A 47,255-nucleotide genomic window follows, 5' to 3' on the forward strand; every position below is an offset into this window, starting at 1 on the left:
TCGCACCGATCGCGATGGAGCAGGGCCTGCGCTTCGCCATCCGCGAAGGCGGCCGCACCGTCGGCGCCGGCGTCGTGTCGAAGATTACTGAATAATTCGCACAAGCGAATGAACCAACGAAAAGGGCTTCCCTCGGGACGCCCTTTTTTCGTTTTGCCTAAGCTGATTGTAATGCTACTTCTCTCATATTGAGGCATCACAATTAGAAAGAGGTCACAGCATGCACTTATTGGCGCGTTCAGTTGGTCTAGTTGCTGCACTTGTTTATTTATCCACATCAGCGTCCGCACAGCAGATCGCGGACAGGATTTATCTCGGAGGGCCTGTGTTAACGATGAACGATAAGGCTCCGTCCGCTGAAGCGGTCGCAGTCAAAGACGGACGCGTTCTTGCTGTGGGGTCGTTGTCTGATTTGTCGATGCATCGCGGTGAAGAAACCGAAACGTTTGACCTGGAAGGCCGCGCGATGCTTCCGGGTTTTGTAGATAGCCACGGTCATGTGGTCATGGGGGGGTTGCAGGCATTGTCCGCCAACCTTCTTGCGCCGCCTGATGGGAAAGTCGTTGATATCGCCAGTCTGCAAGCCACGTTGACTGACTGGGCCGACGAAAATGCGCAAGCCGTTGAACAGGTCAAAATGATCATCGGCTTTGGTTACGACAATGCTCAATTAAAGGAACTGCGCCACCCTACGCGACAAGAACTGGACATTGTGTCTGAGGACTTGCCGGTCGTTATCGTTCATCAGTCCGGGCATTTGGGAGTAGCAAACTCGAAAGCTCTAGAGTTGGCAGGCATCACAGCCGCTTCAAAAGCCCCTCCGGGCGGAGTGATTCAACGCGATGACGCCGGTGAGCCAAACGGTGTTCTGGAAGAGTATGCGTTCTTTTCGGTCCTTGTGCCCATGTTGGGAAATCTGGGTGAAGAAGGCCTGGCGGCATTTGCCAAAGCTGGAACCGAACTTTGGGCACAGTTTGGATACACGACCGGACAAGAAGGCCGAACCTCAGGAGAAATTGTTGACGTTCTCAAGAAAGTTGCCGCCGAAGATGGGCTCCCAATTGACGTGGTAGCCTTCCCGGATGTTCTTGAGGCTAGGGAATATATAGGTGCAAACACCTCCAAGAACTACGACGACCGGGTTCGGGTCGGGGGCTGCAAGCTAACGATTGACGGCTCGCCTCAGGGTTTCACGGCTTTGAGGGATCGGCCCTATTATGATCCAGTCGGAAGCTACTCCGCCGGTTATTCAGGGTATGCTGCTATTACGATGGAGCAGCTACAGGACGCCGTTAATTGGTGTTACGAAAATGGGTTCCAAATCCTTGTGCACTCTAACGGGGAAGGGGCTTCTGACATGCTGATAGCAGCTCTCGAAGAGGCACAGATGAAGTATGGCGACCCGGGGAATCGTCCGGTTCTGATCCACGGTCAGTTTCTAAGAGAGGATCAGGTTGCGAGTTTTAAACGCCTCGGCGTATTCCCATCGCTTTTCCCGATGCACACGTTTTACTGGGGGGATTGGCATCGTGATCACACCGTTGGGCCGGTCAATGCAGACAATATCTCACCCACAGGATGGCTGCTCGAGCGGGACATGATGTTTGGCACACACCACGATGCCCCGGTGGCCTTTCCAGATAGCATGCGTGTTCTTGCTGCGACGGTTACTCGACGCACACGCTCTGGAGATATTTTGGGGCCGCATCAGAGGGTCGATGTTATGACTGCCTTGAAAGCCATGACATTCTGGCCCGCTTGGCAGCATTTCGAGGAAGATGAAAAGGGGTCCATTGAGGTTGGCAAAGTTGCGGATTTCGTGATCCTGTCAGACGACCCCACATCCGTTGACCCAGAAACACTGGCGGAACTAGAAGTGCTTGTAACCGTGAAGGGCGACGAGATTGTTTATGAAGCCGAAGTGGGTGTCCGAGAGGGCAAATTGGATTACTCGCCGTTCTCAAATGATCCTGTGATTGCCCATCTGTATCTGCATGCGGTTTACCAAGGGATGAAGGTAGAAGACGCATGGCTAACCAATGGCGTGTCTGGCGGCGAATAAAACGGTGTTCTTTGTGACGTTTGCCCCTTGTCAAACCCCGCCAACCCCACTAATACGCGCAGGTTCTCAACAAGAACATCAAGGCGGGATGATTCCCGCCTTTTGGGTTCGATGAGGGTTGGCGATGCGCGTCTGTCCTCCTCTCAACCTCAACGCCTGATAAAAGGCTGTTACTATGCAAAGCCAAAATATCCGTATTCGGCTGAAGGCATTTGACTATCGCGTTCTGGATGCCAGCACGCAAGAGATCGTCAACACTGCCAAGCGGACCGGCGCGAACGTGCGCGGCCCGATCCCGCTGCCGAACAAGATCGAGAAGTTCACGGTTCTCCGTGGCCCTCACGTTGACAAGAAATCCCGCGACCAGTTCGAGATCCGCACGCACAAGCGTCTGCTCGACATCGTTGATCCGACCCCCCAGACTGTGGACGCGCTGATGAAGCTCGACCTGGCTGCTGGTGTGGATGTCGAGATCAAGCTGCAGTCGTAAGATCGGAGGGTATAGATTATGCGCTCTGGTATTATCGCAAAAAAAGTTGGCATGACCCGCCTGTTCATGGAAGACGGCAAGCAGATCCCTGTGACCGTTCTTCACCTGGACAACCTGCAGGTTGTTGCACAGCGGACCGCTGAAAAAGACGGCTACACCGCCGTTCAGCTGGGCGCTGGTGCTGCCAAGGCAAAACGCACCTCGAAGGCCATGCGCGGCCACTACGCCGCTGCCAAGGTCGAGCCCAAGCGCAAGCTGGCCGAGTTCCGCGTCTCCGAAGATGGCCTTATCGAAGTGGGAGCCGAAATCTCGGCCGAGCACTTCCTGGCTGGTCAGAAGGTTGACGTTTCGGGCACCTCGATCGGTAAAGGCTTTGCCGGTGCGATGAAGCGCCACAACTTCGGTGGTCTGCGCGCCTCGCACGGTGTGTCGATCAGCCACCGTTCGCACGGCTCGACCGGTCAGTGTCAGGATCCGGGCAAGGTGTTCAAAGGCAAGAAGATGGCCGGTCACATGGGTGCTGCCCGTGTTACCACCCAGAACCTCGAGGTTGTCAAAACCGACGCCGACCGTGGTCTGGTCTTCATCAAAGGCGCCGTTCCCGGACCGAAATCGGGCTGGGTCACCGTCAAGGACGCCGTGAAGAAGAAAGCACCGGAAGGCCTGCCTTTCCCGGCTGCTGTGAAATCGGCTGCAACCGAAGCACCTGCGGAAGAAGTATCCGCGGAAGGTGGTGAAGCATGAAACTTGATGTAATCAAACTGGACGGCGGCAAGGCCGGCGACATCGAGCTGGATGCAGACCTGTTCGGCCTCGAGCCGCGCGCGGACATCCTGCACCGTGTGGTCCGTTGGCAGCGCAACAATGCGCAGGCCGGCACCCACAAGGTCAAGACCCGCTCGGAAACCAGCTACTCGACCAAGAAGATCTATCGCCAGAAGGGCACCGGTGGCGCACGCCATGGTGACCGTAACGCACCGATCTTCCGCAAGGGTGGTGTTTACAAGGGCCCGACCCCTCGTTCGCACGGCCACGACCTGCCGAAGAAGTTCCGTAAGCTTGGCCTGCGCCATGCTCTGTCGGCAAAAGCCAAAGCAGGTGAACTGGTTGTGATCGAGAACGCCGAAGCAGAAGGCAAGACCGCCGCACTGGCCAAACAGGTTGCAAACCTGGGCTGGAAACGCGCTCTGGTCATCGACGGCGCGACCGTGAACGAAGGGTTCCTGAAGGCGTCGCGCAACATCGAAGGTCTGGATATCCTGCCGTCGATGGGTGCAAACGTTTATGACATCCTCAAGCGTGACACCCTGGTGCTCACCAAAGCGGCTGTCGAAGCACTGGAGGCTCGTCTGAAATGAGCGCGAAGGCAGAACACTACGACGTGATCCGCAAGCCGATCATCACCGAAAAGTCGACCATGGCGTCCGAAAATGGCGCGGTTGTCTTTGAAGTGGCGATCGAAAGCAACAAGCCGCAGATCAAAGAGGCCGTTGAGGCGCTGTTTGGTGTGAAGGTCAAGGCGGTGAACACCACCGTGACCAAAGGCAAGGTCAAGCGGTTCCGCGGCCAGCTGGGCCGTCGGAAGGACGTCAAGAAAGCATATGTGACCCTGGAAGAGGGTAACACAATCGACGTAAGCACCGGTCTCTGATCCGACGCTTACAGCGACACTTTACGGCCCCGGTGGATCACTCCGCCGGGGCCGATTTCGTTTCAGGCGTCGAAGCTGGGGATGCGCGTCAGGGCAGGGCGGTCACACGCCCTCCAGCGGTCGCCTCAGGGCGGTTCTGACGTTTCGGGCTCATTGGCCGCCTCAAAAGCCATCGCACCCTCTGGCGGCCTCTGAGCGGCCTGCAAGCGGGGCAGAGCCTGCAACGGATATAGAAAAGGCGCCGTTAAGGCGCCTTAGGGTCGTTTTAATTGTGTGCGTGGTTATGAGCAATATACGTGCCGGTGCGCGATATCTGCGATGTCGCAGCGGCGGATGCCGATATCGTCCAGCTCACGGTTGCTCAGACGCTGCAACTCGGTATAGGTGCGCTGATACTCAGCAGCACGAGCGCGGGCTGTTTTGATCCGTGTGATCATGTCAGCGATCCGGGTGCCGAAGTTGAAGCCGGTATGGGTCAGTGTCGCAGTTGTCATCTCTGTATTCCTTTCTCGTATCAGGGCGTATTCCCTGACGTTTCCTTTTGAGTTCCTTCATTGGACAAGGCAGAGATAGGAGCGTTTGCTATCGCTAACAACGCAGATTTTGGTCTAGCCGGTATGCATGCGGCGAATAACTTTCGCTGGTTGGATTGCTCGTAGCCTGGTTCCTGTTCCTATTGGCATGGATTTTGCAGTTGACCTGCAGATTGACGCGATGGCCATCTGCGGTTTGCAGCAACTTTCAGTTTGTTCCCAAAACCGGACACACCTGCTGAAATGCAAAATAAAGTCCCGTCGGATCACGAAACACACGCGGTGCATGCTGCGCGCTTTGCCGTGATCGAACACGCACTTCGGACGCTCCAAGCGTCAAAGCATCACGTACCGCATCCTCGATAGCGGTGACCTTAATTCCAGGTAGCCAGGCACATCTTTCACGTATCTTTATATCTGGTGAAGCAACCAAAAGAATATGTGAAAGCCACGGACCTGGCCCGACCGCGCCTGGGCCATCCGTCTTCGAAGATGTTCGGTCAAACAACGATTGGTAGAATTCGACTGGAAACTCCGGGCTTTCGCTCAGATAAACCTCTGTTGTGAACTGTTGTGTAGGTATCGGGTAATCGTGTTGTGAAACGGAAATGCCAAACCTGGCTCCCAAGGGGTCCAACAATAGGCAGTTTCGCCCAACGCCGGGCACATCAAAGGGGCGTCGAATGATGTGCGCGCCCAGCTTCTCGGCACGCTTTGAATACTTGTCAACATCGGGAACTTCGAAATAGGGAAGCCAGCCGGCATCAAAACCCGCTGGAGTTTTGGTCAATCCACTTCCGGCCTCCCCATTCAGAAGAGCAAGAGTGAATTCCCCTTTTCCCCGACCCCAGACATAGTCTTCGGTGCTTTCCTTAATGAAATCCCACAACGCAACACGGCCATAGAAAGCCTCGGAAGCGTTCAGATCAGGCGTAAAGAGGTCATGCCATACGATCCGTCCTGTCTTATCCGCACTCACTTCAAGAACCTCCTGCGTGGAACACGCTGGGTAGTTCATCACAACCCATTTGGTCATTGATACAGATCAATCAGAACACGCCGCTCCTGAGATCCGGGTTGGAAGAAGGAATCCCCAAGAAGCTAAAGTGCCAACAAAAAACGCCCCCGAATTGACCGGAGGCGTTTTTGTTCTTTCCGATGAATGCGGGCTTAGCCGCGTTCTTCGATGATCTCTACCAGATGCGGGATCTTGCGGATCATGCCGCGCACCGAAGGAGTATCCTCCAGCTCACGGGTTCTGTGCATCTTGTTCAGGCCCAGGCCGATCAGGGTTGCGCGCTGTTCGGCGGGGCGACGGATCGGCGAACCGACCTGTTTGACGACGATGGTTTTTGCCATGACGTGCTCTCCTTATGCTTCTGCTTCAGCAGCAGCCGGTGCTTCGTCCCGCTTGGGCAGGATGTCAGCAACCTTTTTGCCACGACGTGCGGCAACCGAACGCGGGCTCTGCTCTTTCTGCAGGCCGTCGATGGTGGCGCGGATCATGTTGTACGGGTTCTGCGAGCCCAGCGACTTGGACACAACGTCCTTCACGCCCAGCATTTCGAACACGGCACGCATCGGACCACCGGCGATGATACCGGTACCTTCAGGCGCGGCGCGCATAACCACTTTACCGGCGCCGTGACGGCCCTCGATGTCGTGGTGCAGGGTCCGACCTTCGCGCAGCTGCACGCGGATCATCTGACGCTTGGCTTGCTCAGTCGCCTTGCGGATGGCCTCAGGTACTTCTTTCGCTTTACCCTTGCCAAAGCCGACGCGGCCTTTCTGATCGCCGACAACCACCAGAGCGGCGAAGCCAAAGCGCTTACCACCTTTTACGGTTTTCGACACGCGGTTGATTGCGACCAGGCGATCTGCAAATTCCGGTGTTTCTTCACGGTCGCGGCCACGGCCCCGACGGTTTTCACGTTCTGCCATTTGGCATCCCTTTTCCTCTAGAGGCGCTTGCGGCGCCAATTACTCAATCGAAGTGAACCCGTGAATGACATTCTGGGGCTCCCCGATCATCGAGGCGGGCGGACCCGCCTTCAAAGTGCCGGTGCCGGGCTGAAGCCCGGCCTACGGCGTCGTATCCGGTAGGCCGGGCTTCAGCCCGGCACACCATCAGATCTTCAGGCCACCTTCACGCGCAGCGTCGGCGACAGCCTTCACTTTGCCGTGGAACAGGAAGCCGCCACGATCGAAATAGGCCTCTTCGACGCCTGCCTTCTTGGCACGCTCGGCGATGGCCGCGCCGACTTTCGTCGCCGCTTCGACGTTGTTCTTGCCAACAACACCCAGATCTTTTTCCAGGGTCGAGGCCGAGGCCAGGGTCACGCCACGTACGTCGTCGATCAGCTGAACAGAGATGTTCTTGTTCGAACGGTGTACGGACAGGCGCGGACGACCCGCGTTGACCTTGCGAAGTTTGTTCCGAACGCGCAGGCGGCGCTTCAGAAACAGGGTTCTTTTGCTGTTTGCCATTGTCTGCGTCCTTACTTCTTCTTGCCTTCCTTGCGGAAGATGAACTCGCCCTTATAGCGGATGCCCTTGCCTTTGTACGGCTCGGGGCGGCGCCACTCGCGGATTTTGGCCGCGGTTTCGCCCACCAGCTGCTGGTCGATACCTTCCACAACGATTTCGGTCTGCTTCGGTGCGGTGATGGTAACACCTTCCGGAGCCGTGAAATCAACATCGTGGCTATAGCCCAGGTTCAGCTTCAGGGTGTTGCCCTGCATCTGCGCCCTGTAACCAACACCCTGGATCTCCAGCTCTTTTTTGAAGCCTTCAGTCACACCGGTTACCAGGTTGGCAACCATGGTGCGGCTCATGCCCCACTGCTGGCGGGCACGCTTGGACATACCGCGAGGGTCGATCTTGACCACGTTGTCTTCAACCGACAGCGTCACGTCGTCGGTGGCGGTGAAGCTGCGGGTGCCTTTCGGACCTTTGACTTCGATGGTCTGACCCGACACAGAGGCGGTTACGCCGCTGGGCAGCTCGACCGGTTTTTTACCAATACGAGACATTGCAGACCTCCTTAGAAGACGGTGCAGAGCACTTCGCCGCCAACATTGTTGGAGCGAGCGTTTGCGTCCGACATCACACCTTTCGGAGTGCTGACAATCGACACGCCCAGACCCTGACGGACCTGCGGGATGTCATTGACGCCCATGTATACGCGGCGACCGGGTTTCGAAACCCGCTTCAGTTCGCGAATGACAGGAGTGCCTTCGTAGTATTTCAGGCTGATTTCGATGGCCGGATGACCGTTTTCGCCGGTCGTCTTTTCATAGCCACGGATGTAGCCTTCGTCCGCCAGCACGTCCAGAACCCAAACACGCAGCTTTGACGCCGGAGTGGATACGGTGGATTTGCCGCGCATTTGCGCGTTGCGGATACGGGTGAGCATATCGCCGATAGGATCATTCATATCTATGTCTCCCTTACCAGCTCGATTTCACCATGCCGGGGATCTGACCAGCAGAACCCAGCTCGCGCAGCATGATACGGCTGACCTTCAGCTTACGGTAGTAAGCGTGGGGACGACCGGTCAGCTGACAACGGTTGTGCAGACGGGTAGCCGAGCTGTTGCGCGGCAGTTTCGCCAGTTTCAGACGCGCTTTGAAACGCTCTTCCATCGGCTTGCTCTCGTCATTCGCGATTTCTTTCAGCTCGGCACGCTTTGCGGCATATTTGGCCACCAGGCGTTCGCGCTTCTTTTCGCGTTCGATCATTGCTTTTTTAGCCATGTCTCAATCCTCCCGGCGCTTACGCGTTGAACGGCATGTTGAATGCTTTCAACAATGCCTTTGCTTCAGCGTCGGTTTTCGCTGTGGTGGCAATTACGATATCCAGGCCCCAGACCTCGTCGACCTTGTCGAAGTCGATTTCCGGGAACACGATGTGCTCTTTCATGCCCATGGCAAAGTTGCCACGACCGTCGAAAGAAGGCTTAACACCGCGGAAGTCACGAATACGCGGCATTGCGATCGTGATCAGACGATCCAGGAATTCGTACATCCGGTCACCGCGCAGGGTCACTTTCGCACCCAGCGGCATGTCTTCCCGGACGCGGAAACCCGCGATCGACTTCTTCGCCTTAGTTGAAACGGCCTGTTGACCGGCAATTGCAGTCAGATCCTCGACAGCAGCTTTCGCTTTCTTCGAGTCTTTGACGGCCTCGGCACCACAGCCGATGTTCAGAACGATTTTTTCCAGCTTGGGCAGCTGCATGTCGTTCTTGTAGCCGAACTCTTCTTTCAGAGCGGCACGGATGGTCTCGGCGTACTGCGCTTTCAGACGCGGGGTGTAGGTTGCGTTATCAAGCATCGATCACGTCCCCTGTGGTCTTGGCGAAGCGAACTTTCTTGTCGCCTTCCACGCGGAAGCCAACGCGGGTTGCTTTGCCGTTCTTGTCCAGCAGTGCCAGGTTCGAAAGATCGACCGGCAGAGCTTTGGGCAGGCGGCCGCCTTGCGAGGTTTGCGACTGGCGGGTGTGGCGGATGGCGATGTTGATGCCATCGACCACAGCTTTGCCGGCTTTGGGGTCAACCGAGGTGATAGTTCCCTCTTTGCCCTTGTCCTTGCCGGACAGCACGACGACCTTGTCGCCTTTGCGGAGTTTAGCAGCCATGATTACAGCACCTCCGGAGCCAGCGAGATGATTTTCATGAAGTTCTTCGCGCGCAGTTCACGAACAACGGGGCCAAAGATACGGGTACCTACGGGCTCGTTGTTGTTGTTCAGGATGACGGCGGCGTTGCGATCGAAACGGATCGCGGTGCCGTCTTCGCGACGGACTTCCTTGGCGGTGCGTACGACGACGGCCTTACGGACGTCACCTTTCTTTACGCGGCCGCGCGGGATGGCTTCCTTCACCGAGACGACAATGATGTCGCCAACGGAGGCGTATTTACGCTTGGAACCACCCAGGACCTTGATGCACTGAACTCGGCGTGCGCCAGAGTTGTCAGCGACATCCAGATTGGTCTGCATCTGGATCATGTGGTTTCTCCCGACCTGTGGGGGCTGGTCTGATTAAATCCCCCAGGGTTTCGACAAATGAAAAATCCCGGAAGCTTACGCTTCCAGAACTTCCCAACGTTTCGTCTTCGATTTCGGCGCGCATTCGATGATGCGTACAGAGTCGCCGACCTTGAAGGCGTTCTTTTCGTCATGAGCCCGGTATTTCTTGGACTTACGAACGGTTTTGTGCAGCAGCGGGTGCTTGAAACGGCGCTCGACCAGCACGGTGATGGTCTGTTCGTTGGCGTCGCTGGTCACGGTGCCTTGCAGGATACGCTTGGGCATCTGATTACTCCTCGGATGCCGCAGCAGCGGCCTTTTCGTTCAGGATGGTTTTGACGCGGGCAGCGTTGCGGCGGGCCGCTTTGATGCCAGCAGTGTTTTCCAGCTGACCGGTTGCCTGTTGAAAGCGCAGGTTAAAGCTTTCTTTCTTCAGGTTGACCAGTTCCTCGCGGAGCTGATCAGGGGTCTTGTCACGCAGTTCTTGGGCGTTCATCGCCTTTTCCTTTGCTCAAAACACCAGAAGGCCCCGTACTCGGGTCACCTTTGACCTGGTGGATGAATGATAGACATACGAATCGCCCGACAACGCCGGGAGACCGCAAGATGCCGCTCTATAGGGGGTTAGGGGTGGGGTGGCAAGGGAAAGTTTGCCATGCGGGAACAGGGAATTTCCCGAAATCAAAAACCCGCTTGTGTCACCGTGTCAGACCCTGGCTATTTGCCACTCTGGTCAATACGGACAGCATCTCGGAAACCTCTTCCGGCGAAAGACGGCCATGACCGTCCAGGAACGCTCCGATGTCACGCCCGGTATATCGCCCCGTCAGCTTCCCTTCGTCAAGGATCAGATTGTTTCGCGCAAGCTCCACGGCGGTCACATGGCAAATACGGCATTTCTCGATGAAGACACCGCCCGAGTCCCGGATAATCCGGAAATGAGCAAGCAGAACCTCGGCCTTGTCCGTAGTCACCCCGCCATGACCGGAGCGCAGGTAATTTTCGACCGCCCGTCCGGACCGGGCTCCGACCAGCACGCCATCTGATACACCAAGCTCATCCCAAACGAAATCACCGGAATGGGGGGCGTGGCATCCGGCACAGCTGTCTTCGTATATGCGGTGCGGGTTCGCAACTTGCCCCACAGCACTTGTCGTGCAGGCAATTGTCGCAACCAGAACGAATGAGAATAGGGCTTGCATCGTAAATGCCTGACCAAATCCTGAACAATACACCTCAACATGACGGGCGGGTGCATAGTTTGGATTCTATCGTGTGTCTGAACCCAATGGAATGATTGAGATCAGATGGCTCAATTTCGCTTTTACGAAAAACGCGGCCCCGTTTGCACGAGACCGCGTCTGCAACTGTCTAAGCCTGGGCGACTTACGCCAGAGCGATGTTCACAGCCGACTCGCGGCCGTCACGGCCGGGCTCGATGTCGAATGTTACTTTCTGGTTGTCGGCCAGACCGGTCAGACCCGAGCGTTCGACAGCAGAGATGTGTACAAACACGTCTTTGCCACCGGTCTCCGGTGCGATGAAGCCAAAACCTTTAGTTGTGTTGAACCATTTTACGGTGCCATTGGCCATATCCGTATTCTCCAAATAATTGCTGTCCGCGGAATTGCGACAGCGCGGCGTGGTCGGTCTGGATCGAGAGACTGAACGCCGAATATCGGGAGACAGTGGTCGAAAAAGAAAAACGTAAGCGTGCCTCACATGGTCCATGTCGGCACATATTGCAAGTGTTATCGAAAACTCTTTGTGAATCGTGATTGGTAGGGGGCCGCCCGTTCGTCTCGCAAACGCTACACTGAACAACTACCGTGCAATGAGCTGATGCTCACTCCCACTTATAGTTGAAACTCACTGATATCCGCTCTTCCTCGGCCATGTTCATCGGCACTTCGTGGCGCAGCCAGCTTTCCCACAGCAGGACATCGCCCACCTGCGGCTTCACATAGATGAAGGACTGCAAATCGCGCCGCCCGCCTTTCAGCCGCGTCGGCGCGGCCATCATGCGGCCTGAGCGGGGGTCTTCAAGCTTCAGCGCGCTCGCGCCTTCGGGCATCGCCACATAGGTGGTGCCGGAAATCACACTGTGCGGGTGCAGGTGGCTGGAATGCATGCCACCCTCGGGCAGGATGTTGATCCACAGGTCTTCCAGCTTCAGCTCACCCTCGCCCAGATCAAACTCCAGATCCTTGGCAAAAGCCGCCACATGGCTGTCCAGCGCCTTGACCAGATCGGCGAATATCGGAAACCGCCAGGGCAGGTCGGTCAGCGAAGCATAGCTGGTGTAACCGGGATAGCCGTTTTCTTCGCACCAGTCCTGACCGGCCTCGTCATCCTCGGCGATGACAAGGCACGAGCTTTCCAACTCCTCCGCATCGATCGGGGGACCAAACTCGGACAAAGAGGCACGATAGAGGCGGGTGACGAAGAGTGATTCAATCTGTGGCATGGCGCTGTCTTAAACCAGCCGCGCGGTGAAGGCGATGGCTGTTTTGCGAGGCTCTGCCTCGCGCTCCGGGATATTTGCAGCCAGATGAAGAACGGATCCCCTGCTTCATCTGGCCCAAAATATCCCGGGGGAGGCGCGCGGCACGCGCGGCGGGGGCAGAGCCCCCTAAAGAAAAACCCCCGCCGATGTTTCGACGGGGGTCAATCTAGTCACGAGCGGGGGTGCCCCGGATCGCTTACCAGTCTTCGCGAACCACGACGCGGGTCTTGATCGGCAGCTTCATCGCAGCCAGGCGCAGGGCCTCGCGGGCGATGTCGTCATTGACGCCGTCGATCTCGAACATCACGCGACCGGGCTTGACCTTGCAAACCCAGCGGTCGACCGAACCCTTACCTTTACCCATACGAACTTCGATCGGCTTTGCCGTGACCGGAGTGTCGGGGAAGATGCGGATCCAGACACGGCCCTGACGCTTCATGTGACGCGTCATGGCACGACGTGCAGCCTCGATCTGGCGTGCGGTTACACGCTCAGGCTCAATCGCTTTCAAGCCGTAGGTGCCAAAGTTCAGATCAGAGCCGCCCTTGGCTTCGCCCTTGATCCGGCCTTTGTGCAACTTGCGGAATTTTGTACGCTTTGGTTGAAGCATATCTTTCCCTCCTTAGCGACGACCGCCACCAGCACCACGAGGTGCAGGGCCGTCCTGGAGTTCCTGTGCTTTACGGTCACGTGCCTGCGGATCGTGCTCCATGATCTCCCCTTTGAAGATCCAGACCTTGATCCCGATGATCCCGTAGGGGGTCATCGCTTCGGCATGTGCGTAATCGATGTCGGCGCGCAGCGTGTGCAGCGGCACACGGCCTTCGCGGTACCATTCGGTCCGTGCGATTTCGGCACCACCCAGACGGCCAGCGACGTTCACCCGGATACCCAGGGCGCCCATGCGCATAGCGTTCTGTACGGCACGCTTCATCGCGCGGCGGAACGAAACACGGCGTTCCAGCTGCTGAGCGATCGACTCGGCAACCAGTTGACCGTCAAGTTCGGGCTTGCGCACTTCGACGATGTTCAGGTGCAGTTCGCTGTCGGTCATCGCAGCCAGCTTCTTGCGCAGGACTTCGATGTCCGCACCTTTCTTGCCGATGATGACACCCGGACGTGCGGTGTGGATCGTAACGCGGCACTTCTTGTGCGGACGTTCGATGATCACACGGGCAACACCGGCCTGCTTGCACTCTTTCTGGATGAACTCACGGATCTTGAGGTCTTCCAGCAGAAGATCACCGTAGTCCTTGGTATCTGCGTACCAGCGGCTGTCCCAGGTGCGGTTGACCTGAAGGCGCATGCCGATCGGATTGACTTTATGTCCCATTAGGCTTGCTCCTCAACTTGACGCACCTTGATGGTGATCTCCGAGAACGGCTTCATGATCTTGCCGAAACGGCCACGGGCACGCGGGCGACCGCGCTTCATGACCAGGTTCTTGCCAACCCAGGCTTCGGCGACGATCAGCTCGTCAACGTCCAGGTTGTGGTTGTTTTCGGCATTCGCGATTGCGGACTGCAGGCACTTCTTGACGTCCTGCGCGACACGCTTGTTCGAGAAAGTCAGGTCGGTCAGGGCCTTCTCGACTTTCTTGCCGCGGATCATAGCTGCTACCAGGTTCAGTTTCTGCGGGCTGGTGCGAAGCATGCGCGTTTTCGCCATTGCTTCGTTTTCAGCCACGCGGCGGGGGTTCTTTTCCTTGCCCATGACTTACTTCCGCTTCGCTTTTTTGTCTGCGGCGTGGCCATAATAGGTCCGGGTCGGCGAATATTCACCGAACTTCTGACCGATCATGTCTTCCGAGACGTTTACCGGGATATGCTTCTGGCCGTTGTACACACCAAAGGTCAGACCCACGAACTGGGGCAGGATGGTGGAACGACGCGACCAGATCTTGATGACTTCGTTGCGGCCCGACTCGCGCGCTGCTTCGGCTTTTTTCAGCACGTAAGCATCGACGAAAGGACCCTTCCAAACAGAGCGAGACATGGATTAACGTCCCTTCTTCTTGGCGTGCCGCGAGCGGATGATCAGCTTCTGGGACGCTTTGTTCTTGTTGCGGGTACGCTTACCCTTGGTGTCCTTACCCCACGGCGTAACCGGCGTACGGCCACCCGAGGTACGACCCTCACCACCACCATGCGGGTGATCGATCGGGTTCATAGCAACACCACGAACCGACGGACGCACGCCCTTGTGGCGCATACGACCGGCTTTACCGATGTTCTGGTTGCTGTTGTCGGGGTTGGACACGGCACCGATGGTGGCCATGCATTCCTGACGGACCATGCGCAGCTCGCCCGAGCTCAGACGGATCTGAGCGTAACCGCCATCGCGGCCCACGAATTGCGCGTAAGTACCGGCCGCACGTGCGATCTGACCGCCTTTGCCAGGCTTCATCTCGATGTTGTGGACGATGGTACCGATGGGCATGCCCGAGAACGGCATTGCGTTGCCCGGCTTGATATCGGCCTTTGCCGACGCGATGACCTTGTCACCAACAGCCAGACGCTGCGGAGCCAGGATATACGCCTGCTCGCCGTCTTCGTATTTTACCAGTGCGATGAACGCGGTCCGGTTCGGGTCATATTCGATCCGCTCGACGGTTGCCGCGACATCAAATTTGTTCCGTTTGAAGTCAACGATCCGGTAGAGACGCTTTGCGCCACCGCCGCGGCGGCGTGAAGTGATCCGTCCGGTGTTGTTCCGGCCGCCCGATTTGGTCAAACCCTCTGTGAGAGACTTGACCGGACGTCCTTTCCAAAGCTCCGAACGGTCGATCAGCACCAGCCCGCGCTGGCCCGGCGTCGTCGGCTTGTACGACTTGAGTGCCATGCTTTCTGTCTTCCGTTTAGCAAGTGCAGGGGAGGTCCCCCGCTATGTGATAGGCCCCCGTAGGTGCCAAAGGTATAGGGCCCCGAAGGTCCCCGGTTGCAAAATATCTAAGGCCCCGGAACGAATCCGAGGCCGCAAGATTGGGAGCGTTTAGCAGTGTTGGCGGTGGGTGTCTATAGGATAAAGCACATTCTCTTAGCACATATCAGAAAGCCTGCACACGCACGTTTCGGCGTTTAAGAGCGCGAAAGACGATCCGCTCCTGCACGATTACTTTTTGTCGCGCGCGGCCTTCTCGTCCTTGGTCAGCTTGTTATTCCAAACATTGTTGCTTAAACCCAGCTCAACGCGTGCAGGTTTGGTTTTTCCGACGCTGACTTTGCCTCCCTTATCTAGGAACTCTTTAATAAGGGCGTCATCTGTCGTTTCTTTGGGGATATATTTCATGAGAATGACACTATCCGCATCAAACTCTAGGGGCAATGACCGCAATGCGGGACAATGCAGCCGTTCAGTCGGTCGCGTCCAGCAGATCAAGAACCTGATATTCAGATATGCGGGTTCTTGCGCTAGCCCGCAGTAACCGCAGTCAAATTCATGGTGATGAGGGCATTTTCCTTTGGGAGACCAACCACAGATATTGCCGTTCTCGCCGGCCGCAGGTGTGCCATCTTGCTTTCCTAGGCAGCGTTCATCGCCTCGAAATCCTTCATGTCCTTGAGAAAGACGTTGATGTGAAGGATGTGGGCGAGATTGGATCCAACAGATTCAAGCATGATCTCGAATGAGTTCAGTATCTGCAGGGTTTGCGATATGACATCCGGCCCCGCGAGACGCCCGGTTGCTGGATCAACGCCAGCCGTTGCGCCAATTGCGATGAATTCTCCTGATTTGGCGATATGGCTGTACGGCCCGATTGGGTTCATCGTGTTGGGAGGTGTGGAGTACTCCACTTTTGGCGGCACAGGCTTTCTCCTCAATCGTTGATGACGTTTCTTTATACACCCAACGAGCATAATGAGAAACATGAGCAGAGTAACTGTGCCCGCCTCACATCACCGAAAGATCAGCCGTCCGAAGGCAGTTTTGGGCTCCCAGCAGAAACTCATCTAAGTAAAAGAACTCCTGCTTTTTCGAAGTTTTCTTTCCGGCGTTCAGAGCCGTTGAACGAACCCCTCACCCATAAAGCGCGCGGGCTTCGGCGAAGGACAGCAGTCGGCGGCTATGCTCATCCCACAGGTGCAGGCGCGCGTTGGCGAGGCTCTCGCGGATGGTCATCCGGTTGCTGTTGGCCAGCTCATCATGGTCGCGCAGCACTTCGGTCAGGCGATAGAACGGAATGCGGCTGTACAGGTGATGCACGTGGTGGATGCCGATATTGGCGGTGAACCACTGCAACACGGACGGCAATATATAATGAGAGCTTCCGTGCAGCGCCGCTTCGTGCAACTGCCAGTCTTCATCGGCGTCCCAATGTGTGTCCTCGAACTGGTGTTGCACATAGAACAGCCATACCCCGGCGGTGGCGGCAATCAGGGTCGAGGGCAGGAAGATCAGCACCATCGGCATCAGCCCGCCAAAATAGTAGATGGCCACAAGCGCAACCAGAATTGCAAGATTGGTGGCCATCGCGCTGACCCAGAACCGGACGCTGTCGGTCAGACCCAGTGGAAGGCGGTTCTGAAACAGGAACAGATATCCGGGGCCAAAGACGAACAGGGTGATCGGGTTTCGATACACACGATACCAGAACCGGTTCATCGGGGTTTTCGCCTGATATTCGGCCACGGTCAGGGTGTGGATATCACCCATCCCGCGTTTGCCCAGATTGCCGGAACTGTTGTGATGTGTGGAATGCGTGCGGCGCCAGACATCATAAGGTGTCAGCGTCAGAACTCCGATCGAGCGTCCAACCCAGTCACTGACCGTCCGGTTCTTGAAGAACGCGCCGTGCCCGCAATCGTGCTGGATGGCAAACAGGCGCAACAGAAAGGCCGCGTTGAGAACGGAAATCGCAAAAGCCAGCCAATAGCTGACCGACAGCGACATCCAGGACAAAGCCCAGAGCGCGAAGAAGGGGATGACACTGACGCCCAGCTCAAACGCGCTGCGCAGCTGGTCGGGTTCGCGATATTTGGCAAGCGTTGTTACCCAGTCACGTGCAGCGGTAGTCTCCGGTTGTTTCCGGGTCGAGAGAGTGGTTTCAGTCATGCGCCTGCCAAGTTCTTGTTTGTGGCAATCCGGATAGACTACCGCCCGGTCATGGCAAGCGATAATTGCCAAAATCGCCATATTTCGTGCTCGATTTTCGGTCAGACCCCGGTGAAGGTGTCCTTTTGGGTTCACCCGCGGGGCCGGTCCCGGGGCTTTTGCCGGTCATGACAAGCGGCTGGCGATCTACAGTCTTGCCAAGGGGGATCATCGGGCCTATACGCCTGCGGTGGCTTTTTGGCCGCGAGAATCAAAACCAAGAAATGCCGTGTTTGGCCCATCACGCTTCGGGGGTCATATCCGGCTTAGGAGAAGCGAAATGAAACTGAACGAATTGCGCGACAATCCTGGCGCTGCCCCAAAACGCACCCGCGTTGGCCGTGGTCCGGGTTCCGGCAAAGGTAAAATGGGTGGCCGTGGTATCAAAGGCCAGAAATCCCGCTCGGGTGTGGCCATCAATGGCTATGAAGGCGGTCAGATGCCCTTGTACCAGCGTCTGCCCAAGCGTGGCTTCAACAAGCCAAACCGCAAGGAATTCGCCGTCATCAACCTGGGCCTGATCCAGAAATTCGTCGAAGCCGGCAAGCTGGACGCCAAGGCCGCGATCACCGAAGACGCTCTGGTTGCGTCCGGTCTGGTCCGCCGCAAGCTGGACGGTATCCGCGTTCTGGCCAAAGGCGAGATCAGCGCCAAGGTGAATCTGGAAGTGACCGGTGCGTCGAAAGCTGCTGTCGAGGCAGTTGAAAAAGCGGGCGGTTCACTGAAAGTCACAAAAGCCGCTGCGGCAGAGTAAGCGCTTGTGAGCGGGCAAAGACCCGCTTACATAGACTTCAGAGTTTTCCAAGACGCCGTCCGAGCCGGAAAACGGTTCCGGGCGGCGTTTGCATAAGAGAGACCGACTTTATGGTATCAGCAGCAGAACAAATGGCAGCCAACACAAGCTGGGCTGCCCTTGGCAAGGCCACCGATCTGCGCAACCGCATCCTGTTCACGCTGGGTTTGCTGATCGTCTATCGTCTGGGCACCTTCATTCCGGTGCCGGGGATCGACGGAGCAGCATTGCGCGAGTTCATGGAGCAGGCGGGGCAGGGCATCGGCGGTATGGTTTCGATGTTTACAGGCGGGGCGCTTGGCCGAATGGGCATCTTTGCCCTTGGCATCATGCCCTATATCTCGGCCTCGATCATCGTGCAGCTGCTGACGTCGATGGTTCCCGCGCTCGAACAGCTCAAGAAAGAGGGCGAGCAGGGCCGCAAGAAGATCAACCAATACACCCGTTTCGGCACCGTGGCGCTGGCCACCGTCCAGGCCTATGGTCTGGCCGTTTCGCTGGAATCTGGCGATCTGGCGACCGATCCGGGGCTGTATTTCCGCATGTCGACCATGATCACACTGGTTGGCGGCACCATGTTCCTGATGTGGCTGGGTGAGCAGATCACCGCACGCGGCATCGGCAACGGTATCTCTCTGATCATTTTCGTCGGCATCATCGCCGAGGTCCCCGCCGCCCTGGCGCAGTTCTTCGCGTCGGGCCGTTCGGGCGCAATCAGCCCCGCCGTGATCGTTGGCGTGATCGTGATGGTGATTGCCGTCATCATGTTCGTGGTCTTCATGGAACGGGCGCTGCGAAAGATTCATATTCAGTACCCGCGCCGTCAGGCCGGGATGAAAATCTACGAAGGCGGCTCCAGCCACTTGCCGGTCAAGGTCAACCCCGCGGGCGTGATCCCGGCGATCTTTGCCAGCTCGCTGCTGCTGCTGCCGGTGACGATCTCGACCTTCTCGTCGGGCGCGGCAAATGGGCCGATCATGTCGTGGCTGCTGGCCAATTTCGGCCCCGGACAGCCGCTGTATCTGCTGTTCTTCGCGTCGATGATCGTGTTCTTTGCATATTTCTACACGTTCAACGTGTCGTTCAAACCGGATGATGTGGCGGACAACCTGAAAAAGCAGAACGGGTTCGTGCCCGGTATCCGTCCGGGCAAGAAAACCGCCGAGTATCTGGAATACGTGGTCAACCGCGTGCTGGTTCTGGGGTCGGCCTATCTGGCACTGGTCTGCCTGCTGCCCGAGATTCTGCGCAACCAGTTTGCCATCCCGTTCTATTTCGGCGGCACCTCGGTTCTGATTATCGTCTCCGTGACCATGGATACGATCCAGCAGGTTCAGAGCCATCTTCTGGCGCATCAATACGAAGGGCTTATCGAAAAGTCTCAACTGCGCGGCAAAAGCAAGAAACGCGGCAGGAAGGGACCCTCTCGTCGATGAATATCATTCTGTTGGGCCCCCCGGGGGCTGGGAAAGGAACGCAGGCCCGTCACCTGGTGGAAACACGCGGCATGGTGCAGCTCAGCACGGGCGACATGCTGCGCGAAGCCAAGACCTCGGGCACCGAGATGGGCCGGAAGGTTGCGGCGATCATGGACGCGGGCAAGCTGGTCACCGATGAAATCGTGATCGGCCTGATCGAAGAGAAACTGACCACCGAAACAGGGGCCGGTTTCATCTTTGACGGCTTTCCCCGCACGCTGGCGCAGGCCGATGCTCTGGCCGCTTTGCTGGCCAAGCTGGGCCAGTCGCTGCACACCGTGATCGAGATGCGCGTTGATGACGACGCGCTGGTGGGCCGGATCACCGCACGCTCAACCTGTGGTGGCTGTGGCGAGGTCTATAACGACAACACCAAGCCGATCCCGGCAGATGGCAAATGCACCAATTGCGGCAAGGAAAATGACTTCCAGCGCCGCGCCGATGACAACGAAGACAGCCTGCGCACACGGTTGATGGAGTACTATAAAAAGACCTCGCCGCTGATCGGTTATTACTACGCCAAGGGCGATCTGCGTCCGGTGAATGGGCTGGCGGATATCAAGGAAGTCACCGCGTCGATCGAGGCGATACTGGGTTAGTCCGCCGGGACTTCGTATGATTTATCGAAACGCAGCTGTGCCTCCTGAATTGGAGCCAAAGATTGATCTTTATAGAGATCTTTTGGAAGAGGGGCGCAGCCTTTTCATAAAGTCTACGAAGCGATGGTTCTTGCTTGGATTACCCATCGTTGCATTGTGGCTGTTCTTGGCAGAGTACATTTTGCAGCATATCAGCGTGTCTCTGTTTTACCTCCTTACTGTATTTGGTCTACCTGCTTTGATCACGTGGGACATCCGTCGTAAGCGTGATGCTTTGCAAAACCAGATTTTAGCTATTCAGTATGAGTTTCAACGAATGGGATTGAGCATCGCTCACGATCCAGGGTCAAACATCAGCGTTGATAAGTGGTCTTAACTGCTCCAAAGTTCGCGATATCTAGGCTTTTGAGTTCTCTGTAATTACCATCGAGATTGATGGTCCTCGTTTCGGACTTGACGCCAGCGCCAAAAGCCCATATCGACCCCCATCCCTAAAGGGAATCAAGACCGCATGCGGGATTCGTCCCAATTGCCCCGACCACCTCGAATAATACTGGACCCTCTGGCGTCACTGCCACGGTAAAGTGTTGTGAAAAAAGGTTCCGGAGTTACGGAACCGCAACAAAAAGGAAAGTGACACGTGGCACGTATTGCCGGCGTAAACATCCCGACTGCAAAGCGGGTTCCAATCGCCCTTACATATATCACCGGTATCGGCAACACCTCGGCCAACGCGATCTGCGAAGCCGTGGGCATTGAAGCGCACCGCCGCGTCAATGAACTGTCGGATGCCGAAGTTCTGGCCATCCGCGAACATATCGACGCCAACTACACCGTCGAAGGTGACCTGCGTCGCGAAGTTCAGATGAACGTCAAGCGTCTGATGGACCTGGGCTGCTATCGCGGTCTGCGTCACCGCCGCAACCTGCCGGTTCGCGGTCAGCGTACCCACACCAACGCTCGTACCCGCAAAGGCCCCGCAAAGGCCATTGCCGGTAAGAAGAAATAAGGGAGGGTCTGACCGATGGCACGCGATAAGACTCGCATCAAGCGCAAAGAGCGCAAGAACATCGCATCGGGCGTTGCCCATGTGAACTCGACCTTCAACAACACCAAGATCCTGATCTCGGACGTACAGGGCAACGCCATCTCGTGGTCGTCTGCCGGTACCATGGGCTTCAAGGGATCGCGGAAATCTACCCCGTATGCCGCGCAGATGGCTGCGGAAGACGCAGGCAAGAAAGCGCAGGAACATGGCGTCAAGACGCTGGAAGTCGAAGTTCAGGGCCCCGGTTCGGGTCGTGAATCGGCTCTGCGCGCACTGGCTGCCGTGGGCTTCAACATCACGTCGATCCGTGACGTGACCCCGATTGCTCACAACGGCTGCCGTCCGCCGAAGCGTCGTCGCGTCTAAGCGATCTGAAATTAAGCTGGGGCTGTGTTTTTACACGGCCCCAGCACGTCATTTTGAACCTCGGGCGTCTGCACCTTGTTGGTCATGGGGCGCGGGCAGGAATGGAGGGATTACATGATCCACAAGAATTGGGCAGAATTGATCAAGCCGACCCAGCTGGAAGCCAAGCCGGGCAACGACCCTGCGCGTCAGGCGACTCTGGTTGCCGAACCGCTGGAGCGTGGTTTTGGTCTGACCCTGGGCAACGCCCTGCGTCGCGTTCTGATGAGCTCGCTGCAAGGCGCGGCCATCACCAGCGTCCAGATCGACAACGTCCTGCACGAGTTCTCCTCGGTTGCGGGCGTGCGCGAAGACGTCACCGACATCATCCTGAACCTCAAGCAGGTTGCCCTGCGCATGGAAGTCGAAGGCCCCAAGCGCCTGTCGATCAATGCCAAAGGTCCGGCAATAGTTACCGCAGGTGACATCAGCGAAAGCGCAGGTATCGAGGTTCTGAACCGCGATCACGTCATCTGTCACCTGGACGACGGCGCCGACCTGTTCATGGAGCTGACCGTCAACACCGGTAAGGGTTACGTTTCGGCCGAAAAGAACAAGCCGGAAGATGCGCCCATCGGCCTGATCCCGATCGACGCGATCTATTCGCCGGTCAAGAAAGTCGCCTATGACGTGCAGCCGACCCGCGAAGGTCAGGTTCTGGACTATGACAAGCTGACCCTGAAGATCGATACCGACGGTTCGATCACTCCCGATGACGCACTGGCCTACGCCGCGCGCATCCTGCAGGATCAGTTGTCGATCTTCGTCAACTTCGACGAGCCGGAATCGGCAAACCGTCAGGACGAAGACGATGGTCTGGAGTTCAACCCGCTGCTGCTGAAGAAAGTGGACGAGCTGGAACTGTCGGTCCGTTCGGCAAACTGCCTTAAGAACGACAACATCGTCTATATCGGCGACCTGATCCAGAAGACCGAAGCCGAGATGCTGCGCACCCCGAACTTCGGCCGCAAGTCGCTGAACGAGATCAAGGAAGTGCTGTCCGGCATGGGTCTGCACCTCGGCATGGATGTCGAGGATTGGCCGCCCGACAACATCGAAGATCTGGCAAAGAAATTCGAAGACGCGTTCTAAGCATCTTCGGCTGCGGCGGCGGGTCCAACCTGCCGTCGCAGGTTTTGTACATTTCGGACCAATGGGGTCTGAAAGCCGGTACAAAACGTACAATCCGGGCAATCCCGCCCCAAGGTGAGCCTCTGACACGCATCGGAGGCCGGACAAAGCAAAACGCGAAAGAAGGAATTGAAAAATGCGTCACGCACGTGGTTACCGCCGCCTGAACCGTACTCATGAGCACCGCAAGGCTCTGTTTGCAAACATGGCTGGCTCGCTCATCGAACATGAGCAGATCAAGACAACTCTGCCCAAGGCAAAAGAACTGCGCCCGATCATCGAAAAGCTGATCACCCTGGGCAAGCGCGGCGACCTGCACGCCCGCCGTCAGGCCGCAGCACAGCTGAAAGAAGACAAAGACGTCGCCAAGCTGTTCGAAGTTCTGGGCCCCCGCTATGCTGAGCGTCAGGGCGGTTATGTCCGCATCCTGAAAGCCGGATTCCGCTATGGTGACATGGCTCCGATGGCGATCATCGAATTCGTCGATCGCGACATCGATGCCAAAGGCGCCGCGGACAAAGCCCGCGCTGCCGCCGAAGAGGCCGCAGCCGAAGAATAAGCACGACGGTCATCGACCTGATGCGCCTGCCCGAGCAATCGGGCGGGCTTTTTTGTGCCTCAGCCAACCAATTGCCTTCATTCGATTTGCGCCATAAGTTCAGGCTGTTATGGCAAGTGAACCCACAGCAGGATACTCGGGCAAACCGCTCTGGGCGAAACTGGGATTCAAACCCGGATACATGGTCCGTACGCTCAACGCCCTTGCCCATTATGCAAACCTGACAGCGGGTGCCGACGGTGTTCTGTTCGACCCCGTAGCCGATCTCGCGGATGCGGTTCACATGTTCCTGAACCACCCGAACCAGATCGCCGAAATGGCCGCTGAGCAAATCGCCCACATACGGCCCGGAGGAATGCTGTGGGTGTCCTGGGCCAAGAAATCTTCGCCACTGCACGCAGGTGTGACCGAGGATATGCTGCGCAGTGAAATCCTGCCGCTGGGCTGGGTCGACGTGCAGGTTTGCGCGGGTGACGCCGATTGGTCCGGGCTCAAGTTCCTGCGCCGCCGAAGCTGAGCGCGCGGCTTGCATTTATCGCCTTTGCCCCGCATATCCCAAGGATGATCTAATCCGGAGCCCCCATGATCCGCGCATCCATTATTTCTCTTATGCTTGTCATGGCCCTGCCAGCATTTGCCGAAACCCGCGTCCCGCAATCACAGTCCGAAATCTCTCTGGGCTTTGCTCCGGTGGTCAAAAAGGCCTCGCCTGCGGTGGTGAATATCTACGCCAAGATCGTGCGGCAGGGGCGGGCCAGCCCGTTTTATTCGGACCCGTTCTTTCGGGATTTCTTCGGCGGCAGCCTGGGAACACCGCAGCCGCGGGTTCAGAATTCGCTGGGCTCCGGGGTCATCCTGTCTGAAGATGGTTACGTTGTGTCCAACTACCATGTTGTAGGCTCGGCGACCGAGATCAGGGTCGTGACAACCGATCGGCGCGAGTTTTCTGCCACGGTCGTACTGGGGCACGAAGAAAGCGATATTGCGATCCTGCGTCTGGAAGAGGCGCAAGATCTGCCCTACCTGACCCTGCGCGATTCCGATCAGGTCGAGGTTGGCGAACTGGCCCTTGCCATCGGCAACCCGTTCGGGGTGGGGCAGACGGTGTCCTCTGGCATCATCTCGGGCTTGGCGCGTACAGGTACGGCGACGGGCAATGCGCGCGGGTATTTCATTCAGACAGATGCAGCGATCAATCCGGGGAATTCCGGCGGTGCGCTGATTGATATGAACGGGGACCTGATCGGGATCAACACGTCTATTCTGACACGCTCGGGCGGGTCGAATGGCATCGGTTTTGCCATCCCCGCAAATCTTGTGGCCGAGTTCCTGAAACAGGCACAGCAGGGCAATGACAGTTTTGTCAGCCCTTGGGCAGGCATGACCGGTCAGCATATGAGCGCGGATATTGCTGAATCCCTTGGTCTTGCCATCCCACTGGGTGTTGTCATCTCGGACCTGCATGACCTTAGCCCGCTGCGCGAGGCGGGGCTTAAGGTGGGGGATGTCGTGACCCATGTGGACGGGGACGAAGTGAACTCACCTGCCGAGATGAAGTTTCGCATGTCTGTCGCAGGGGTTGGGGGAACATCGGTTCTGACACGGCTGCGTGGCACCCAGAGCGAAGAGGTTGAGGTGGCACTGATCAAAGCGCCCGAAGTCCCGGCGGCTGAAGAGACGACATTGGATGAAGACACTGTCCTGCCGGGGCTGGTGGTGTCCCGCGTCAACCCTGCGGTGATCTCTGATATGGGCTTGCCACTGTCCCAGACAGGTGTCGTTGTTGTTGATCCCGGTCCCTATGGTGGACGCGCGGGTTTGCGATCGGGGGATATTCTTGAAAGCATCAATTCCAATGACATCGAACGTCCTGGGGATGTAGAGAATGCGCTGACAGATCCGGGTCGTCGTGTGCAGATGGGTCTTCTGCGCGGTGGCCGGTCAGTCTCATTGCGGTTCCGGCTGTAACCCGTGAGCGATCTGTTCGATACCGGGCCAACGGAACCCACCGCTGCGCCACACCGTCCCCTGGCGGACCGGTTGCGCCCGCAGACTCTTGCCGAGGTCATCGGTCAGGAACAGGTTCTTGGCCCGAATGCGCCGCTGGGGGTCATGCTGGCGTCGGGCAGTCTGTCCAGCTTGATCTTCTGGGGGCCGCCCGGTGTCGGAAAGACGACGATCGCACGGTTGCTGGCGCAGGAAACCGATCTGCATTTCGTTCAGATCAGTGCGATTTTCACCGGTGTGCCGGATTTGAAGAAGGTTTTCGAAGCGGCCAAGATCAGGCGTCAGAATGGGCAGGGGACCTTGCTGTTCGTGGACGAGATTCACCGCTTCAACAAGGCACAGCAGGACGGTTTTCTGCCGCATATGGAGGACGGCACGATCCTTCTTGTCGGGGCAACGACCGAGAACCCGTCCTTTGAGCTGAACGCCGCTGTTCTCAGCCGGTCGCAGGTTCTGGTGCTGGAACGGCTTGGCCTTTCCGATCTTGAACGCCTGACCCAGCGTGCCGAAAAAGAGCTGGGCCGCGCGTTGCCGTTGACACCCGCAGCCCGCGATGCGTTGCAGGAAATGGCCGATGGGGACGGACGGGCGTTGTTGAACCTGATCGAACAGGTTTCGGCTTGGAAGGTTGATGCGCCGTTGGACACGGACGCGCTGTCGACGCGTCTGATGCGGCGGGCGGCGAAATATGACAAGTCGGGCGATGAACATTACAACCTGATTTCAGCCCTGCACAAATCGGTACGCGGGTCCGACCCGGACGCGGCGCTGTACTGGTTCGCGCGAATGCTGACAGGGGGCGAAGACCCGCGCTATCTGGCGCGTCGGATCACACGGATGGCGGTCGAGGATATCGGTCTGGCCGACCCGCAGGCGCAGGCCATATGCCTGCAATCCTGGGAAACGTATGAGCGGCTCGGTTCCCCCGAAGGTGAGCTGGCGCTGGCGCAGGCGCTGGTCTATCTGGCCCTGGCCCCGAAATCCAACGGCGCCTATGTCGGCTATAAGGCAGCGATGCGGCTGGCCAAGCAATCGGGAAGCGAGCCACCGCCCAAACATATCCTGAATGCCCCCACATCACTGATGAAGGATCAGGGATATGGTGCCGGCTACGCGTATGACCATGACGCCGAAGACGGGTTTTCCGGTCAGAACTATTTCCCCGAAACGATGAAACGCCCGGTTCTGTATCAACCGGTCGAACGCGGGTTCGAGCGTGAGCTGAAAAAGCGCCTCGATTACTTCGCCAAGCTTCGGACTCAGCGCAACAGCTAGGCTGGCTGGGAATGCACTGATCGTGCCGAGAAGTGGCGGGCGGCGCTGAGCCCCCTCGAACGCCAAAGGTTCCTGTCTGATACCTTGACTCTTGCCGCGTTGCGCGCGAGAGACCCCCATGATTTCTGGGATACGGACAAAGACGCAATCCGGGCGGATCACCCGCGCGGCGCAAGGGGCAATGGCATGAGTGGCGTACAGATGATTACAGTCGCTGAAGGGGACGGCGATCAGCGTGTGGACCGCTGGTTTCGCCGCCTGTTCCCGCATGTCAGCCAGGGCCGCATCGAAAAGATGTGCCGCAAGGGGGAACTGCGCGTGGATGGCAGCCGGGCCAAGGCCTCGACCCGATTGGAGGTCGGGCAGGTGGTTCGTGTGCCGCCGTTGCCGGGGCCAGATCACAAACCGGTTGAGGTCAAGCATCGTATCTCGGATGCGGATGCCAAGATGATCCAGTCCTGCGTGATCTACCGTGATGATCACATTCTGGCCCTGAACAAGCCGCAGGGCCTGCCGGTTCAGGGCGGCAGCGGGCAGACCCGGCATGTCGACAGCCTGTCCGAGGCGTTGCGGTTTGGGTATGACGAAAACCCGCGTCTGGTTCATCGCCTGGACAAAGACACGTCAGGTGTTCTGCTGCTGGCCCGCACGCGCGGAGCCGCAAAGGGGCTGACAGCCGCTTTCCGTCACCGCGATACACGCAAGATTTACTGGGCGCTGGTTGCAGGTGTTCCCACGCCATATCTGGGTGAAATCAAGACGGGTCTTGTGAAAGCAGCTGGTCATGGCGCGCACGGCGAGGGTGAAAAGATGATCCCCGTCCATATGAACGAGATCGACAGCACCCCCGGTGCGAAACGGGCACATACACATTATGCGACCCTCTACCGTGTGGCCGGGCGCGCCGCTTGGGTCGCGATGGAGCCAATCACGGGCCGCACCCACCAACTGCGCGCGCATATGGCAGCGATCGGGCATCCGATCATCGGCGACGGCAAATACGGTGGCTCGGGGCAGGAAAACCTGGGTGATGGCTGGGGCGCGCAACTGGGTGGGATCATCAGCAAAAAGCTGCATCTGCACGCGCGGCGACTGTCATTCCTGCATCCGATAACGCGCAAACCTGTGATCGTGACAGCGCCCTTGCCGGAACATATGAAACACAGCTGGGACACCTTCGGCTGGACCGAGGATCTGGCCGCCGACGACCCGTTTGAGGCGCTGCAATGAGCGCACCCCTGCGGTTGGTTCTGTTTGATGTAGATGGCACTCTGGTCGACAGTCAGGGCAGTATCGTTCACGCCATGACCACCAGCTTTCAGGCCGCTTCGGTACCTGTACCGACGCGAGAGGTGATCCTGTCCATCGTCGGGCTGTCCCTGCCACATGCCATCGCACGGTTGGTGCCGGACCAATCTTCCTTGGTCCAGAACGATCTCGTTGAAGGGTATAAGGAAGCCTATCACGCGCATCGCTTGGATTTGGGCGCGGCCAGCTCTCCGCTCTATCCCGGTGCAAGAGAGGCGATTGAAGCCTTGCACGCCGTGCCCGAAGTGCTTCTTGGGGTGGCAACCGGCAAATCCCAGCGCGGTCTTGATGCGTTGATCGAAGTGCATGGGCTTGAGCCCTACTTCGTCACCCGGCAGGTTGCCGACCACCATCCGTCGAAACCGCACCCATCCATGGTGCAGTCCGCGTTGGCCGAGACGGGTGTCGAACCCGACTGCGCGGTGATGGTCGGCGATACAAGCTATGACATGGACATGGCTGCCGCTGCCGGAGTGCGCGGCATCGGCGTGGCATGGGGGTACCATGATCGGTCTGCTTTGACCTCGGCCACCTGCGTGATTGAGACCTTTGACCAGTTGCCCAATGCGCTGGCCGGGATATGGAACTGAAACATGAGCGACTGGAAACCGAAACGCTTCTGGAAAGAAAGCCGGATCACCGAGGTCGACGGCGGGTTTACGGTTGAACTAGATGGCCGCCGCGTCAAGACCCCTGCCAAAGCGGCGTTGATCCTGCCGACCCGCGCCATGGCCGAAGCGGTTGCGGCAGAATGGGATGCCCAGCAGAAAGAGGTAGATCCGTCGACAATGCCATGCACCCGTTCGGCGAATGCGGCAATCGACAAGGTTCGGTCCCAGCACGGGGAAGTTGCCGATATGCTTGCGGATTATGGCGATTCCGACCTGCTATGTTATCGGGCGACACACCCGTCAGAGTTGCAGGAACGTCAAAGCGCCGAATGGGACCCGGCGCTGGACTGGGCCGAGGCCGCGCTGTCTGCTCGCTTGCAGCCAGTTATCGGTGTGCTGCACAAGCCGCAATCTGATGCTGCCCTGTCGGCGCTGCGTGCTCGCGTCCACGCGCTGGATGCGTTTCAACTGGCGGCGTTCCACGATCTGGTCAGCTTGTCGGGGTCATTGATTCTCGGGTTTGCGGCGGCCATGGATTGGCGCGAACCAGCCGAAATTTGGCACATTTCGCGGCTGGACGAAACCTGGCAGGTCGAACAATGGGGTCACGATGACGAGGCCCATGTGGTCGCCGAAACGAAGAAAGCCGCGTTTCTGCATGCTAAACGCTTCTTTGATATGTCGGTTTGATCCTTATTTTCCGATTTTTGGCCAAATGTTCAAATTGGTTGGGGTCTGATCCATCGTTTTCGATGATCCGACCCTTGACGTTTGTTTATGAATACGCCCAAACTCAGTGCCACTAAAGGGGAGACACCTTTGGAGTAACCTATCCGGCATCCACTTGCCGGGCAGAGCCGCCTCTGATGGGGCGGGAAATCAGGAAGAGGTAAAAATGAAAAAATCCGTAATCTTGGGCGCGGCAACGATTGCCGGTCTTGCTGCTGGCGCAGCCGTGGCAGGGACCGTTGACGACGTTAAAGCGCGCGGCAAGCTGAACTGTGGCGTGACCACCGGTCTGGTTGGCTTTGCTGCTCCCGATGCCAATGGCGAATGGCAGGGCTTTGACGTATCGCTGTGCCGCGCCGTTGCTGCTGCTGTTCTGGGCGACGCAAGCGCGGTAGAATTCGTTCCGACCACTGGTAAGACACGTTTTACCGCTCTGGCTTCGGGCGAGATCGACATGCTGGCGCGTAACACCACCTGGACCTTCAGCCGCGACGTCGACCTGAAGTTCGAATTCACTGGCGTGAACTACTATGACGGTCAGGGCTTTATGGTTCCCAAGGCACTGGGCGTAAGCTCGGCCAAGGAACTGGACGGCGCAACCGTTTGCATCCAGACCGGCACCACAACCGAGCTGAACTTGGCGGACTTCTTCCGTTCGAACAACATCAGCTACGAACCGGTTCCGATCGAAACCAACGCCGAAGCACAGCAGCAGTATCTGGCTGGCGCATGTGACGTTTACACCACCGACGCTTCGGGTCTGGCGGCAACCCGCGCCACATTCGAAAACCCCGGTGATCACATCCTGCTGCCCGAAATCATCTCGAAAGAGCCGCTGGGCCCGCTGGTCCGTCACGGCGACCACGAGTGGGGCGACGTTGTGCGCTGGACTCTGAACGCGCTGATCTCGGCTGAAGAGCTGGGCGTAACCTCGGCCAATATCGATGAACTGGCCGCTGGCACCGAAAACCCTGAAATCAACCGCCTGCTGGGTACCGAAGGCACCTTGGGCGAGATGCTGGGTCTGAACGCTGACTGGGCAGCCAAGGCGATCAAAGCCGGCGGCAACTATGGCGAAGTGTTTGCCAAGAACATCGGTGAAGAAACTCCGATCGGTCTGGCACGTGGCCTGAACGCACAGTGGACCGAAGGTGGCCTGCTGTACTCGCCGCCGTTCCGCTAATATCGACGGAAAAGGGCGCAGGGCAACCTGCGCCCTTTTTCACTAAAACTTACGCGAACGGACGCAGAGCGAGGACAACCTCGCCACAAAAACAAAGTCCGCAAGCCACGGGGATTCCAAAATATGTCGACTATGACTGACCCGCCGAAAGCTGATTTTCGGCTGTCGATGCTCATAAACGATACCCGCTATCGCTCGATGACATTTCAGGTGATTGCGGCAATCGTTATTGCGCTTAGCATCTGGTATCTGGGCAACAACCTGATCCAGAACCTCAGGGCCGCTGGCCTTAACATTTCCTATTCATTCCTTGGCGATCCGTCTGGGTACGATATCAACCAACGCCTCATTGAATATGACAGCCAGGCCTCTCATGGGCGGGCGGCGATTGTGGGTATTCTTAATACGCTGCTGGTCGCCTTTCTGGCTTGCATAACCGCGACCATCTTTGGTGTTCTCGCGGGGGTTCTGCGTTTGTCCAACAACTGGCTAATCTCAAAGCTGATGGCGTTTTATGTCGAGATCTTCCGGAATATTCCGGTTCTGATCTGGATCCTTATCATCTTCTTCATCATCACCGCTACGATGCCCGCACCAAGGGCCTATTTGGGTGAGGATGCCGATCGTGAAATGGTGCTCGGACTCTTTGCCTTCACCAACCGGGGAATTTACGTACCGCTTCCCTACTTTACAGGTGGTTTTGGCGGCGTTGCGAACTGGTTGCTTGTAATTGCAGTATTGGTCGCGTCCTATTTCTCTACGCGGTTAGTGAAAAAAAACGCCCAGATCAAGCAAGAGGAAACAGGCGTCAGACCGAACACCTTGCTGTTGAACGCTGCGATTTGGTTCTTGCCGGTTATCGTTGTTCTGTTTTTGTTGGGACTGTCATGGGACCTGCCTGATCCTTTGGCCAACCGTTTTAATCTGCGCGGGGGTCTTCAAATCGGTGCACCACTAATCGCATTGTGGTTCGCCCTGTCGATTTACACCGGTGCCTTCATTGCCGAAAACGTACGTGCGGGTATTCAAGCGATCAACAAAGGTCAGACCGAGGCTGCCGCGGCGCTGGGTCTTCGCCCTGGACGGATCATGAACCTCGTGGTCCTGCCGCAGGCGTTGCGGGTGATTATCCCGCCACTGATCTCGCAGTACCTGAACATCACCAAAAACTCGTCTCTGGCGATTGCCGTGGGCTATGCGGATATCACCGCAACGCTGGGTGGTATCACGCTTAACCAGACAGGTCGTGCAATCGAATGTGTTTTGCTGCTGATGCTGTTCTACCTGACAGCCTCGCTGCTGATTTCGACGGTGATGAACATCTACAACGCATCCGTCAAGTTGAAGGAGCGCTGAGCCATGAGTGATCAAACGACGAATTCGATCGCCTTCGTGGCCGAAGGCACAATCCCCCCCTCACCGCCCCCGGCAAACGAGGTCGGTGTGGCCAAGTGGATGCGCGAGAACTTGTTCTCGGGTGTGGCCAACACGATCCTGACGGTGATCTCGCTGATCCTGATCTACCTCATTTTGAATAACACGCTACCGTGGATTCTGAATGGAGTTTGGAATGCGAACTCGCTGGCGGAATGCCGCGAAATTCTGGCAGGAAAGACTGGTGCCTGTTTCGCCGTCCTGACCGAACGTTGGCCGCAACTGATCTACGGCTTCAAGTACCCGGCCGAAGAATACTGGCGCCCGAATCTGGCCTTTGTGCTGATGCTGGTGGCATTTGCGCCGGTGCTGTTCTTCGACCTGCCGCGCAAGATGCTTATCTTCACAGCGCTCTACCCGTTCATTGCGTTCTGGCTGATCTGGGGTGGTACCATTCTAGTTCCGTTTGCGGCTCTGCTGGGTTGCGTGGCCGGTGGTGCCGTGTTCCAGAAATTCGGCAAGAACAGCTTTGCGGCAGGTTTCTTTGGCGCCATCATCGTCGCGCTTGTCGTCTGGAAGATCGGTGGGGCGCTGATCCCTGAAGGGGCGTCAGAGAACGCAATGCTCTCCGCCGTTCCCAGCCGTGATCTGGGTGGCTTCATGCTGAACATGATGCTGGGAGTCACCTGTGTGTCGCTGTCAGTTCCGCTTGGCATCGCCCTTGCGCTGGGCCGTCAGTCCGACATGCCGCTGATCAAGTGGGTTAGCGTCATCTTCATCGAATTCATCCGTGGCGTGCCTCTGATCACGCTGCTGTTCGTGGCTTCGGTGATGCTGTCGTACTTCTTCCCACCTGAAAGCACAGTTGATCTGTTCCTGCGCGTTGTGATCATGATCACAATGTTCTCGGCCGCCTATATCGCCGAGGTGATCCGCGGCGGTTTGGCAGCGCTTCCACGTGGACAGTATGAGGCAGCAGACAGCCTTGGTCTGGATTACCCTCAGGCGATGCGTCTGATCATCCTGCCGCAGGCTCTGAAGATCTCGATCCCTGGTATCGTGAATGTGGCCGTTGGCCTGTTCAAGGACACCACACTGGTTTCGGTCATTTCGATGTTCGATCTGGTGGGTATGATCAGGGGACCCATCCTGGCGTCGACCGAGTGGAACGGCGTCTATTGGGAGCTTCTGGGCTTTGCCGCGCTTCTGTTCTTCGTCGTCTGCTACGGCATCTCTCAATATTCTCAGTGGCTCGAGCGTCGCCTTGCCACGGATCATCGTTAAGGAGTTCAACACATGTCTGAACTTGCAATTGACCGCGAAATCGACCGTTCCAAAATGCAGGTGAGCGACGAGGTTGCCATCGAAATCACCAACATGAACAAGTGGTACGGGTCCTTTCACGTGCTGCGCGACATCAATCTGACCGTCAACCAAGGCGAGCGGATTGTTATCGCGGGCCCGTCTGGATCGGGGAAATCCACCCTAATCCGCTGCCTGAACGCGCTGGAGGAACACCAGCAGGGCACGATCATCGTGGATGGGACCGAGTTGTCGAATGACCTCAAGAACATCGACAAGATCCGGTCCGAGGTTGGCATGGTGTTCCAGCACTTCAACCTGTTCCCGCACCTGACCATTCTGGAGAACTGCACGCTGGCGCCGATCTGGGTGCGCAAGACGCCCAAGAAAGAGGCCGAAGAGCGCGCGATGCATTTCCTGGAGAAGGTGAAAATCCCCGAGCAGGCCGACAAGTATCCTGGTCAGCTTTCGGGTGGTCAGCAGCAGCGTGTGGCGATCGCCCGCTCACTGTGCATGATGCCGCGGATCATGTTGTTCGACGAACCGACGTCGGCGTTGGACCCGGAGATGATCAAAGAGGTGCTCGACACCATGATCGAACTGGCCGAGGAAGGCATGACCATGCTGTGCGTGACGCACGAGATGGGCTTTGCCCGTCAGGTTGCCAACCGCGTGATCTTCATGGATGCGGGCCAGATCGTGGAACAGAACGAACCGGAAGAGTTCTTCAACAACCCGCAAAGTGAGCGGACCAAACTGTTCCTCAGCCAGATTCTGGGACACTGAACGTTTCAAGATGGTGGAAAGGCGGGGTTTTGTCCCGCCTTTTTCTATTCCAGCAACTCACGCGCGGTGGTGAAACCCAGCACAGTGCCCGTATGCCAGCGCACGTCCGACCAGCTGTCGGCGTCAAATGTCATCACAGTTGTTGCACAAGTCGGATAGTCTAAAAAGCGCATGTGATCCGGCGACTGTCGCACAAGTTGGCTGGCGAACTCGGCGATGCCGGGGTTATGGCCCAGCATCAATATTACGGGTTCCGTAGCGCCTGCCAATTCACGCAACATGTCTTCTGCGTCGGCGTGGTAGAGCGCTTTGTGAAAGCGGACCTTATCGGCCTTTAACCCCATTCCATCCCATGTCTCGCGGGTGCGGTTAGACGTCGAGCTGAGCACTTCATCCGGCATCCAGCCGTTTTCGCGCAGCCATGCACCAATGGCCGGGGCCGACCTGCGCCCGCGCTTGTTCAGGGGGCGTTCATGATCGGCAAGTCCTGGGTTATCCCAGCTGGATTTTGCGTGTCGCGTCAGGATCAGGGTGCGGGTCATGACGGATGAAAAGCCTTCATATGATGGGCTGATTGTTCGGGGTTGCGCCCTGCGCCCACGCTGAGCGGGCAGGCGAGACGGGCCAGACAGCCGCCTGTCATGCAGGTCTGACCCTCAGCAGTTTCAAGATGGTCGTGGCAGGCAACAAGGTCATAGAAGTTTTGCGCGTTCAGTGCGCCGACAGGGCAAGCTGTCGTGCACGGGGCGGCGCAGGTGTCACAGGGGGAAACGCCGGGCGCCTCAGGGATGGTAAGCTCATGGGCGAAATGCAGTGCGCCGCGATATGAGATCATCATGCCGACCGTGTCATGTACCAAGGCCCCCACCGGGCTGCTGAAGGTGCGTCCCGATTTCAGGGCCCAGTCGATGAAAGGCGCATAGGGTGGATCACCAAAGGGGAAATAGGCCTGTGCACCGAACGTATGTGCCATCTGGCCGACGACTCTGGTTGACCAGCGGTCTACTGGATCAGGCCCCCGCCATTCGGGCGAGGCTTTCAGAGCAGGCCAAAAATCAGAACCCGCGCCCAGCAAGATCAGCGTGCCTGTGTCGAGTTGCCGGGCTGCCACGCGATGGGGATGCAGCGCGCCCATGACAATCAACCCCGCCTGACGCGCCGCGTGTTCAACGCGGCCATAAGTTCCCGCATCCGGGCCAGAGGAAGGTCGCGCGAGATCTGTCATCTTCCCTCGGCTGTTGCAGTGATCAGTCTGGCCGTATCAGAGACCCGGCGCCATGTTCTGTGAACAGTTCAAGCAGAACCGCATTTGGCGCACGCCCGTCAAGTATCACGACGGCCCGAACGCCGCTGCGCAGGGCGTCCAGGGCAGTTTCGGTCTTGGGGATCATGCCGCCTGCGATGGTGCCTTCGCGGGTCATCTCGCGGATCTGGCCGGCTTTCAGCTCGGTCACCACTTCACCAGCCGCGTTCTTGACGCCCGAGACATCAGTCAGCAGCAGAAGGCGGTCAGCTTTCAATGCCGAGGCAATCGCCCCGGCTGCCGTATCGCCGTTCACGTTGAACGTTTCACCCTCACGGCCCGCACCCAGCGGGGCGATTACCGGGATCACATCATGTGAGAACAGATCATACAGGATTTTCGGGTTCATCTCGGCAGGGGTGCCGACATAACCCAGCGACGCATCCGTCTGGTCGCAGATCATCAGGTTTGCATCCTTGCCCGACAAACCCACGGCCGAACCGCCCTGACCATTGATCGCCTGAACGATGCGCTTGTTCACCAGGCCAGACAGAACCATCTCGACAACTTCGACGGTTGCCGTGTCAGTCACGCGCTTGCCGTTCACAAAGTCGGACTGGATATTCAGCTTGTCCAGCATCGCGTTGATCATCGGACCACCGCCATGCACAACGACGGGGTTCACGCCGACCTGACGCATCAAGACGACATCGCGCGCAAAGCTCTCCATCGCCTCGTCACTGCCCATGGCGTGCCCGCCCAGCTTGATGACGACGATGGCTCCATCATAGCGCTGCAGATAGGGCAATGCGCTGTTCAGGGTTGCTGCGGTGGCGATCCAGTCCCGGTTCATGTCACGTGTCTTCATTGCTAAGGTCCCTCTGACCGTCCGTGTTAGGGCCTTTGCACCGCGCTGCCAAGGGCGAAGCTATTCCAGATGTGCAATGATCGAGCGCAGGGTCGGAATCCCGTCGCCTTTTTCGGACGAAGTCAGGACGATTTCCGGGAATGCTGCGGGATGTTTGGACAAGGCCGCGCGGGTTTGCTCCAGAACCTTTTCGCGCTCGTTGGCCTTGACCTTGTCAGCCTTGGTGAGAACGCATTGAAAGGTCACGGCACTGGTATCCAGCAATTTCATGATTTCAGCGTCGACCGGTTTTACCCCGTGTCGTGCGTCGATCAGGACAAAGGCACGGCGCAGTGTCTGACGACCGCTCAGGTATTGCTTGAGAAGCTTCTGCCATTTTTCCACCACGTTAACCGGTGCATTCGCATACCCATAGCCCGGCAGGTCCACCAGATAGAGGTCGGGGCCTTGCGTGAAGAAGTTGATTTCTTGCGTGCGGCCAGGTGTGTTCGAGGCTCGCGCCAGACCCTTGGTTCCGGTTAGCGCGTTGATCAGGCTGGATTTGCCGACATTCGAGCGTCCGGCAAAGCAAACCTCTAACCGGTCAGGGGCGGGCAGGCCCGTCATGGCGACCACGCCTTTGATAAATTCAGACGGGCCGGCAAACAGTTTGCGACCGCGTTCTTTGGCGAAGTCATCCGGCTCTTCAGCCAGCGGAAACGGAAGCGTGGTCATAGCAACTCCAGCGTATCATTCAGACGGATTTCACCACCCTGAACAACTTCTGCATAAACACCGAAATCCTGATGATCCCAGCTGTTCAGCGCGCCCAAAGTATCCGCGTCGCGTTCGCCGGTTTCCGGATTTGCGGTCGTGGCCAGACAGCGGGTGATACGCTCGCGAACCCGGAGTACGGTTTCGCCAATGCGAAGGTCACGGCCCAGCCAGTCAAATTCATCCCACTCAGGCAGGCCTTCGAACCAGATGTTTCCGCGCCACCGCGCCGCAGACAAAGACTGGCCCAGCTTTTGTTCAACAGCGCGATGAGAGGCCATGTTGCACAGGCTGATTGACGGGAAATCGGTATCGGTCATGCCGCGCCCGGGCACCCGGACAATTCGGGCAGACGCAGCGCGGTCTATAGGCATAAGCGGCTTTACCCAATCCAGGAAAACCGATTGCTCCGTGTCGGGGTGAAAGCTCAGATCCGGGCGGTCCGGGTGGTGCAAAGTGACCTGGTCGCCGTCCAGTTTCGCCCAAATTGCCATCAGCTTGGGAGCTTTTGAACCGCGGCTGAAATTCACACACGGGGCCCATTCTGTTCCGTCGGTCTTGGTCGCTTCATGGGCAACCGCCCAAACGCGATCCCCGGGCATGGTCTGCCCGGGGTTGAGGGTAATCAGGCTCAGGGCTTCACGCCCATGGCTTTTGATCGGGTGACGCCAAAGGCCTGAAACAGTTCCGCTCATTTCTTGTCCGTGTTCGGCAATCGCTTAAATCCGGATTTGATGTTTCCGAATACGTCCGGCGAATAGCCCTGACTGCGCATGATCAGATACTGTTGGGTAAAGGTGATCGTGTTGTTCGCAATCCAGTACACGACCAGACCGCTGGCAAAGCCGCCCAGCATGAACATGAAGACCCAGGGCATCCACGCGAAGATCATCGCTTGTGTGGCATCGGTTGGTGCCGGGTTAAGTTTCTGTTGCAGCCACATCGAGATCCCCAGCAGCAGCGGCAGAATACCGATAAAGATCAGCGCCATCAGGGTATCCGGTTGCGGGCCGGCCCAGGGCAGCAAGCCAAAGAGGTTCATGATTGAGGTCGGGTCAGGTGCGCTCAGGTCCTGGAAGGGGCCAAACCACGGTGCTTGACGCAGTTCGATTGTGACGAAAATCACCTTGTACAGCGAGAAGAAGATCGGGATCTGCAACAGGATTGGCAAACAACCGGCAGCGGGGTTCACCTTTTCCTTCTTGTACAGCTCCATCATGCCCTGCTGCATCTTCTGGCGGTCGTCGCCCGCGGCTTCTTTCAGGGCTTCCATCTGCGGTTGCAGTTCCTTCATCTTCGCCATCGAGACGTAGGACTTGAAGGCCAGCGGGAACAGGATTGCCTTGATGATCAGCGTCAGGCCAATAATGGACCAACCCATGTTGCCGATCAGCGCATGAATGTTGTGCAGCAGCCAGAAAATCGGCTTGGTCAGGAAGAAGAACCAGCCCCAGTCGATACTGTCGATGAATTTCTGCACACCGTCAGCCTGGTATTCGCGGATGGTCTCCCATTCCTTTGCGCCAGCAAACAGCTGCGTTGTCACCTGCTCGGTTGTTCCCGGTGCCACGGTCAGCGTCGGAAGTACCGTTTCTGTCTGGTAAATCTTGCGACGCGAGTCGTATTTGGCAGCCGCCTTGAAAGCAGAACCGGGTTCCGGGATCAGCGTGGTCATCCAGAAATGATCGGTGAACCCGATCCAGCCGTTTTCCTTGACCTGGAATACCTCGGCCTGCGCGCGTTCGTCCGGATCGATATCGAAATCACGAACGTCGCCATAATCCACTTCGGTCAGAGTGCCGTCGGCCATACCGATCACACCTTCATGCAGAATGAAGAAGTTTTTCAGGTCCGGCAGGTCGCCGTCTTCGCCAATGCCGTGGCGCGCAAGAATGCCATAAGGTGCCAGTCCAACTTCGGTTCCGGTGGCGTTTTCGACAGATTGCGTGACCGTGAACATATAGTTCTCGTCAACCGCAATGGTGCGGCGGAATGTCAGTCCATTGCCGTTTTCCCAGGCCAGTGTCACAGGTGTGTCAACACCCAGGGTTTCACCCTGCTCAAGCATCCAGATGGTATTTGGTCCGGGTACGTCTGTACCGGTCAGGCCCGCGCCGGGGGCCCAACCATAGAGGGCGTAATAGGCGGATTGCGACCCGACCGGCGACAACAGCTCGACAATCGGAGAATCCTCGGCCAGTGAGACCTTGTAGTCTTTCAAAGACAGCTCGTCGATCCGACCGCCAGCAAGGGACAGGCTACCGGTCAGGCGAGGCGTGTCGATATTGATGCGGGGCGCTTCGGCCTCGGGTTCAGCTTCGGCAGCTGCCGCGGTTGCCTCTCCGACAGTGCTGGTATCGGCTGTGCTGGGCGTCTGAACCTCCCTGCCTTCGACGCTGGTTATTTCAGCCTGATCCGGCGTTATCGTTTGTTCCGGAGGGGGGAACAGCACGAACCAGACCAGGATCACGAGAAAGCTGAGCGCGGTTGCGAGGATAAGGTTCTTGTTCTGATCGTCCATCGGGGACAGCCACCTTGAGCAGTGAAAGACACCCGCAGGGTTCAACAGAGTGCAGACCCAAAGGTCAAGCGGAATCGCCCGTCATTTCGTCACGGAGGGGTCTTCTTTGTCACGATTTCCGGTTCCCTACCGCGTTTGCCGCCCGATTTTTGGAACTCCTTCGATCTTGTTGCGGTAAGACGAGATCCAATCCTTGGTTTTCTCAAATGGCATGGGTTTGCCGATGCCAAACCCCTGAACATGATCGCAACCCAGTTGGGCCATCAGAGCGTGTTCACCCGGTGTTTCGACACCTTCGGCCAAAGTTTCCAGATGCAAACGTTCCGCCATCATCAGAATGGCGCTGGCAAGCTGTTGCTGGCTTGGGTCCAGATCCGCTTTGGCAACAAATGACCTGTCGATCTTGATACGGGATACGTTGAACCGTTTGATAGAACCGATCGAGGCATGTCCTGTCCCGAAATCGTCCAGATCAATACAGCACCCCATTGCGGCAAGCCCGGTGACGTTGCGGGTGATGACATCGTCGGGCCGTCTGGAGAACACGGTTTCCAACACCTCGACCGCCAGCCTGTCAGGGGTCAGATCGAATTGATCCAATTCCCATTTCAGACGGTCGATCAGGCCCGGATTGCGCAGTTCGTCAGATGAGAAATTGATCCCGATGCGCGGCACCGACAGCATGGACCGATCCCATTCGCGCATTGCAGAGAAGGAATGATGCCGCATGGCCTGCCCCAGTCGGTCCATCAGTTCGGCCTGTTCGGCAAAGGGCAGGAACACATTGGGAGCAAGAACCCCTTTTTTCGGATGTTCCCAGCGGGCCAGAGCCTCAAACCCACTGATACGCCCAGTATCGGTTGAGATCTGGGGTTGAAACCACGGGCGGATTTCACCGCTGTCCAGCGCCGCCTCGAACTCTTTGCGCAAGTTGATCCTGACCTGCGCCCGTCTGCGCGTCTGAGAGGAAAAAGCGCGAATCGTGGAAGGCCCGTTTTGTTGCGCCTCCAAAAGGGCGTTATTTGCGGCTTCCTGCCATTCGATTGCCGAGCCGTCAGTGATATTGCTGCTCAGGCAAAAGCCAATGGAACAGGACATATACACGCCGGTGCCATTCAACATGATGGGGTCTTCAACGGCGTTTTGCATACGGCCCGACATCTGAATACATGCTTCCAGATCCAGTTGCCGTGCCGGGTGCAGAACAACCATCATCCTGTTTCCACCCATCCGGGTTGCGCAATCATTGGAGCGGATCATGGACAAAATGCGCGAGCAGAATTGCTGTGCAACGTGGTTTGCCGCCGCCTGTCCGTGCAGATCAAGCAATTGCGTGAAATCATCCAGAACCACCGCGAAACAGGCCGAGTTTTCCCCCTTCAGGCGGGCGTCGGCAAATGCCTTCTCCAAAACTGTTTCAAACTGGTCCTTTGACAGCAGACCGCCGGGGCGCCAAAGCCCCTTACGCGACGGATTGGCTGCGAATGCATTGATGCCTGCGACGATCAGAGGCAAAATCAGGGCCAGTGCAACCAGGGCCTGTTCACCCCCAATCCAGAACGCACTCAGACAAAGCGCAGGAACAAAGGCCAGCGCGGCTGGGCCGCCCAGAACGGTTTTCAACGAATGGACAAAACGGTCGGTAAGGGGATGGTTCCGCATCAGCTTTCTGGCCTTGGGCATGATCTGCACAAGGCAAAGCCTATGAAACCAGTCTAAGTCAGTCGTTAACGCAGAAGCGGAATCTCTTCTAAGTTCCCAGATTTTTCGTCGGAATTTCGTGAAAGGTTAATGAAATCAAACAGCTTTCCATCCAGAAGGTGCGATGGCCGCGCGTTTGTTAACGCTCGGAACATAACCTGTCGCCGACCCGGGCTGTTCTTTTCCCATTGATCCAGAATCTGTTTGACCTGCTGGCGCTGCAACCCATCCTGACTGCCGCACAGGTCACAGGGAATGATCGGGTATTGCATCGCCTTGGCAAATTTCTCGCAATCGGCTTCGGCGACATGGGCGAGCGGGCGGAATACAAAAAGATCGCCTTCTTCGTTCACCAGTTTCGGCGGCATCGTGGCCAGGCGTCCGCCGTGGAACAGGTTCATGAAAAACGTCTCAAGGATATCGTCGCGGTGATGCCCCAGGACGACCGCCGAGCACCCTTCCTCGCGCGCGATGCGATAGAGGTTGCCACGGCGCAAACGGGAACACAGGGCGCAATAGGTCCGGCCCTGCGGAACCTTGTCCATCACAACGGAATATGTGTCCTGATATTCGATCCGATGCGGCACGTCCATTCGACCCAGAAACTCGGGCAGGACCGTCGCCGGAAAGCCCGGCTGGCCCTGATCCAGATTGCAGGCCAGCAGATCGACAGGCAACAGGCCCCGCCACTTGAGCTCGTAGAGAACGGCCAGCAATGTATAGCTGTCCTTGCCACCCGAAAGGCACACCAGCCAGCGGGGTGGCTTACCATCCTTTTTGTGGGCGGACGGATCCACCATCCCGTATTGCTCGATCGCTTCACGGGTCTGGCGCACAATGCGTTTACGCAGCTTCTTGAACTCGGTTGTCGAGGGCGCGCCGGCAAACAGCGGGTGGATATCGTCTGCATCATCAAACATGCGCCGTGGTTACAGCGGACAGAAGGCCCGGGCAAGGCGTAGAAGCAGGATCAACCGCATTTGGATAGTAGTTACACCCGTGTTACCCTGCGCGTATTTTTCAGGAGGTATATTATGGACTATTTCTTTTCCGTCCGCGCCCGCAGCGGCGAACACTATTCAAACAAGATGGGCACCGCGCGATATCTGGCTATTCCGGGGAATGTCGGGCAACCGGCACGGCAGCATGAAATACCGCAATCTCAATGGATAAGCCGGATTCAGGCCGAAGCCGGGGCGACGGCTACCGAGAACGGGCATATTGTTGTCTTCGTGCACGGGTTCAATACCGAGCAATACCAGATGCTGGAACGTCACCGCAAAATTCGCACCGGTCTTGAGATGCATGGCTTTAACGGTGTGGTCATCAGCTATGACTGGCCAAGCGATGGATCGGTTCTGGGCTATAACGTTGACCGGGCTGACGCGCGGCGTGCGGCAGAGAAATTGTTCAGTCACGGGATCACGCGGCTGTCCCGGATGCAGACTGCGGATTGCCGGTACAACGTCCATGTTCTGGCACATTCCATGGGCACGTTCTTGGTGCGAGAAGCCATGGATTATGCCGATGACGACCACGAAACCGCGCAACACAGCTGGATGACCAGCCAGATCGCGTTTGTCGCGGCGGATGTATCCGCGAAATCGTTCCGCGACGGCAGTTCCAAGACGTCCTCTCTGATGCGACGTTGTACTAGGCTGACATGTTATTACAGCCCGTTTGACGAGGTTTTGTCGATCTCAGAGGTCAAGCGTGTCGGAGTATCGCGCCGACTGGGCCGTGTCGGAATGCCAAACGACCGGCCTGAAAAAGCGGTTAATCTGTATTGCGGGTCCTATTTCAAAAATACCCGCGATGAATACGGGGATGGGCCATCTGCGACACACAACTGGTATTTTGACTCGCCCCGGTTTTTCGAAGACCTGCACCATACATTGATGGGAAAACTGGACCGAGAGGTCATTCCGACCCGCAGCTTCACCGACCGCGGCAATCTGGCGTTGATTTAAGGGTCTGTATTGTCGGGCACCGGATCGTAACCGTCACTGCCCCAGGGATGGCACCGGCATATCCGGTGCGCAGCCAGCCATGATCCCCGGATCGCGCCATGTTTTTCCAATGCTTCCAGCGCATAGGCCGAGCATGTGGGCTGATAGCGGCAATTGAAACCAACCCAGGGGCTGAAAATCAGCCGGTACGCGCGAACGGGCAGGGCGACGATATGGGACAGGAAGGTCATTTGTGGCCCGCATGCACTTTGCGAAGCGCATACCGCAAGTCGCTCAGCAGGACATCATAAGGAAGATCGGCGGTTACATCAGCCCGCCCGATCAGCACATAGTCCCATCCCTCAAGACCGGACACAGGCAAGACCGCCCGTGCGACTTCTCTCAGGCGGCGCTTGGCACGATTGCGGGCCACGGCATTTCCGACTTTCTTTGAGCAGGTAAAGCCAACGCGCAGCCCGACCGCTTCATCCGGAGCGCGTCGGCGGGCCTGCACCATCATCGAAGACGTTCCCTGTCTGCGCGCGCGCGCGGCTTTCAGGAAATCGGCTCTTTTTTTTAGGATCGTCAGAGATGTGGGTAGACAAACAGAAGCCGCCGGGGGCGTATTCCCGGGGTGGTTCTTACCATCCTCAGGGGCCTCCGGCGGCATCATGTTCATACCCTGATCAGTGGGCGGTTTTACGCGCTCAGCGATTTGCGGCCGCGGGCGCGGCGCGCATTCAGGATCTTGCGGCCGGCTTTTGTGGCCATGCGCGCGCGGAAACCGTGGCGGCGTTTGCGAACCAGGTTCGAAGGCTGATAGGTGCGTTTCATCGCTCCGTCTCCAATCTATAGCGGTCGGGTGCGGCGCGGATTCGCCTGGCCCTAGTGTTCGAAGCCCGTCCTCTACTGCCAAGCGAAGTGTAAGTCAAACCCCAACGGTCCGGTTTTCGCGGCTTTTGCAACAATTCTGTAAACCGATTGCTGAAAAGATTTCAAATCGGTCGATTATCGTCTGAAACTGTCACGTTCGCGGCCGCATAGATCAAGGCCCCGTGAACCCCCTGTTGCCAAAAGCGCATGCAGCGCATGTTGGGCGTAAGATGAAACAAGAAGAACCGGAAGACCAGATGTCCGAAACAAGCCACGTTCCACGAAACGGGTTGGCGCGCCAAATCCCTTTGCTGGTGATTCTCGGTGTCGCCGCGGTGGGGTTTTTCACGCTGGGTGATTACCTGACTTTCGAAACCCTGCGCGACAACCGCGAAGCGTTGCTGGCGTGGCGGGACGCAAACTACTGGGCCATGGTGGCCGGGTTCGTTGCCGTCTATATCGTGATCGTCGCGTTTTCGCTGCCCGGGGCTGCTGTCACCTCGATGACCGGTGGGTTCCTGTTTGGACTGTTTGCCGGAACGGTGTTCAATGTATTTTCGGCCACAATAGGCGCATCGGCCATCTTTTTGGCCGCCCGCTGGGGGTTGGGCAATACTTTGACGACCCGGTTGGATGCCTCAAAGGGGACGATTGGGAAGCTGAAAGACAGGTTGCGCGAGAACGAAATCTCGGTGCTGTTCCTGCTGCGGCTTGTCCCGGTTGTGCCGTTCTTTGTGGCCAATCTGGTGCCTGCGCTGGTGGGCGTCAAATTTCGCAATTTTCTGATCACGACGGCGCTGGGCATTATCCCGGGGGGTATCGTTTACACCTGGATCGGCGTTGGGCTGGGCGGTGTGTTCGACCGTGGCGAAACACCGGACGTTTCTTTGTTGTGGGAACCCTTCGTCATTGGCCCCATTGTCGGCTTGTGTGTGCTGGCTGCTTTGCCGATTGTCATCAAGTCCCTGCGTGGCGGAAAGGACGCCTGACCCATGCAACACCTCAAGACAGATATCTTGGTCATTGGGGCCGGGTCCGGAGGGTTATCGGTTGCGGCCGGTGCCAGCCAGATGGGTGCGAAGGTGATCCTTCTGGAAGGGCACAAGATGGGCGGCGACTGCCTGAACTTCGGCTGCGTCCCGTCGAAAGCGCTGATCGCAAGCGGCAAAGCGGCCTTTGGTCAGGCGCATTCCGCCGCGTTTGGCGTGGCCGATGTAAACCCTCAGATCGACTATGCGGCGGCGAAGGATCATGTGCGGGATGTGATTGCCCAGATCGAACCAATGGACAGCCAGCAACGCTTCGAAGGTTTGGGTGTCAAGGTGATCCGCGAGTTTGGCAGCTTTATCTCCCCGACCAAGGTGCAGGCCGGAGATCATGTCATCACCGCGCGCCGGATCGTGATTGCAACCGGGTCGTCGCCAATGGTTCCGCCGATCCCGGGACTGGACACAGTGCCTTATCAAACAAACGAAACCATCTTCGACCTGCGCGAGCGTCCGGAACACCTGCTGATCATTGGCGGTGGTCCGGTGGGTATGGAAATGGCGCAGGCTCATGTCCGGTTGGGCAGCAAGGTAACAGTTGTTGAAGGGCAAAAGGCATTGGGCAAAGGCGACCCCGAGGCCGCGTCCGTGGTGCTGGAGGCTTTGCGCGGCGAAGGTGTCATGGTCCATGAAAATGCCGTGGTGGCCCAGATTCGCGGAAGGGAAGGCGTTGTGGAAATCGTGACCGAGAATGGCGATATTCACCGGGGCTCTCACCTTTTGATCGCCGTAGGGCGCAAAGCCAATATCGAGCGTCTGAACCTGGCCGCGGCAGGAGTTGACCGCACCCGAACCGGAATCAAGACGGACGACAGCTTGCGGACGTCAAACCGCCGGGTCTATGCGATTGGCGATGTCGTGGGGGGGCTGCAATTCACCCATGTAGCCGGGTATCATGCTGGTATCATCATTCGATCCGCCTTGTTCGGCCTGCCCGCTAGGGCGAAAACGGCGCATATCCCATGGGCAACGTTCACCGACCCTGAACTGGCGCAGGTTGGTCTGACCGAAACTCAGGCCCGCGACCGGCATGGCGACAGGGTGCAGGTTGCGCGCTTTGACTATCATCATAATGACCGCGCTTTGGCCGAGCGCAAAATCAAAGGGTTCATCAAGGTCATGGTGGTGAAGGGCAGGCCCGTCGGTGCCACGATTGTGGGCCATCAGGCGGGCGAGTTGATCAACATGTGGTCGCTGGCTTTGGCCAATAATCTGAAGATGGGACAGATCGCTGCTATGGTTTCACCGTATCCAACGATCGGAGAGCTTAACAAACGCGTTGCTGGCGCTTATTTCTCTCCAAGGCTGTTTGAGAATCAGACAGTTAAACGTGTGGTCAGGTTCGTCCAGCGCTGGATTCCCTGACCTGAAGAGGAGCGTAATTTGAACTCGCTGTCGGGCCGATTTCTGATCCTGACGACGGTCTTCGTTATGTTGGCCGAAATCTTGATCTTTGTCCCGTCGATTGCCCGGTTCCGCGAGGATTTCCTGCTAAACCGTCTGGAACGCGCCCAGATCGCATCTCTGGCGTTGCTGGCTGACGATATGCTGGCCGAAGATCTTGAGGCGGAATTGCTGGCGAATGCCGGTGTTTACAACGTTGTGTTGCGTCGGGATGAAGTCCGCCAACTCATGCTGTCGTCACCAATTCCCGAGGCAATCACCAAAACATTCGATCTACGGGATGCCGGTCCGTGGATTTTGATCCGGGATGCGGTGAGCCGGATATTCATACCCGAAAATGAAGTCATCCGTATCATTGGCGAGCCGGTCAAGGGCGCGGGGTTGCTAATTGAGGTTACGATCGACAGCGCCCCCCTGCGTATGGCGATGGTTGACTACGGCCTGCGCATTCTGGGGCTGTCCTTTGTCATCTCAATCATCACGGCGTCCTTACTGTTCCTTGCGGTGCGAGTGGTTCTTGTTCGCCCAATCAAAAGCGTAGTGGGATATATGCAGCGCTATGCCAGCGCACCCGAGGATGCGCGCGGCATCATCTCGCCGAATTCCAGAGTGACGGAATTGCGCGAGGCCGAAGAAGCGCTGAAGATGTTGCAAACGGAACTGACGCAGGCGCTCAAACAGCGCGAGCGGCTGGCGCAACTGGGTGGGGCGGTTGCAAAGGTCAGTCATGACCTGCGTAACATCCTGACATCGGCGCAGCTGTTCACGGACAGGATCGAATCCAGTGATGACCCGCTGGTCCGGCGAATGGCTCCGAAGTTGGTGAATTCGATCACCCGTGCTGTATCGCTGTGTGAAAGCACATTGGCATTCGGCCGTGCAGAAGAACCTGCGCCGACCTTGACGATGGTGCCCCTACGGACAATTGCGGCTGACGTCGCCACC

General features: G+C 57.5%; 63 protein-coding genes. 28 read left to right on the forward strand and 35 right to left on the reverse strand.

Going from position 1 to position 47,255, the window contains the following annotated elements:
- From AC2FLZ_RS12850 to AC2FLZ_RS12875, 6 genes are all read left to right on the forward strand, one after another.
- The coding region (locus AC2FLZ_RS12850; RefSeq protein ID WP_139204741.1) for an EF-Tu C-terminal domain-related protein at positions 1–95 on the forward strand (95 nt) is incomplete at its 5' end.
- A gap of 239 nt (positions 96–334) precedes the next feature.
- Entirely contained in the window at positions 335–2,062 is a 1,728-nt protein-coding gene (locus tag AC2FLZ_RS12855; protein WP_496882245.1) for an amidohydrolase, read from the forward strand.
- Positions 2,063–2,237: 175 nt separating this feature from the next.
- On the forward strand, positions 2,238–2,552 hold the full coding sequence (gene rpsJ / locus AC2FLZ_RS12860) for a 30S ribosomal protein S10 (protein ID WP_008756422.1): 315 nt from the start codon (positions 2,238–2,240) through the stop codon (positions 2,550–2,552).
- 18 nt (positions 2,553–2,570) lie between these two features.
- Complete coding sequence (rplC, locus tag AC2FLZ_RS12865) at positions 2,571–3,296, forward strand: 50S ribosomal protein L3 (protein ID WP_171638102.1); 726 nt, start codon at positions 2,571–2,573, stop codon at positions 3,294–3,296.
- Positions 3,293–3,910 (forward strand): 50S ribosomal protein L4, encoded by a 618-nt coding sequence (rplD, locus tag AC2FLZ_RS12870; RefSeq protein WP_480474058.1) that lies wholly within the window; start codon positions 3,293–3,295, stop codon positions 3,908–3,910. The genes rplC and rplD overlap by 4 nt, the downstream gene beginning before the upstream one ends.
- Positions 3,907–4,203: a 50S ribosomal protein L23 gene (locus AC2FLZ_RS12875; protein ID WP_170609990.1), complete on the forward strand. Its 297-nt coding sequence runs from the start codon at positions 3,907–3,909 to the stop codon at positions 4,201–4,203. Before rplD ends, AC2FLZ_RS12875 begins: the two co-directional genes overlap by 4 nt.
- A 281-nt stretch (positions 4,204–4,484) precedes the next feature.
- Here AC2FLZ_RS12875 and AC2FLZ_RS12880 read toward each other — a convergent pair whose 3' ends face one another.
- The 24 genes from AC2FLZ_RS12880 to AC2FLZ_RS12995 all read right to left on the reverse strand — a co-directional run bounded on the left by AC2FLZ_RS12880 (position 4,485) and on the right by AC2FLZ_RS12995 (position 17,325).
- Complete coding sequence (locus AC2FLZ_RS12880; RefSeq protein WP_209505835.1) at positions 4,485–4,697, reverse strand: DUF1127 domain-containing protein; 213 nt, start codon at positions 4,695–4,697, stop codon at positions 4,485–4,487.
- 247 nt (positions 4,698–4,944) lie between these two features.
- On the reverse strand, positions 4,945–5,772 hold the full coding sequence (locus tag AC2FLZ_RS12885) for a VOC family protein (protein ID WP_496882246.1): 828 nt from the start codon (positions 5,770–5,772) through the stop codon (positions 4,945–4,947).
- A 134-nt stretch (positions 5,773–5,906) separates the two neighbouring features.
- Complete coding sequence (gene rpmD, locus AC2FLZ_RS12890; RefSeq protein ID WP_267364815.1) at positions 5,907–6,095, reverse strand: 50S ribosomal protein L30; 189 nt, start codon at positions 6,093–6,095, stop codon at positions 5,907–5,909.
- A gap of 12 nt (positions 6,096–6,107) precedes the next feature.
- The gene (rpsE, locus tag AC2FLZ_RS12895; protein WP_480474056.1) at positions 6,108–6,677 is read right to left on the reverse strand and encodes a 30S ribosomal protein S5; all 570 of its coding nucleotides are present in this window, start codon (positions 6,675–6,677) and stop codon (positions 6,108–6,110) included.
- Between the two features lie 186 nt (positions 6,678–6,863).
- Positions 6,864–7,223 carry a 50S ribosomal protein L18 gene (rplR, locus tag AC2FLZ_RS12900; protein WP_010437103.1) on the reverse strand — a complete coding sequence of 120 codons (360 nt, stop codon included), beginning with the start codon at positions 7,221–7,223 and terminating at the stop codon, positions 6,864–6,866.
- Positions 7,224–7,234: 11 nt separating this feature from the next.
- Positions 7,235–7,768 carry a 50S ribosomal protein L6 gene (gene rplF / locus AC2FLZ_RS12905; RefSeq protein WP_039523384.1) on the reverse strand — a complete coding sequence of 178 codons (534 nt, stop codon included), beginning with the start codon at positions 7,766–7,768 and terminating at the stop codon, positions 7,235–7,237.
- Positions 7,769–7,779: 11 nt separating this feature from the next.
- Positions 7,780–8,172 (reverse strand): 30S ribosomal protein S8, encoded by a 393-nt coding sequence (gene rpsH / locus AC2FLZ_RS12910; protein WP_209505841.1) that lies wholly within the window; start codon positions 8,170–8,172, stop codon positions 7,780–7,782.
- Between the two features lie 13 nt (positions 8,173–8,185).
- On the reverse strand, positions 8,186–8,491 hold the full coding sequence (rpsN, locus tag AC2FLZ_RS12915; protein ID WP_142639784.1) for a 30S ribosomal protein S14: 306 nt from the start codon (positions 8,489–8,491) through the stop codon (positions 8,186–8,188).
- Between the two features lie 19 nt (positions 8,492–8,510).
- Positions 8,511–9,071: a 50S ribosomal protein L5 gene (gene rplE, locus AC2FLZ_RS12920; RefSeq protein ID WP_480484777.1), complete on the reverse strand. Its 561-nt coding sequence runs from the start codon at positions 9,069–9,071 to the stop codon at positions 8,511–8,513.
- On the reverse strand, positions 9,064–9,375 hold the full coding sequence (gene rplX / locus AC2FLZ_RS12925) for a 50S ribosomal protein L24 (protein WP_480484776.1): 312 nt from the start codon (positions 9,373–9,375) through the stop codon (positions 9,064–9,066). The genes rplE and rplX overlap by 8 nt, the downstream gene beginning before the upstream one ends.
- A 2-nt stretch (positions 9,376–9,377) precedes the next feature.
- Positions 9,378–9,746, reverse strand: coding sequence for a 50S ribosomal protein L14 (gene rplN / locus AC2FLZ_RS12930; protein ID WP_005621870.1), 369 nt, complete (start codon positions 9,744–9,746; stop codon positions 9,378–9,380).
- 75 nt (positions 9,747–9,821) lie between these two features.
- On the reverse strand, positions 9,822–10,052 hold the full coding sequence (gene rpsQ / locus AC2FLZ_RS12935; RefSeq protein WP_209505845.1) for a 30S ribosomal protein S17: 231 nt from the start codon (positions 10,050–10,052) through the stop codon (positions 9,822–9,824).
- A 4-nt stretch (positions 10,053–10,056) separates the two neighbouring features.
- On the reverse strand, positions 10,057–10,263 hold the full coding sequence (gene rpmC / locus AC2FLZ_RS12940; protein ID WP_209505847.1) for a 50S ribosomal protein L29: 207 nt from the start codon (positions 10,261–10,263) through the stop codon (positions 10,057–10,059).
- Positions 10,264–10,465: 202 nt separating this feature from the next.
- Entirely contained in the window at positions 10,466–10,969 is a 504-nt protein-coding gene (locus tag AC2FLZ_RS12945; protein ID WP_480496043.1) for a hypothetical protein, read from the reverse strand.
- A gap of 184 nt (positions 10,970–11,153) precedes the next feature.
- A complete protein-coding gene (locus AC2FLZ_RS12950; protein WP_480474053.1) occupies positions 11,154–11,360 on the reverse strand; it encodes a cold-shock protein in 207 nt (68 codons plus the stop codon).
- A 253-nt stretch (positions 11,361–11,613) separates the two neighbouring features.
- Positions 11,614–12,234 (reverse strand): 2OG-Fe(II) oxygenase family protein, encoded by a 621-nt coding sequence (locus AC2FLZ_RS12955; protein WP_496882247.1) that lies wholly within the window; start codon positions 12,232–12,234, stop codon positions 11,614–11,616.
- Between the two features lie 235 nt (positions 12,235–12,469).
- Positions 12,470–12,883 carry a 50S ribosomal protein L16 gene (gene rplP / locus AC2FLZ_RS12960; RefSeq protein ID WP_267364819.1) on the reverse strand — a complete coding sequence of 138 codons (414 nt, stop codon included), beginning with the start codon at positions 12,881–12,883 and terminating at the stop codon, positions 12,470–12,472.
- Between the two features lie 12 nt (positions 12,884–12,895).
- Positions 12,896–13,606 (reverse strand): 30S ribosomal protein S3, encoded by a 711-nt coding sequence (gene rpsC / locus AC2FLZ_RS12965; RefSeq protein WP_209505853.1) that lies wholly within the window; start codon positions 13,604–13,606, stop codon positions 12,896–12,898.
- Positions 13,606–13,986 (reverse strand): 50S ribosomal protein L22, encoded by a 381-nt coding sequence (gene rplV, locus AC2FLZ_RS12970; RefSeq protein ID WP_209505855.1) that lies wholly within the window; start codon positions 13,984–13,986, stop codon positions 13,606–13,608. The genes rpsC and rplV overlap by 1 nt, the downstream gene beginning before the upstream one ends.
- Positions 13,987–13,989: 3 nt before the next feature.
- A complete protein-coding gene (gene rpsS, locus AC2FLZ_RS12975; protein ID WP_005980699.1) occupies positions 13,990–14,268 on the reverse strand; it encodes a 30S ribosomal protein S19 in 279 nt (92 codons plus the stop codon).
- 3 nt (positions 14,269–14,271) lie between these two features.
- Entirely contained in the window at positions 14,272–15,114 is an 843-nt protein-coding gene (rplB, locus tag AC2FLZ_RS12980; protein WP_480474051.1) for a 50S ribosomal protein L2, read from the reverse strand.
- A gap of 270 nt (positions 15,115–15,384) precedes the next feature.
- On the reverse strand, positions 15,385–15,561 hold the full coding sequence (locus AC2FLZ_RS12985; RefSeq protein WP_480520333.1) for a hypothetical protein: 177 nt from the start codon (positions 15,559–15,561) through the stop codon (positions 15,385–15,387).
- 233 nt (positions 15,562–15,794) lie between these two features.
- Positions 15,795–16,040 carry a RidA family protein gene (locus AC2FLZ_RS12990; protein ID WP_496882248.1) on the reverse strand — a complete coding sequence of 82 codons (246 nt, stop codon included), beginning with the start codon at positions 16,038–16,040 and terminating at the stop codon, positions 15,795–15,797.
- Positions 16,041–16,290: 250 nt separating this feature from the next.
- A complete protein-coding gene (locus AC2FLZ_RS12995; protein ID WP_496882249.1) occupies positions 16,291–17,325 on the reverse strand; it encodes a fatty acid desaturase in 1,035 nt (344 codons plus the stop codon).
- A gap of 319 nt (positions 17,326–17,644) precedes the next feature.
- Here AC2FLZ_RS12995 and rplO point away from each other — a divergent pair, with 319 nt between their 5' ends.
- From rplO to AC2FLZ_RS13085, 18 genes are all read left to right on the forward strand, one after another.
- Entirely contained in the window at positions 17,645–18,118 is a 474-nt protein-coding gene (rplO, locus tag AC2FLZ_RS13000; RefSeq protein ID WP_480508519.1) for a 50S ribosomal protein L15, read from the forward strand.
- Between the two features lie 110 nt (positions 18,119–18,228).
- The gene (gene secY, locus AC2FLZ_RS13005; RefSeq protein ID WP_480496035.1) at positions 18,229–19,593 is read left to right on the forward strand and encodes a preprotein translocase subunit SecY; all 1,365 of its coding nucleotides are present in this window, start codon (positions 18,229–18,231) and stop codon (positions 19,591–19,593) included.
- A complete protein-coding gene (locus AC2FLZ_RS13010) occupies positions 19,590–20,234 on the forward strand; it encodes an adenylate kinase (RefSeq protein WP_267363761.1) in 645 nt (214 codons plus the stop codon). Before secY ends, AC2FLZ_RS13010 begins: the two co-directional genes overlap by 4 nt.
- Positions 20,235–20,250: 16 nt before the next feature.
- A complete protein-coding gene (locus AC2FLZ_RS13015) occupies positions 20,251–20,610 on the forward strand; it encodes a hypothetical protein (RefSeq protein WP_480901035.1) in 360 nt (119 codons plus the stop codon).
- A 264-nt stretch (positions 20,611–20,874) separates the two neighbouring features.
- On the forward strand, positions 20,875–21,243 hold the full coding sequence (gene rpsM, locus AC2FLZ_RS13020) for a 30S ribosomal protein S13 (protein WP_209505862.1): 369 nt from the start codon (positions 20,875–20,877) through the stop codon (positions 21,241–21,243).
- Positions 21,244–21,258: 15 nt separating this feature from the next.
- On the forward strand, positions 21,259–21,648 hold the full coding sequence (gene rpsK / locus AC2FLZ_RS13025) for a 30S ribosomal protein S11 (RefSeq protein ID WP_170462414.1): 390 nt from the start codon (positions 21,259–21,261) through the stop codon (positions 21,646–21,648).
- 114 nt (positions 21,649–21,762) lie between these two features.
- Positions 21,763–22,779, forward strand: coding sequence for a DNA-directed RNA polymerase subunit alpha (locus tag AC2FLZ_RS13030; RefSeq protein WP_480474044.1), 1,017 nt, complete (start codon positions 21,763–21,765; stop codon positions 22,777–22,779).
- Between the two features lie 175 nt (positions 22,780–22,954).
- Complete coding sequence (rplQ, locus tag AC2FLZ_RS13035) at positions 22,955–23,377, forward strand: 50S ribosomal protein L17 (protein ID WP_480474043.1); 423 nt, start codon at positions 22,955–22,957, stop codon at positions 23,375–23,377.
- Positions 23,378–23,486: 109 nt separating this feature from the next.
- Complete coding sequence (locus tag AC2FLZ_RS13040) at positions 23,487–23,894, forward strand: hypothetical protein (RefSeq protein ID WP_480554834.1); 408 nt, start codon at positions 23,487–23,489, stop codon at positions 23,892–23,894.
- Positions 23,895–23,959: 65 nt separating this feature from the next.
- Positions 23,960–25,345 (forward strand): trypsin-like peptidase domain-containing protein, encoded by a 1,386-nt coding sequence (locus AC2FLZ_RS13045; RefSeq protein ID WP_480496029.1) that lies wholly within the window; start codon positions 23,960–23,962, stop codon positions 25,343–25,345.
- A 3-nt stretch (positions 25,346–25,348) separates the two neighbouring features.
- A complete protein-coding gene (locus AC2FLZ_RS13050; RefSeq protein WP_480554832.1) occupies positions 25,349–26,659 on the forward strand; it encodes a replication-associated recombination protein A in 1,311 nt (436 codons plus the stop codon).
- A 186-nt stretch (positions 26,660–26,845) separates the two neighbouring features.
- Positions 26,846–27,889, forward strand: a complete 1,044-nt coding sequence (locus AC2FLZ_RS13055) for an RluA family pseudouridine synthase (protein ID WP_496882250.1) — start codon at positions 26,846–26,848, stop codon at positions 27,887–27,889.
- Complete coding sequence (locus AC2FLZ_RS13060) at positions 27,886–28,557, forward strand: HAD-IA family hydrolase (protein WP_496882251.1); 672 nt, start codon at positions 27,886–27,888, stop codon at positions 28,555–28,557. Before AC2FLZ_RS13055 ends, AC2FLZ_RS13060 begins: the two co-directional genes overlap by 4 nt.
- A gap of 3 nt (positions 28,558–28,560) precedes the next feature.
- Entirely contained in the window at positions 28,561–29,268 is a 708-nt protein-coding gene (locus AC2FLZ_RS13065) for an ATP12 family chaperone protein (RefSeq protein ID WP_480520347.1), read from the forward strand.
- Positions 29,269–29,473: 205 nt separating this feature from the next.
- Entirely contained in the window at positions 29,474–30,490 is a 1,017-nt protein-coding gene (locus AC2FLZ_RS13070) for an amino acid ABC transporter substrate-binding protein (RefSeq protein WP_480474036.1), read from the forward strand.
- A 123-nt stretch (positions 30,491–30,613) separates the two neighbouring features.
- A complete protein-coding gene (locus tag AC2FLZ_RS13075; protein ID WP_480624202.1) occupies positions 30,614–31,846 on the forward strand; it encodes an amino acid ABC transporter permease in 1,233 nt (410 codons plus the stop codon).
- A 3-nt stretch (positions 31,847–31,849) separates the two neighbouring features.
- Positions 31,850–33,148, forward strand: a complete 1,299-nt coding sequence (locus tag AC2FLZ_RS13080) for an amino acid ABC transporter permease (protein ID WP_480607394.1) — start codon at positions 31,850–31,852, stop codon at positions 33,146–33,148.
- 12 nt (positions 33,149–33,160) lie between these two features.
- Positions 33,161–33,952 carry an amino acid ABC transporter ATP-binding protein gene (locus AC2FLZ_RS13085; protein WP_480484762.1) on the forward strand — a complete coding sequence of 264 codons (792 nt, stop codon included), beginning with the start codon at positions 33,161–33,163 and terminating at the stop codon, positions 33,950–33,952.
- Between the two features lie 44 nt (positions 33,953–33,996).
- Here the strand turns inward: AC2FLZ_RS13085 and AC2FLZ_RS13090 are convergent, their stop codons facing one another.
- From AC2FLZ_RS13090 to ttcA, 8 genes are all read right to left on the reverse strand, one after another.
- The gene (locus AC2FLZ_RS13090) at positions 33,997–34,494 is read right to left on the reverse strand and encodes a SixA phosphatase family protein (RefSeq protein WP_480520349.1); all 498 of its coding nucleotides are present in this window, start codon (positions 34,492–34,494) and stop codon (positions 33,997–33,999) included.
- A complete protein-coding gene (locus tag AC2FLZ_RS13095; RefSeq protein WP_496715454.1) occupies positions 34,491–35,177 on the reverse strand; it encodes a ferredoxin in 687 nt (228 codons plus the stop codon). The genes AC2FLZ_RS13090 and AC2FLZ_RS13095 overlap by 4 nt, the downstream gene beginning before the upstream one ends.
- A 22-nt stretch (positions 35,178–35,199) precedes the next feature.
- On the reverse strand, positions 35,200–36,063 hold the full coding sequence (gene argB / locus AC2FLZ_RS13100) for an acetylglutamate kinase (protein WP_496882252.1): 864 nt from the start codon (positions 36,061–36,063) through the stop codon (positions 35,200–35,202).
- A gap of 60 nt (positions 36,064–36,123) precedes the next feature.
- Complete coding sequence (gene yihA / locus AC2FLZ_RS13105) at positions 36,124–36,777, reverse strand: ribosome biogenesis GTP-binding protein YihA/YsxC (protein ID WP_480474029.1); 654 nt, start codon at positions 36,775–36,777, stop codon at positions 36,124–36,126.
- Positions 36,774–37,511, reverse strand: coding sequence for an MOSC domain-containing protein (locus AC2FLZ_RS13110; RefSeq protein ID WP_480474028.1), 738 nt, complete (start codon positions 37,509–37,511; stop codon positions 36,774–36,776). Before AC2FLZ_RS13110 ends, yihA begins: the two co-directional genes overlap by 4 nt.
- Positions 37,508–39,337 carry a membrane protein insertase YidC gene (gene yidC / locus AC2FLZ_RS13115; RefSeq protein WP_480520355.1) on the reverse strand — a complete coding sequence of 610 codons (1,830 nt, stop codon included), beginning with the start codon at positions 39,335–39,337 and terminating at the stop codon, positions 37,508–37,510. The genes AC2FLZ_RS13110 and yidC overlap by 4 nt, the downstream gene beginning before the upstream one ends.
- Before the next feature lie 126 nt (positions 39,338–39,463).
- Positions 39,464–41,020 carry a putative bifunctional diguanylate cyclase/phosphodiesterase gene (locus tag AC2FLZ_RS13120; protein ID WP_480496016.1) on the reverse strand — a complete coding sequence of 519 codons (1,557 nt, stop codon included), beginning with the start codon at positions 41,018–41,020 and terminating at the stop codon, positions 39,464–39,466.
- 44 nt (positions 41,021–41,064) lie between these two features.
- The gene (gene ttcA / locus AC2FLZ_RS13125) at positions 41,065–41,958 is read right to left on the reverse strand and encodes a tRNA 2-thiocytidine(32) synthetase TtcA (protein ID WP_480623445.1); all 894 of its coding nucleotides are present in this window, start codon (positions 41,956–41,958) and stop codon (positions 41,065–41,067) included.
- Between the two features lie 114 nt (positions 41,959–42,072).
- On the opposite strand from ttcA, the gene AC2FLZ_RS13130 reads away from it, so the two are divergent.
- Positions 42,073–43,008, forward strand: a complete 936-nt coding sequence (locus AC2FLZ_RS13130; protein WP_480554816.1) for an alpha/beta fold hydrolase — start codon at positions 42,073–42,075, stop codon at positions 43,006–43,008.
- Here the strand turns inward: AC2FLZ_RS13130 and yidD are convergent.
- From yidD to rpmH, 3 genes are read right to left on the reverse strand one after another with little or no spacing between them, the layout of a single operon-like run.
- Positions 43,005–43,238: a membrane protein insertion efficiency factor YidD gene (gene yidD, locus AC2FLZ_RS13135; protein WP_480474022.1), complete on the reverse strand. Its 234-nt coding sequence runs from the start codon at positions 43,236–43,238 to the stop codon at positions 43,005–43,007. The genes AC2FLZ_RS13130 and yidD overlap by 4 nt on opposite strands.
- A complete protein-coding gene (rnpA, locus tag AC2FLZ_RS13140; RefSeq protein ID WP_480474021.1) occupies positions 43,235–43,660 on the reverse strand; it encodes a ribonuclease P protein component in 426 nt (141 codons plus the stop codon). The genes yidD and rnpA overlap by 4 nt, the downstream gene beginning before the upstream one ends.
- 26 nt (positions 43,661–43,686) lie before the next feature.
- On the reverse strand, positions 43,687–43,821 hold the full coding sequence (rpmH, locus tag AC2FLZ_RS13145) for a 50S ribosomal protein L34 (protein WP_005980833.1): 135 nt from the start codon (positions 43,819–43,821) through the stop codon (positions 43,687–43,689).
- A gap of 296 nt (positions 43,822–44,117) precedes the next feature.
- Between rpmH and AC2FLZ_RS13150 the strand changes: the two genes are divergently transcribed.
- The 3 genes from AC2FLZ_RS13150 to AC2FLZ_RS13160 all read left to right on the forward strand — a co-directional run.
- On the forward strand, positions 44,118–44,849 hold the full coding sequence (locus tag AC2FLZ_RS13150) for a TVP38/TMEM64 family protein (RefSeq protein WP_480520433.1): 732 nt from the start codon (positions 44,118–44,120) through the stop codon (positions 44,847–44,849).
- 3 nt (positions 44,850–44,852) lie between these two features.
- Positions 44,853–46,271 carry a dihydrolipoyl dehydrogenase family protein gene (locus AC2FLZ_RS13155; RefSeq protein WP_496882253.1) on the forward strand — a complete coding sequence of 473 codons (1,419 nt, stop codon included), beginning with the start codon at positions 44,853–44,855 and terminating at the stop codon, positions 46,269–46,271.
- A 66-nt stretch (positions 46,272–46,337) separates the two neighbouring features.
- Positions 46,338–47,255, forward strand: a 918-nt coding sequence (locus tag AC2FLZ_RS13160; protein WP_496882254.1) for a histidine kinase dimerization/phospho-acceptor domain-containing protein, incomplete at its 3' end; no start/stop codon positions are given.

The organism is Ruegeria sp. YKSF131 (assembly GCF_059612645.1).

Excerpts from the sequence above, each read along its gene's own strand:
- AC2FLZ_RS12855 (WP_496882245.1), top strand. The coding sequence starts at position 335 with ATGAACGATAAGGCTCCGTCCGCTGAAGCGGTCGCAGTCAAAGACGGA.
- rpsJ (WP_008756422.1), top strand. The coding sequence starts at position 2,238 with ATGCAAAGCCAAAATATCCGTATTCGGCTGAAGGCATTTGACTATCGC.
- rplC (WP_171638102.1), top strand. The coding sequence starts at position 2,571 with ATGCGCTCTGGTATTATCGCAAAAAAAGTTGGCATGACCCGCCTGTTC.
- rplD (WP_480474058.1), top strand. The coding sequence starts at position 3,293 with ATGAAACTTGATGTAATCAAACTGGACGGCGGCAAGGCCGGCGACATC.
- AC2FLZ_RS12875 (WP_170609990.1), top strand. The coding sequence starts at position 3,907 with ATGAGCGCGAAGGCAGAACACTACGACGTGATCCGCAAGCCGATCATC.
- AC2FLZ_RS12880 (WP_209505835.1), bottom strand. The coding sequence starts at position 4,697 with ATGACAACTGCGACACTGACCCATACCGGCTTCAACTTCGGCACCCGG.
- AC2FLZ_RS12885 (WP_496882246.1), bottom strand. The coding sequence starts at position 5,772 with ATGACCAAATGGGTTGTGATGAACTACCCAGCGTGTTCCACGCAGGAG.
- rpmD (WP_267364815.1), bottom strand. The coding sequence starts at position 6,095 with ATGGCAAAAACCATCGTCGTCAAACAGGTCGGTTCGCCGATCCGTCGC.
- rpsE (WP_480474056.1), bottom strand. The coding sequence starts at position 6,677 with ATGGCAGAACGTGAAAACCGTCGGGGCCGTGGCCGCGACCGTGAAGAA.
- rplR (WP_010437103.1), bottom strand. The coding sequence starts at position 7,223 with ATGGCAAACAGCAAAAGAACCCTGTTTCTGAAGCGCCGCCTGCGCGTT.
- rplF (WP_039523384.1), bottom strand. The coding sequence starts at position 7,768 with ATGTCTCGTATTGGTAAAAAACCGGTCGAGCTGCCCAGCGGCGTAACC.
- rpsH (WP_209505841.1), bottom strand. The coding sequence starts at position 8,172 with ATGAATGATCCTATCGGCGATATGCTCACCCGTATCCGCAACGCGCAA.
- rpsN (WP_142639784.1), bottom strand. The coding sequence starts at position 8,491 with ATGGCTAAAAAAGCAATGATCGAACGCGAAAAGAAGCGCGAACGCCTG.
- rplE (WP_480484777.1), bottom strand. The coding sequence starts at position 9,071 with ATGCTTGATAACGCAACCTACACCCCGCGTCTGAAAGCGCAGTACGCC.
- rplX (WP_480484776.1), bottom strand. The coding sequence starts at position 9,375 with ATGGCTGCTAAACTCCGCAAAGGCGACAAGGTCGTCGTGCTGTCCGGC.
- rplN (WP_005621870.1), bottom strand. The coding sequence starts at position 9,746 with ATGATCCAGATGCAGACCAATCTGGATGTCGCTGACAACTCTGGCGCA.
- rpsQ (WP_209505845.1), bottom strand. The coding sequence starts at position 10,052 with ATGCCCAAGCGTATCCTGCAAGGCACCGTGACCAGCGACGCCAACGAA.
- rpmC (WP_209505847.1), bottom strand. The coding sequence starts at position 10,263 with ATGAACGCCCAAGAACTGCGTGACAAGACCCCTGATCAGCTCCGCGAG.
- AC2FLZ_RS12945 (WP_480496043.1), bottom strand. The coding sequence starts at position 10,969 with ATGCAAGCCCTATTCTCATTCGTTCTGGTTGCGACAATTGCCTGCACG.
- AC2FLZ_RS12950 (WP_480474053.1), bottom strand. The coding sequence starts at position 11,360 with ATGGCCAATGGCACCGTAAAATGGTTCAACACAACTAAAGGTTTTGGC.
- AC2FLZ_RS12955 (WP_496882247.1), bottom strand. The coding sequence starts at position 12,234 with ATGCCACAGATTGAATCACTCTTCGTCACCCGCCTCTATCGTGCCTCT.
- rplP (WP_267364819.1), bottom strand. The coding sequence starts at position 12,883 with ATGCTTCAACCAAAGCGTACAAAATTCCGCAAGTTGCACAAAGGCCGG.
- rpsC (WP_209505853.1), bottom strand. The coding sequence starts at position 13,606 with ATGGGACATAAAGTCAATCCGATCGGCATGCGCCTTCAGGTCAACCGC.
- rplV (WP_209505855.1), bottom strand. The coding sequence starts at position 13,986 with ATGGGCAAGGAAAAGAACCCCCGCCGCGTGGCTGAAAACGAAGCAATG.
- rpsS (WP_005980699.1), bottom strand. The coding sequence starts at position 14,268 with ATGTCTCGCTCTGTTTGGAAGGGTCCTTTCGTCGATGCTTACGTGCTG.
- rplB (WP_480474051.1), bottom strand. The coding sequence starts at position 15,114 with ATGGCACTCAAGTCGTACAAGCCGACGACGCCGGGCCAGCGCGGGCTG.
- AC2FLZ_RS12985 (WP_480520333.1), bottom strand. The coding sequence starts at position 15,561 with ATGAAATATATCCCCAAAGAAACGACAGATGACGCCCTTATTAAAGAG.
- AC2FLZ_RS12990 (WP_496882248.1), bottom strand. The coding sequence starts at position 16,040 with ATGAACCCAATCGGGCCGTACAGCCATATCGCCAAATCAGGAGAATTC.
- AC2FLZ_RS12995 (WP_496882249.1), bottom strand. The coding sequence starts at position 17,325 with ATGACTGAAACCACTCTCTCGACCCGGAAACAACCGGAGACTACCGCT.
- rplO (WP_480508519.1), top strand. The coding sequence starts at position 17,645 with ATGAAACTGAACGAATTGCGCGACAATCCTGGCGCTGCCCCAAAACGC.
- secY (WP_480496035.1), top strand. The coding sequence starts at position 18,229 with ATGGTATCAGCAGCAGAACAAATGGCAGCCAACACAAGCTGGGCTGCC.
- AC2FLZ_RS13010 (WP_267363761.1), top strand. The coding sequence starts at position 19,590 with ATGAATATCATTCTGTTGGGCCCCCCGGGGGCTGGGAAAGGAACGCAG.
- AC2FLZ_RS13015 (WP_480901035.1), top strand. The coding sequence starts at position 20,251 with ATGATTTATCGAAACGCAGCTGTGCCTCCTGAATTGGAGCCAAAGATT.
- rpsK (WP_170462414.1), top strand. The coding sequence starts at position 21,259 with ATGGCACGCGATAAGACTCGCATCAAGCGCAAAGAGCGCAAGAACATC.
- AC2FLZ_RS13030 (WP_480474044.1), top strand. The coding sequence starts at position 21,763 with ATGATCCACAAGAATTGGGCAGAATTGATCAAGCCGACCCAGCTGGAA.
- rplQ (WP_480474043.1), top strand. The coding sequence starts at position 22,955 with ATGCGTCACGCACGTGGTTACCGCCGCCTGAACCGTACTCATGAGCAC.
- AC2FLZ_RS13040 (WP_480554834.1), top strand. The coding sequence starts at position 23,487 with ATGGCAAGTGAACCCACAGCAGGATACTCGGGCAAACCGCTCTGGGCG.
- AC2FLZ_RS13045 (WP_480496029.1), top strand. The coding sequence starts at position 23,960 with ATGATCCGCGCATCCATTATTTCTCTTATGCTTGTCATGGCCCTGCCA.
- AC2FLZ_RS13055 (WP_496882250.1), top strand. The coding sequence starts at position 26,846 with ATGAGTGGCGTACAGATGATTACAGTCGCTGAAGGGGACGGCGATCAG.
- AC2FLZ_RS13060 (WP_496882251.1), top strand. The coding sequence starts at position 27,886 with ATGAGCGCACCCCTGCGGTTGGTTCTGTTTGATGTAGATGGCACTCTG.
- AC2FLZ_RS13065 (WP_480520347.1), top strand. The coding sequence starts at position 28,561 with ATGAGCGACTGGAAACCGAAACGCTTCTGGAAAGAAAGCCGGATCACC.
- AC2FLZ_RS13070 (WP_480474036.1), top strand. The coding sequence starts at position 29,474 with ATGAAAAAATCCGTAATCTTGGGCGCGGCAACGATTGCCGGTCTTGCT.
- AC2FLZ_RS13075 (WP_480624202.1), top strand. The coding sequence starts at position 30,614 with ATGTCGACTATGACTGACCCGCCGAAAGCTGATTTTCGGCTGTCGATG.
- AC2FLZ_RS13080 (WP_480607394.1), top strand. The coding sequence starts at position 31,850 with ATGAGTGATCAAACGACGAATTCGATCGCCTTCGTGGCCGAAGGCACA.
- AC2FLZ_RS13085 (WP_480484762.1), top strand. The coding sequence starts at position 33,161 with ATGTCTGAACTTGCAATTGACCGCGAAATCGACCGTTCCAAAATGCAG.
- AC2FLZ_RS13090 (WP_480520349.1), bottom strand. The coding sequence starts at position 34,494 with ATGACCCGCACCCTGATCCTGACGCGACACGCAAAATCCAGCTGGGAT.
- AC2FLZ_RS13095 (WP_496715454.1), bottom strand. The coding sequence starts at position 35,177 with ATGACAGATCTCGCGCGACCTTCCTCTGGCCCGGATGCGGGAACTTAT.
- argB (WP_496882252.1), bottom strand. The coding sequence starts at position 36,063 with ATGAAGACACGTGACATGAACCGGGACTGGATCGCCACCGCAGCAACC.
- yihA (WP_480474029.1), bottom strand. The coding sequence starts at position 36,777 with ATGACCACGCTTCCGTTTCCGCTGGCTGAAGAGCCGGATGACTTCGCC.
- AC2FLZ_RS13110 (WP_480474028.1), bottom strand. The coding sequence starts at position 37,511 with ATGAGCGGAACTGTTTCAGGCCTTTGGCGTCACCCGATCAAAAGCCAT.
- yidC (WP_480520355.1), bottom strand. The coding sequence starts at position 39,337 with ATGGACGATCAGAACAAGAACCTTATCCTCGCAACCGCGCTCAGCTTT.
- AC2FLZ_RS13120 (WP_480496016.1), bottom strand. The coding sequence starts at position 41,020 with ATGCCCAAGGCCAGAAAGCTGATGCGGAACCATCCCCTTACCGACCGT.
- ttcA (WP_480623445.1), bottom strand. The coding sequence starts at position 41,958 with ATGTTTGATGATGCAGACGATATCCACCCGCTGTTTGCCGGCGCGCCC.
- AC2FLZ_RS13130 (WP_480554816.1), top strand. The coding sequence starts at position 42,073 with ATGGACTATTTCTTTTCCGTCCGCGCCCGCAGCGGCGAACACTATTCA.
- yidD (WP_480474022.1), bottom strand. The coding sequence starts at position 43,238 with ATGACCTTCCTGTCCCATATCGTCGCCCTGCCCGTTCGCGCGTACCGG.
- rnpA (WP_480474021.1), bottom strand. The coding sequence starts at position 43,660 with ATGATGCCGCCGGAGGCCCCTGAGGATGGTAAGAACCACCCCGGGAAT.
- rpmH (WP_005980833.1), bottom strand. The coding sequence starts at position 43,821 with ATGAAACGCACCTATCAGCCTTCGAACCTGGTTCGCAAACGCCGCCAC.
- AC2FLZ_RS13150 (WP_480520433.1), top strand. The coding sequence starts at position 44,118 with ATGTCCGAAACAAGCCACGTTCCACGAAACGGGTTGGCGCGCCAAATC.
- AC2FLZ_RS13155 (WP_496882253.1), top strand. The coding sequence starts at position 44,853 with ATGCAACACCTCAAGACAGATATCTTGGTCATTGGGGCCGGGTCCGGA.